The organism is Erwinia sp. BNK-24-b (assembly GCF_047456155.1).
In the GTDB taxonomy this organism is placed as follows: domain Bacteria; phylum Pseudomonadota; class Gammaproteobacteria; order Enterobacterales; family Enterobacteriaceae; genus Erwinia; species Erwinia phyllosphaerae.
The window spans coordinates 173,014-230,684 of the sequence record NZ_CP179901.1; the positions used below are offsets into that span (position 1 = coordinate 173,014).

The following is a 57,671-nucleotide window of genomic DNA, read 5'->3' on the forward strand; positions in this document are numbered from 1 at the left end:
ACGGTATTGCCCGCAGATTCCAGCCGTTCTACCCGTGCCCGCTGCGTTTCAGTCAGCGTATCTCCCACTCTGCCTGCGGCACAAAGCAAAAGTATGTGCCCACTTACTTCTGCTTCTATACCGTATCCTGCCAGGGTACGCTGCGCCGTAGCAACGGGTAAAACAAGCTGGCGGGACTCTGCCAGCTGCACCACGGCTTTCGCCAACGGATGTGAAGACCCCTGCTCGACGGCCGCCGCTTTCGCTAACAGCCCGGCTTCGCTTTCTGCGTTAAAGCTGGCAATCTCTGTGACCTGCGGCTTGCCCATCGTTAACGTACCTGTTTTATCAAACGCCAGCATACGTATGCCGTTCAGACTCTCCAGCGCCGCGCCGCCTTTAATCAGTACGCCACGACGCGCAGCGGCGGCCAGACCCGAAGTAATTGCCGCAGGTGTAGAAATCACCAGCGCGCATGGACAACCAATCAGCAGCAGCGTCAGGCCTTTATAAATCCAGGTTTGCCAGTCGCCGGAAAAAAGCGGTGGTACTACCGCCACCAGCAACGCAAAGGACATCACCAGCGGCGTATAAATACGGCTAAAGCGATCGAGGAAACGTTCAACCGGCGCGCGATGGGCGTCCGCTTCTTCAATTAAATGCAGAATACGATCGATGGCGCTCTCGCCCGGCCGGGAGAGAACTTTTAGCCTGACCTGGCGATCGACGCTCAGGCTGCCCGCAGCAATTGTTTCGCCCTGCTGGCGCTCCACGGGCACGGATTCTCCCGTCAGCGCGCTCTCATCAAAGCTGGCATAAGGCGTGACCAGCGCTCCGTCGGCTGGCAGGCGACCGCCCGCACTGACTTCAATAACATCACCGGGCTGTAATGCATTGACGGCCACCTGCTCACGGCCGTTTTCTGTGATGCGCAGCGCTTCTTCTGGTTTTAATGCCATCAGCGCCGTTACGCCCCGCCGGGCACGGCTTGCGGCATAAGCTTCCAGCCGTTCTCCAAGCATAAACAGCAGCAATACCATTGCCGCCTCTGCCGTTGCACCAATAAAAAGCGCACCGAGAGCGGCGACGGTCATAAGTGTTTCGATAGCGAAAGGCGTACCGCTACGCATCAGGCGCAGCGCGGTTCGGGCAACAGGCCAGCAGCCAGCCAGCGTGGTCAGGGTAAACGCGATTTTCCCCATCTGCGGATTTATCAGATGCAGTAGCCAGCTGGTCAGTAACAAGCCGGTCAGCGCCAGTATCATACCGTTTTCCCGCCAGAAACCAGCGCTTTCTGGTTGAGAAGAGGAGGACAGCTTAAAACCTGCCCTGGCCACGGCCTGTTCAACCTGCTGACGGATATCCGTGGGTGCCGAAACAATCAGTTTTTCTGTAGAAAATAGTACGCGCGCCCGGGTAATCCCAGGCAGTTGGTTAACCGCATTCTCAATTTTTCTGGCGCAGGCGGGACAATCCATGCCGCTAATCTGCCAGCTGTAATCAGCCTTATCGCTTTGCCTGTCGCTTTCTTCATCTGGCGGTGAGGCGCAGCCTGTCTCGCTACAACAGCTTTTCTCACTGCTTACAGCGCTGATTGAGGTGATTTTGCCCAGGGCAGAAGGGGATTTGCTGCAGCCTTGCTGACCGGCCGCATGGCGTTGCCCGCAAGGGCAGGAAGATGTGTGCTGATGCATAATGCCTCCAGATAACCTGACGGGAAACGCTCCCGCCAGGTTATCTTACACTCTGGAGTGGACTCCAGAGTCAAGGCGTAATTTACAGATAGAGCGAACGAACGATCATAAAGTGTCCGGCAAAGTAGCAGGCGGCAACAATCGCGCTGTCCGCGGAAAAACGGCGGCGATAGTGGCTTACCAGCCAGACAATATTAGCCAGCAGCAGCAGTGAAGTACCCACCATCAGCGAAAAAGCGTAATCCGTTGGGCGGAAGAAATACTGTTCAGTGGTTAGCCAGACCATCAGTAGCGTCATGCCGATAAAAGTACAAATCGGCCAGCGCAGCTCTGCCAGCTTCGTCCAGATAGTGGCGATAAGCAGCACGCCAATGATCAGCACCGTCAGCGGAATCGGCCAGAAAAAGGTCAGCGTCATATGGCTGGCAAAGCAGATGGTGTAAAGCAGATGGGAAAGGAAAAAAGCGCCGATGGCGTAAAGCATGCGGCGGTTAGGCAACAGCATCAGCGCATCGCCAGCCAGCGTCGCCAGCAAACCAAACAGAATCAGATAATCCGTGGCGTTAAGTACCGGCGCTTGCCAGGCCCAGGCGAGCAGCAGCAAAAGCGTAACCGGTTTAAAGACCCAGCGCTGCCATTGCGGGCCGCGATAGGTTGCGTCCACATATAGCCAGCCGGAAAAAAGCACTGCCAGAAACGACCAAATCATAGTGTGTCCCTTTGTTTTTAGATGCAAAAATCCACAATTCCTTATTGAGTCTAGGCCAGGTCGCCGCGATGTGACAATGGGAGGCTTCTGGTTGTATCCTTCTTCTCTGTACCTGCAAACGGGCTTTATCAGAGGAGAATAACCGTGAGGCCACCCCTGCTCTTTTTCATCACGCTGGCCGTGATTGCCGTACTGGCAACCAGACAATTTATTAAACAGCGTCAGGAAGTGGCGGTTAACGATGCTTTGCCCGTACGCAGCATGCCGGTTGAGGTCAAGGATAAACGGGAAATATCAACATCCATGCTGCGCTCGCGCCAGCGTGAAACGATTCCGGTAGAAGAGATGCGTTTTGAAGCCTGGTTTCATCCGCTTAACGATGCGGGCGACTTTAAGCTGGTGCTAAAAGCCGAAGACTATCAACAGCTGGAACGGGGGCAGAAAGGTGAGCTAAGAGTGCAGGGCACAAGGTTCATCTCTTTCCGGCTGCGCTGAACGGGCCAGCCGGAAAAGTTTGCTAACCGGCGGGTTTACCGTTTCGGCAACTGCTTTTTCTGCCAGGCCAGTAGCTCAAACACCCCAAAAAAGAAGATTTTTGCCTGCGTTGCGCCGCTCAGCTTTGGCCCTTCCTTTGGCTGCGTGGCACGCATTAATACCAGCTGCAAACCGTGCATAATCGCCATAAAAAACAGCGCGACGTTAATAAAATACTTTAGCGGCGCGGGGTAAGGGTGCACCACGTTAAGCAGCAAAAATGCCCAGACGCAAACCATCAGCACTCTGCCCAGATTAATCAGCATGGGTGTGTTCCTTTTTAACGGCACGACGAATATAAAGGCGATAAGCGACCTGGCCCGCAATTTTCTCGCGATGCAGCTGCCAGTTGACGGGAACCGGCGGCAGGCCGTTTTCCACTTCGCTTTCTACATAAACCAGCGCTTCCTCTGCCAGCCAGCCTTGCGTTTCCAGCAGCGTCAGCGTTTCTTCCAGCAGCCCTTTACGAAATGGCGGATCGATAAACACCAGGTGATAAGGCTCTCCCGCCTGCGCCAGATACTGCAGCGTATTGGTGTTGATTACCCGACCGCTGGTGGCCCCCAGCGTAGCCAGATTTTTTCCGAGCTGCTGGGCAACGGGACGTTCCAGCTCAAGCAGCGTAGCCGAGGCGGCATGGCGCGATAACGCTTCCAGGCCCAGCGCGCCGCTACCGGCAAAACAGTCCAGGCAACGCGCGCCCTGGATATCGGCGGCCAGCCAGTTAAACAGGGTTTCCCGTACGCGATCGGTAGTGGGGCGTAGGCCGATGCTGTCCGGCACCGGAAGCTTTCTGCCGCGCCACTGGCCGCCAATAATGCGGATCTGTCCGGCGCTGCCGCCGCGAGGTTTTTTATTCATCTGACTTAACTCTTCATAATTTGTTGCATAGTTTAACGCGCGATCTGGACTCAGGAAACGTAAAAAGGGTGCTGTGTTGCGTCTGCAGGAAAGTGTTAGACTAGGGGATTAAGATTATTTTCAGAGACCTGACTGTTTTTCCCCCGCGAGGAGTAGGGTTGCACCATGGCAAAAAATAAAAAACGTGGCTTTTTTTCCTGGCTGGGATTAGGACGCGAAGAAAAAGCGCCTGAGGAAGAGGCCCAAACGCCAGAGCAGCAGAGCGAGGCCGCGGAACCCGTTGCGCTTCCGGAAGCTGAACAGCGTGCTGATGAAATCTTCGAGATAACGAAAACCGTTGCTCACGTCGAGCCGGAAGCCGTTAAAGAAGTCGCGCCGGAGCCGGAAGAAATCGCCGTAGCGAAGCCGGAGCCGGAAGAAGAACTGCTGCCGGAAGAAATTGCCGCAGCGAAGCCGGAGCCGGAAGAAGAACTGCTGCCGGAAGAAATTGCCGCAGCGAAGCCGGAGCCGGAAGAAGAACCGCTGCCGGAAGAAATCGCCGCAGCGAAGCCGGAGCCGGAAGAAGAACTGCTGCCGGAAGAAATCGCCGTAGCGAAGCCGGAGCCGGAAGAAGAACTACTGCCGGAAGAAATTGCCGCAGCGAAGCCGGAGCCGGAAGAAGAATTACTGCCGGAAGAAATTTCGCCAGAAGAGCTGGAAGCCGCCGCGCTCGCCGCTGGCGCTTCTGACGCTGAACTAACGGTCATTGAAGAAGAAGAATCCGTTGCCGCCGCGCTGGTCAAGGTCGAACAGGCGAACGCCTCGGAAGAGCAGGCTCATCTTGTTGAAGAGCAGGCGCGTCCGACCAAAGAAGGCTTTTTCGCCCGCCTGAAGCGCAGCCTGGTGAAAACCCGTCAAAACCTCGGTTCCGGCTTTGTCAGCCTGTTTCGCGGTAAAAAAATCGATGACGAGCTGTTTGAAGAGCTGGAAGAGCAGCTGCTGATTGCGGATGTTGGCGTTGAAACCACGCGTCGCATTATCGCAAACCTGACCGCGCAGGCAAACCGCAAACAGTTGCGCGATGCCGAAGCGCTGTATGGCCTGCTCAAGCAGGAAATGTCCGAGATTCTGGCGAAGGTTGACGCGCCGCTGGATGTAACCGGCAAAACGCCTTTCGTTATCCTGATGGTCGGCGTAAACGGCGTGGGTAAAACCACCACCATCGGTAAACTGGCTCGTCAGTATCAGGCGGAAGGCAAATCCGTCATGTTGGCGGCGGGCGACACCTTCCGCGCTGCGGCCGTTGAGCAGCTACAGGTGTGGGGTCAGCGCAACAATATTCCGGTTGTTGCGCAGCATACCGGTGCAGATTCTGCTTCGGTCATCTTTGATGCGATTCAGGCGGCGAAAGCGCGCGGCGTTGACGTGCTGATTGCCGATACGGCAGGCCGTCTGCAGAATAAATCGCACCTGATGGAAGAGCTGAAAAAGATTACTCGCGTCATGAAAAAGCTGGATGAGCAGGCACCGCATGAAGTGATGCTGACTATTGACGCCAGCACCGGTCAGAACGCTATCAGCCAGACTAAGCTGTTCCATGAGGCGGTTGGCCTGACAGGCATTACGCTAACCAAGCTGGACGGCACCGCCAAAGGCGGCGTGATCTTCTCGGTCGCCGATCAGTTTGGTATCCCTATTCGCTACATCGGCGTAGGGGAAGGCATTGAAGATTTACGATCGTTCAAGGCGGACGATTTTATAGAGGCACTATTCGCCCGAGAGGACTAATTAGGATGATTCGCTTTGAAGAAGTCAGTAAGGCTTATCTCGGCGGTCGGCAGGCGCTGCAAGGGGTAGATTTTCATCTGCAACAGGGAGAAATGGCGTTTCTGACCGGTCATTCCGGCGCAGGGAAAAGCACGCTGTTAAAACTGATATGCGGCATAGAGCGCCCCAGCGCGGGTCATATCTGGTTTAGCGGACACGATATCAGCCGTTTAAAAAGCCGCGAAGTGCCTTTCTTACGTCGTCAGATTGGCATGATTTTTCAGGATCACCATCTGTTGATGGACCGAACGGTGTATGACAACGTGGCTATCCCGCTGATTATTGCGGGTGCCAGCGGCGAGGATATTCGCCGTCGTGTTTCCGCCGCGCTGGATAAGGTCGGCCTGCTCGATAAGGCGAAAAGCTTTCCTGTTCAGCTGTCGGGCGGTGAGCAGCAGCGCGTGGGGATTGCCCGTGCGGTAGTGAACAAGCCTGCTGTACTGCTGGCCGATGAGCCAACCGGTAACCTGGACGACGCGCTATCGGAAGATATCCTGCGCCTGTTTGAAGAGTTCAACCGCGTTGGCGTGACCGTACTGATGGCAACCCACGATCGGGCGCTTATTGCCCGCCGCAACTATCGTTTAATGACGCTGAATCAGGGACGTCTGCACGGAGGCAACTATGGCGAATAAACGCAATCCGCGCCCGGCGGCACCAAAAGCCGCCAGACCGTCTAAAAGCAAAGCGCTGAAGGGCGGCTGGCAGGAGCAGTGGCGCTATGCGCTGCGCGGGACGCTTTCCGATCTGCTGCGTCAGCCTTTGGCAACGCTGTTAACGGTTATGGTTATCGCCATCTCGCTAACTTTGCCGAGCGTCTGCTTTATGGTCTGGAAAAACGTCAGCAGCGCGGCGCAGCAGTGGTATCCGGCACCGCAGCTGACGGTTTATCTGAGCAAAACGCTGGATGACGATGCGGCGGAAAATGTGGTCGCTCAGCTGAAAAAAGAAGAGGGCGTAGATAAGGTCAACTATCTGTCGCGCGAAGAGGCGCTGGGCGAGTTCCGTAACTGGTCTGGCTTTGGCGGCGCGATGGATATGCTGGAGCAAAACCCACTGCCGGCGGTAGCTATCATCACGCCAAAAATCAATTTTCAAAATTCCGATACCATGAACAACCTGCGCGATCGCGTAACGAAAGTGCAGGGCGTAGACGAAGTGAAAATGGATGACAGCTGGTTTGCAAGGCTGGCGGCGCTGGCGGGGCTGGTGGGTCAGGTCGCGACCATGATTGGTATCCTGATGATTGTCGCGGTGTTTCTGGTTATTGGTAACAGCGTGCGGCTCAGCATTTTTGCCCGGCGCGATACCATCAACGTGCAGAAACTGATTGGTGCAACGGACGGTTTTATCCTGCGGCCTTTCCTGTATGGCGGCGCGCTACTCGGTTTTTGCGGCGCACTACTGTCGCTGGTGCTTTCTGAGGTACTGGTTTTCCGCCTGGAATCCGTTGTGACTCAGGTTGCTGCGGTATTTGGTACCACCTTCAGCCTGCGCGGCCTGGCATGGGATGAAAGCCTGCTGCTGCTGCTGATTTCAGCGATGATTGGCTGGGTAGCCGCCTGGCTGGCAACGGTACAACATTTACGTCGTTTTACGCCGCAGTAACCCCTTTTCACGATTTTTGGTATACTCTTCCTCTGTTGCATGAGCGTTGTGCCGCAGAGGAAGTAGACTGAAAACTTCTTTTTTGCCCCGCTCCCCCTGCCCGAGAAATGTGTGTATATTATGCACAGCAAATAGTGAACTTGTGGATAACTTTGTAGTCGAAGTAGCACAGATTGCGTTCCTTTCTCGCTGCTGTTCACGTAGTCTTGTGAACCGCTCAGGGAAAAGTGCGGCAATATTGCTTAATACAGAGAGGGTTTGAATGACCAAAGAAATGCAAACTTTAGCTATTGCTCCTTTAGGCAACCTGGATTCTTACATCCGGGCGGCCAATGCCTGGCCTGTGCTGACGGCAGAAGAGGAAAAAGCGCTGGCTGAACGGCTGCATTACCAGGGCGATCTGGAAGCAGCCAAAACGCTGATCCTGTCTCACCTGCGCTTTGTTGTTCATGTCGCTCGTAATTATTCCGGATACGGTCTGCCGCAGGCGGATTTGATTCAGGAAGGTAACATTGGCCTGATGAAGGCCGTACGACGCTTTAACCCGGAAGTGGGTGTGCGTCTGGTTTCCTTCGCCGTTCACTGGATCAAGGCCGAAATCCATGAATACGTCTTGCGTAACTGGCGTATCGTTAAGGTTGCGACGACCAAGGCGCAGCGCAAACTGTTCTTCAACCTGCGTAAGGCCAAGCAGCGTCTGGGCTGGTTTAATCAGGATGAAGTAGAAATGGTTGCGCGCGAACTGGGCGTTTCCAGTAAAGACGTGCTGGAAATGGAGTCGCGTATGGCGGCTCAGGACATGACCTTTGATCCCGCACCGGAAGACGAAGGCGAAGGCCGTTCAATGGCGCCAATGCTCTATCTGCAGGATAAATCTTCCGACTTTGCCGACGGCATTGAAGAAGATAACTGGGATAACCACGCGGCAGATAAGCTCAGCGATGCCATGCAGGGCCTGGACGAGCGCAGCCAGGACATCATTCGTGCCCGCTGGCTGGATGATGACAACAAAACCACGCTGCAGGAGCTGGCGGATAAATACGGCGTTTCGGCAGAGCGCGTACGTCAGCTGGAAAAAAATGCGATGAAAAAGCTGCGGGTAGCTATCGAAGCATAATCCGCTGCAATAAGAAAAGGCGTCCTTCGGGGCGCCTTTTCTGTTTATGGCCTGCTCAGCCTGCCTTGCGCCGATAAGCCCAGCCGCCCGGTTGAGCAGTAAAACCCTGCTGCTGCATAAATCTCGCCAGCCCAGCGCGATCTTCACTTGCCAAATCCGCCATCCACCAGCTTGTCACGTCGGGATTTTGCGCCAGCACTTCTTCCAGCAGATAACTACCCACGCCACGACGTCGCGTGACTTCCCGCACCATTAAATTCGCCAGTTCGCCCCGCGTCCCTTCCAGCCTCACCGTGACGGCAGCCAACAGCCGATCGTTAAATTTTGCCGCATAGAGCTGATGCTGTTCATCCAGCTGCATTTTTTCCGGCTGGCTCTCCGGCCAGATTTTAGCCAGATCCAGGCAATCCTGGGCAGAAAAATGCCGAAGCCGCAAAATGGTCAGTTTCATAAAAATTTCCGTGCCGCTGCAAAGGCATATTGTAGCGAAATTATACACGGAAGGACGTGAAACTTTTTTTGTATAAAAACAAAGCAATCTGTCAGGGGGAGGATTAAAGTTAAAAGTAAAACGCTGAGAAAGCGCGCTGAACACAGAATAACCCGCTGGCTGGCGACAGAATAACCCGTGTTCGTACCAGTGATTCATGCTGATTGTGGCGGCGATATCACATTATGTCAGTTGATTTACAGAAGAATATTCCTGTTTAATAACCTGAAATTTAAAGCCTTATTCCTTAAAAGGGCCGCATTGATCGCTAAGCCGTTATTCTTACAGCGGTTATCGGTCGACAGTATAAAAAACAAACACAACTGATGGGGTAGTCAGGATGAAAATGAAAGGTAGCGCGTTTTTAGCAGGCTGTATGGCACTGGCACTCAGCCATGCCGCCACGGCAGAAGATATCAAGGTCGCTATTGTTGGCGCCATGTCTGGCCCGGTAGCGCAATATGGCGATATGGAATTCACCGGCGCGAAGCAGGCCATTGCCGATATCAACGCAAAAGGTGGCGTTAACGGTAACAAGCTGGTGGGCGTTCAGTACGATGACGCCTGCGATCCGAAGCAGGCTGTCGCCGTCGCTAACAAAGTGATTAACGACGGTATCCGTTACGTTATTGGGCATCTCTGCTCTTCTTCCACCCAGCCCGCTTCCGATATTTATGAAGATGAAGGCGTGCTGATGATCACGCCCGCAGCAACCAATGCCGATCTAACCACCCGCGGCTACAAAATGATTATGCGTACGACCGGTCTGGATTCTGATCAGGGGCCGACGGCGGCGAAATATATCCTTGAGAAAATCAAACCGCAGCGCATCGCCGTTATTCATGACAAACAGCAGTACGGTGAAGGGCTGGCGCGTTCCGTGCAGGACAGCCTGAAAAAATCGGGCGGCAACGTAGTGATGTTTGAAGGCATTACCGCAGGCGACAAAGATTTCTCCACGCTGGTAGCGCGCCTGAAAAAAGAGAACGTCGATTTCGTCTATTTTGGCGGTTACTACCCGGAAATGGGACAGATCCTGCGTCAGTCGCGCGCGGCTGGCCTGAAAACTGGCTTTATGGGGCCGGAAGGCGTGGGTAACGCTTCGCTCTCTAATATTGCTGGCGCGGCTTCTGAAGGCATGCTGGTCACGCTGCCAAAACGTTACGATCAGGTACCTGCCAACAAACCTGTTGTTGATGCGCTGAAGGCGAAAAAGCTGGATCCAACCGGGCCGTTTGTCTGGACGAACTATGCCGCGCTACAGGCTCTGACCACCGGTATGGAGCGCAGTAAAAGCGCCGAGCCAGAAGAGATTGTAAAAAACCTGAAAGAGGGCGCGCCAGTACCAACGGTAATGGGCGATCTGAGCTGGGATACCAAAGGCGATCTGAAAGGTTTTGAGTTCGGTATCTTCACCTGGCATGCCGACGGCTCTTCTACCGCCGTAAAATAAGACTGTTTCCGCGAGCGTCGTTCCCGCTCGCGGATGTGTTAAGGGTAATCTATGTCTGAGCAGTTTCTCTATTTTCTGCAGCAAATGTTCAACGGCGTCACGTTGGGTAGCACCTATGCGCTGATTGCCATTGGCTACACGATGGTTTACGGCATCATTGGCATGATCAACTTCGCCCACGGCGAGGTGTATATGATTGGCAGCTACGTTTCTTTTATCGTTATCGCTGCGCTAATGATGATGGGCATTGACGCCAGCTGGCTGCTGATTGGCGCGGGTTTTATCGTCGCTATCGTTATCGCCAGCGCTTATGGCTGGAGCATTGAGCGCGTCGCCTACAAACCCGTACGTTCTTCCAAAAGATTGATCGCACTGATTTCCGCCATCGGCATGTCTATCTTTCTGCAAAATTACGTCAGCCTGACTCAGGGCTCGCGCGATTTAGCATTGCCGAGCCTGATTACGGGCCGGTGGACGCTGGGCGTCAGCAACGGTTTTGCCGCCACCATTTCCACTATGCAGATTGTTATCTGGAGCGTGACCTTTGTTGCCATGCTCGCCTTAACGCTGTTTATCCGCTATTCACGTATGGGACGCGCCTGCCGCGCCTGTGCGGAAGATTTAAAGATGGCCAGCCTGCTGGGTATCAATACCGACCGCGTTATTTCGCTAACCTTCGTTATTGGCGCTGCGATGGCCGCGGTTGCGGGCGTATTGCTGGGCCAGTTTTATGGCGTGATCAATCCTTATATCGGTTTCATGGCAGGAATGAAGGCCTTTACCGCAGCGGTGTTGGGCGGCATCGGTAGCATTCCCGGAGCCATGCTGGGCGGTTTGATTTTGGGCATTGCCGAGGCGCTGACTTCCGCTTATCTGAGCACTGAATACAAAGACGTGGTCTCATTTGCGCTGCTGATTGTGGTGCTGCTGGTCATGCCGACCGGTATTTTAGGGCGTCCGGAGGTGGAGAAAGTATGAAATCCAGCCTTGTTAACGCCTTTATTTCAGCGGTTATGCTGCTGGTTCTGGCCGCCTTCTTTATGGGCATGCGGCTGAATCTGGACGGAACGCATCTGGTCGTCAACAACGCGGGCAGCGTGCGCTGGAACTGGATCATCATCGGCTGTGTGGTGGTGTTCTTCTTCCAGCTTTTACGTCCTGTTTTTCAGCGCGGACTGAAAAGCATTTCTGGCCCGACGCTGGTGTTGCCCGGTATTGACGGCTCCACGCCAAAGCAAAAGCTGTTTCTGCTGCTGCTGATTGTCGCTGCGGCCGTCTGGCCTTTCCTGGTATCGCGCGGCACTGTTGATATCGCGACGCTAACGTTGATCTATGTAATGCTGGGTCTTGGCCTGAACGTGGTCGTTGGACTTTCTGGCCTGCTGGTGCTGGGCTATGGCGGTTTTTACGCTATCGGCGCTTACACCTTTGCGCTGCTTAACCACTATTTCGGCCTGGGTTTTTGGGAATGTCTGCCGCTGGCGGGCATCGTGGCCGCGCTGTTCGGCCTGCTGCTTGGTTTCCCGGTGCTGCGCCTGCGCGGTGACTATCTGGCTATCGTGACGCTGGGCTTTGGCGAAATCGTCCGTATTCTGCTGTTGAATAACACGGAAATTACCGGCGGCCCGAACGGCATCAGCCAGATCCCCAAGCCATCATTTTTTGGTCTGGAGTTTAACCGTAGCGTGCGTGACGGCGGCTGGGATACCTTCCACCACTTCTTTAACCTGAAATACGATCCCAGCGATCGCATTATCTTTCTTTACATGGTGGCGCTGCTGCTGGTCGTGATAACGCTGTTTGTCATTAACCGATTGCTGAGGATGCCGCTTGGCCGTGCATGGGAAGCCCTGCGCGAAGATGAAATCGCCTGTCGTTCGCTGGGCCTGAGCCCGACGCGCATCAAGCTGACCGCCTTCACTATTAGTGCCGCTTTTGCCGGTTTCGCCGGTAGTTTGTTTGCGGCGCGCCAGGGGTTTGTCAGCCCGGAATCCTTCACCTTTGCTGAATCGGCCTTTGTGCTGGCTATCGTTGTGCTGGGTGGCATGGGCTCGCAGTTCGCGGTTATCCTGGCGGCCGTGCTGCTGGTGGTTTCTCGCGAGCTCATGCGCGACCTGAACGAGTACAGCATGCTGGTGCTCGGTGGCCTGATGGTGCTGATGATGATCTGGCGGCCACAGGGCCTGCTGCCGATGCAGCGCCCGCACCTGAAGCTGAAAAATGTGGATAAAGGAGAGCAGCCATGAAGCCTCTGTTAGCCGTAAACGGCCTGATGATGCGCTTTGGCGGCCTGCTCGCGGTCAATAACGTGGCGCTGGAACTGCGTGAGCAGGAGATCGTTTCGCTGATTGGCCCAAACGGCGCCGGAAAAACAACGGTTTTCAACTGCCTGACCGGCTTTTATCGTCCGACAGGCGGCAGCATCATGCTTGGTGACCGTGAGCTGGCAGGTTTAGCCGGCCAGCAAATTGCCCGGATGGGTATCGTACGCACCTTTCAGCACGTTCGCCTGTTCCGGGAAATGACGGTAATCGAAAACCTGCTGGTGGCGCAGCATCAGCATCTGAAAAGCGGCGTTTTCGCCGGACTGCTGAAGACGCCCGCGTTTCGTAAAGCAGAAAGCGAGGCGCTGGACAGGGCTGCCAGCTGGCTGGATCGCGTTGGCCTCCTGACGCTGGCCAATCGTCAGGCGGGCAACCTGGCTTATGGTCAGCAGCGCCGTCTGGAAATCGCCCGCTGTATGGTTACGCGGCCAGAAATCCTGATGCTGGATGAACCAGCGGCGGGCCTGAACCCAAAAGAGACGCTGGAGCTGGACGAGCTGATCGCCGAGCTGAGAAGCGAGCACAAGGTCTCGGTACTGTTGATTGAACACGATATGAAATTGGTAATGGGCATTTCCGACCGCATCTACGTGGTCAACCAGGGTACGCCACTGGCGAACGGTACGCCGGAAGAAATCCGCAACAATCCGGATGTTATCCGCGCTTATCTGGGGGAAGCATAAAATGCCAATGCTCTCTCTTGAAAACGTCAGCACGCACTACGGTAAAATCCAGGCGCTGCACAATGTCAGCCTGCATATTGAACAGGGCGAAATCGTCACGCTAATCGGTGCGAACGGTGCGGGCAAAACCACTATTCTGGGTACGCTCTGCGGAGAACCGCGGGCAAGCCAGGGAAAAGTGCTGTTTGATGGCAGGGATATTACCGACTGGCAAACTGCCCGCATTATGCGCGAGGCGATAGCTATCGTGCCGGAAGGCCGCCGCGTTTTTTCCCGCATGACGGTAGATGAGAACCTGGCGATGGGCGGCTTCTTTGCCGATCGGCAGCAGTATCAGAGCCGTATCAAGCGCGTCTACGAGCTTTTCCCTCGTCTCTATGAACGGCGCGTACAGCGTGCGGGCACTATGTCCGGCGGCGAGCAGCAGATGTTGGCCATTGGCCGTGCGCTAATGAGCCAGCCGCGTTTGCTACTGCTGGACGAGCCTTCGCTGGGTCTTGCGCCAATTATTATTCAGCAAATCTTCGATACCATCGAACAGCTACGTCAGGAAGGCATGACCATCTTTCTGGTGGAGCAAAATGCTAATCAGGCGCTGAAGCTGGCGGATCGCGGCTACGTGCTGGAAAACGGCCACGTGGTGCTGGAAGACAGCGGCGCAGCGCTGCTGGCGAATGAAGCAGTACGCAGCGCTTATTTAGGCGGCTAAATTGAAGGGGCCGATTCTGGCCCCTTTATTCCACGTATTACATTAAAAAAGCTTAGCTTAATATTCCGCACATTTTTATTATATTTTGAGCGCTGTCTGCCGTTCTCTCTTTTTTATTCCTTCCTGAAATCAAAAAACTATAAATAAAATGCGATAAAATTATTGCGACAGGATAAAAATAAGGCGTACTATTTCGCCAGTGTCAATGAATGACAAATAAGCCAAAGGAGAGGCTATGCTGGAACCCAAAGAAGGATTGCTGACGTTTCGCGCGGAAGGGGATAATTACCCCGGCAGCCGCTATTATTCAAGAAAAATCCACTGGCCTGGCAATAGCGCAGGCTGTGCCAGAGATGCTTCCGGCGTAACGATTGGCCGGGGGTTTGATTTGGGAAGCCGTACAAAAGAGGAAACATTACAGTACTTAGCGAAAGCGGGACTTTCCTCCGAGCATGCTAAAAAAATTGCTGAAGGAAGCAGGCTTAAGTATTGTCAGGCAAGAAGGTTTGTGAAGGAAAACCAGGATAGTATTGGTGAAATAACCGAATCTCAGCAGTTGCAGTTATTCAATGTTACTTATATTGAATATGTGCGCGATGCAAAGAGATTTTATAATGCCTACAAAGGGGATGGCTCTTTACCCTGGTCCAGGTTAGACCATAAAATAAAAGAAATTTTTGTGGATATGAAATACCAGGGAGCATTGCGTATTGAAATGGTAAGGTTTTTTGAAAAGAATGAGAAAGAAGAGGTTATCAAATTAATCCTGTCTAATGCCAGACTTAAAAGAGATGAAGATAACCGGCAAAGAATCTCTTACTTAAAAGGAAGATGAAATGAAAAGAAATAATATACCTGCTTTTTTATTTCTTGTGCTTACTGCATTTTTTTCTTATTCATGTTACGCCGACAACGTTGATGAGGTAAGTTTTGTCGGGAAAAGATATGAGATATATATTACTGAGTCTGATTGTCAGCATGCAGTTGATTGTAATGATGTGAAAGCCCGACTAATTGATAAAGATAAACAGAAAAAATATAAAGTAACAGGAGAGGCCATTGTAACAGGGTTTGGCAGAAATCTTCGGGGTTATACACTTTACCACGGAAGTTATAAATATGAGCTTAGCAGACCTGAAATACGACCAGATACAGTGGTGGATTTAAGTCAATGGCTATTGGATGTTTATAAAAAAACGGAGCGGGGGACTTTTGATAAAATATTTAGTGAAAGTGGCGAGGTAAATATATAAAAACGTTAAGCGCAATAGCATTATATTTTGCTCTGCAATTTCCTGGCAGAACTGATGCCAGGAAATTGCTTTACTAACAGGGCTTTTCCGTCATCTCCCTGTCATCTGCCGCTCATTAGTCTGTCATCCGGCCGTCATATAGCTGTTATCTTTCCTTCATTTTTGCATGTCATGTTACCTGCCGACCACTTACCGCGCGCGGCTTTGCGCCTTTTGACACCGGGTACAGGAAACCGATATGCCATTGTTCTCAAGTTTATCCAGACTGAGCATTGTAGTGGGGCTAACCCTAAGCGGGCAGGCGCTGGCCGCCACCGATATCCCGTTCTGGCACTCTATGGAAGGCGAGCTGGGCGTGGAGGTTAACTCCCTCGCGCAGCGCTTTAACGACTCCCATCCTGATTACAAGATCGTACCAACCTATAAAGGCAACTACGAACAAAGCCTTGCCGCTGGGATCGCCGCCGTACGCTCTAACCGCGCACCGGCCATTCTGCAGGTTTACGAAGTCGGCACGGCAACGATGATGGCTTCTCACGCTATCGTGCCGGTCTACGATGTTTTTAAAAATGCGGGCATTCCTTTTGACGAAAAACAGTTTGTGCCGACGGTTTCCGGTTATTACAGCGACTCGAAAACGGGCCATCTGATTTCACAACCGTTTAACAGCTCTACGCCAGTGCTTTATTACAATAAAGACGCGTTTAAAAAAGCGGGCCTGAACCCGGATGAGCCGCCCAAAACCTGGCAGGAGCTGGCAAAAGATGCCGCCGCGTTGCGTAAATCCGGTATGAGCTGCGGTTATGCCAGCGGCTGGCAGGGCTGGATTCAGATTGAAAACTTTAGCGCCTGGCATGCTCTGCCGGTCGCGACTAACAACAACGGCTTTGATGGCGCTGATGCCGTACTGGAATTCAATAAGCCAGTTCAGGTGCGCCATATCCAGATGCTGGAAGAGATGAATAAAAAAGGTGATTTCACCTACTTCGGCCGCAAAGATGAACCCACTGCCAAATTTTATAACGGTGACTGCGGCATCACTACGGCATCATCCGGCTCGCTGGCTGATATCCGCCATTATGCCAGATTCAATTATGGCGTTGGCATGATGCCATATGATGATACGGTGCCAAATGCGCCGCAAAACGCCATGATCGGCGGGGCCAGCCTGTGGGTAATGAAGGGCAAAGATGCCGCCACTTATAAAGGCGTCGCGGAATTTATGCAGTTCCTGGCGCAGCCGGAAATTGCTGCCGAATGGCATCAGAAAACCGGTTATCTGCCTGTCACCACAGCGGCCTACGATCTGACGCGCAAACAGGGCTTTTACGATAAAAATCCGGGGGCCGATATCGCCACGCGCCAGATGCTGAACAAGCCGCCGTTGCCGTTCACCAAAGGGATGCGCCTGGGCAATATGCCGCAGATCCGCACCATCATCGATGAAGAGCTGGAAGGCGTCTGGACCGGCAAGAAAACCCCGCAGGCCGCGCTGGATAACGCCGTTACTCGCGGTAACCTTCTGCTGAGACGTTTCGAGCAAACCGTTAAGCAATAAATCTGTAGCGCAGCCGTGCCGCAATAACGGTTCGGCTGCATTTCAGGTGGCGCTTATGCTGCCTTCAGGCGCATTTTCAGAGTCTTTTTATGTCCTCTTCACGTCCTGTTTTTCGTTCACGCTGGCTGCCTTATCTGCTGATGCTGCCGCAGCTGCTGATTACGCTGATCTTCTTTCTCTGGCCCGCTGGTGAAGCCTTATGGTATTCGGTACAGCGCGTCGATCCTTTCGGTATATCCAGCACTTTTGTCGGCATGGAAAACTTTACCAGGCTGCTGGATGATGAGTATTACCTTGATTCCTTTAAAACCACGCTGATTTTTAGCGGTCTGGTGACGGTAATTGGCCTGGTAGTGTCGCTGTTTTTTGCCGCGCTGACCGATCACGTTCTGCGACTGAAGCGCTTCTATCAGACGCTGTTTCTGCTGCCCTATGCCGTTGCACCAGCGGTCGCGGCGGTGCTATGGATGTTTCTGTTTAGCCCCGGCCAGGGATTGATTACGCATTTTCTTGGCCAGCTTGGCTACAGCTGGAACCATGCGCAAAACAGCGGCCAGGCGATGACGCTGGTAGTACTGGCTTCCGTCTGGCAGCAGATGAGCTACAACTTCCTGTTTTTCTTTGCGGCGTTGCAGTCTATCCCCAAATCGCTGACCGAAGCGGCGGCTATTGATGGCGCTGGCCCGGTACGTCGTTTTTTCCAGATTTCGCTGCCGCTGATTACGCCGGTGGGATTCTTTCTGGTGGTAGTCAACCTGGTTTACGCCTTCTTTGACACCTTTCCGGTTATCGATGCCGCAACGGGCGGCGGGCCGGTACAGTCGACCACCACGCTTATCTACAAAATTTATCGCGAAGGCTTTGCCGGTCTGGATCTCTCCTCTTCTTCCGCCCAGTCGGTGGTGCTGATGGTGCTGGTAATAGCGCTGACGGTGATTCAGTTTCGCTATGTCGAGAAAAGGGTGCGTTACCAATGATTGAAAATCGACGCGGGCTGACCATTTTCAGCCATATCATGCTGGGGCTGGGCGTATTGACCGTGCTTTTTCCGCTTTACGTGGCTTTTGTCGCCGCGACGTTAAGCAACAGCGAAGTCTTTCAGGTGCCCATGCCGTTAATCCCCGGTCACGCTCTTTGGGATAATATCAGCGCTATCTGGCAGCACGGCGTGGCGCAAAATACCGCGCCTTTCGGCAAGATGTTGTTCAATAGCACGCTGATGGCGCTGGCGATTACCATCGGGAAAATTTCGGTCTCGATCCTGTCCGCCTTTGCGCTGGTGTGGTTCCGCTTTCCGCTGCGCGGGCTGTTTTTCTGGCTGATTTTTATCACGCTGATGCTGCCGGTTGAAGTACGTATCTTTCCGACGGTCGAAGTCATTTCAAACCTGCACATGCTGGACAGCTATAGCGGGCTAACGTTGCCGCTGATGGCTTCCGCGACCGCGACCTTTCTGTTTCGCCAGTTTTTTATGACCCTGCCGGATGAGCTAATCGAAGCAGCACGCATCGACGGCGCGGGACCGATGCGCTTCTTTTGGGACATCGTGCTGCCGCTGTCAAAAACGAATCTGGCCGCGCTGTTTGTCATCACCTTTATTTACGGCTGGAACCAGTACCTCTGGCCGTTGCTGATTATCAACGATATTGATTTAGGCACAGCCGTAGCGGGTATCCGCAGCATGATTGGTACCGGTGACGGCACCCCCACGCAGTGGAACCTGGTCATGGCGGCCATGCTGCTGACCATGATCCCACCGGTAATGATTGTTTTAGTGATGCAGCGCGCTTTTGTTCGCGGGCTGGTAGAGAGCGAGAAATAGCATGGCAGGCGTAAAATTTCAGGCCGTCACCAAATCTTATGACGGCAAAAACCAGATTATCCAGCCGCTGGACGTTGATATCCGCGACGGCGAATTTATGGTGATGGTAGGGCCTTCCGGCTGTGGCAAATCAACACTGCTGCGTATGGTGGCCGGGCTGGAGCAGGTAAGCAGCGGCGATATCTATATCGACAGCGAACGCGTAACCAACCTGGAACCGAAAGATCGCGGCATCGCGATGGTGTTTCAAAACTATGCGCTCTACCCACATATGAGCGTTGAGCAGAATATGGCTTACGGGCTGAAAATCCGCGGTATGGGTAAAGCGCATATTCGTCAGCGCGTTCTGGAGGCGGCCAAAAGCCTGGAGCTGGAAGCGCTGCTACACCGTCGTCCGCGCGAGCTTTCCGGCGGCCAGCGTCAACGCGTGGCAATGGGGCGTGCTATCGTGCGTGAACCAGCGGTTTTCCTGTTTGACGAGCCTTTATCCAATCTTGATGCGCGGCTGCGGGTACAGATGCGGCTTGAGCTACAGCAGCTGCATCGTCGCCTGCAAACCACCAGTCTGTACGTGACGCACGACCAGGTTGAGGCGATGACGCTGGCACAGCGCGTAATGGTGATGAATAAAGGCGTACTGGAGCAGCTAGGCACGCCGGTTGAGATCTATGAACGGCCCGCCACGCGTTTTGTGGCCAGCTTTATTGGCGCGCCCGCCATGAATCTGCTGGAAGGAGAGATCAGTCCGGATGGTTCACAGCTGCTGCTGGCGGCAAGCGCCGTACCTCTACCGCAGGCTAAACCACAGTGGGCAGGCCGCCAGTTGACGGTAGGGATCCGGCCAGAGCATATCAGGTTAGCCGACAGGCAAAGCGGGCTGGCGCTGGCGGTAGAAACGCTGGAGATGTTGGGCGCAGATAATCTCGCCCACGGCAAATGGGGCAACAGTAATATGGTTGTGCGTTTGCCCCACGTCCAGCGTCCGGCCATCGGTAGCCTGCTGTGGCTGCATTTACCGCCAGAATCGCTACACTTCTTTGACACTCACAACGGACAACGGCTCGAATGACTGCTAAAACCTGGCCTTATCCCGCTATCGTCGCCCATCGCGGCGGCGGCAAGCTGGCTCCGGAAAACACCCTCGCCGGTATTGATACCGGCGCGCGGCTGGGCCATAAAATGATTGAGTTTGACGTTAAGCTGTCGCTGGACGGCGAAATCTTTTTGCTGCACGACGATACGCTGGACAGAACCAGCAACGGCTGGGGCATCGCCGGACAGCTGCCGTGGGAGAAGCTGCTACAGCTGGATGTCGGCGGCTGGTTCGGTAACGATTTTGCCGGTGAGCGACTGCCGCTGCTGTCACAGGTTGCGGAGCGCTGCGCTTCCTACAACATGATGGCTAATATTGAGATCAAGCCCACTACGGGGCTGGAAGCGGAAACCGGACGCGTCGTGGCGCTGGCGGCTCGCGAGCTTTGGCAAAACCAGACCGCGCCTTTGCTGTCATCATTCTCTTACGATGCGCTGGCGGCGGCGATGCAGGCCGTACCGGAACTGCCGCGCGGGCTGCTATTGCACGAATGGCATGATGACTGGCAGCAGATGACCGAGAGCCTTGACTGCATATCTGTGCATTTCAACCATAAAGTATTAAATCAGGAGAGGGTGGCGGCGCTAAAAGCGGCGGGGCTACGGATTCTGGTTTATACGGTTAACCAGCCCGAGCGGGCCAGAGCATTACTGAGCTGGGGGGTTGATGCTATCTGTACCGATCGTATCGATCTGTTAAGTGCCGACTTTGCTACATCTTCGGCTGGCGTCCAGGCTCCAGACTGACGTTCAGAGCGTTAAACGTTTTACACGGACTGGCGATGCCGCTCTTTATAAAAGCAATGCCGTAGGTGCCAACCAGCGAGGCGGCGTCTGCGGCAAGCTTTCAGAATCTGAGCTGGCAAACATCATCATTTGTGGCTGGTGGCAAAGCGTTTACCGACTGCGCTTTGCCAGCGTTCTCTGTCTCAGAAACTTTTAATTATTGTTCTGCTGAACCGGTGGCGCGGTAGTTGCACCAGGCTGCGTCTGCAACACGCGTTGCGAAGCGCTGTCGCGTTGCTCCTGCACTTTGCGCTGTAGCTGCTGGCTCTGCTGCTGCTGATCCTGCTGCAATTTCCTCTGCTGCTGCGTTTGTTGCGTCTGCATTTGTGACTGCATGCGCTGCGAGCTGGGGTTGTAGCCCGGCTGGTTTGGATCCGTATTGTTTATTACCTGCGCCATGCTGCCAAGCGGCAACAGCGCGACACAAACGATTAACCATTTCATCTGATACCTCCCTATTACTGTTACTTCATTGTATGCCAGCCGCTCCCTTTCAGCCTGAGGCCCGTTCTGAATTTGCATGATGTCTCGCCTTTCTGCTTATTTTGTGCATAGTTAGAGTCGGTAAACAAACGTAAATAATACTAATAAGAGGTTACTATGGGACAAAGCAGGACAAAGCTGGCAGCAGCGCTGGTAACGGCGTTGTTTCTTTGCCAAAGCGCAACGGCAGCAACAACTGCGCCGCCAGTCTCTTATGGCGTGAGCGCGGATACTTTCCATCCGGAAACGGCGCAGCATGGTATGGTTGCTTCTGTGGATGCGCTGGCTACGCAGGTAGGCGTGGACGTGCTGAAGCAGGGCGGTAACGCCGTCGATGCGGCAATCGCGGTTGGCTACGCGCTGGCGGTAACGCATCCGCAGGCCGGCAATCTTGGCGGCGGCGGCTTTATGCTGATCCGTACCGCTTCGGGCCGTACTACCGCTATCGATTTTCGGGAAATGGCACCGATTAAGGCCAGCCGCGACATGTTCCTGGACGCTCAGGGCAACGCAGACAGTAAAAAATCGCTTACCTCTCATCTGGCTTCGGGCGTTCCCGGCACCGTTGCGGGCTTTGCCTTAGCCCGCCAGAAGTACGGCACGCTGCCACTTGCGCAGCTGATAGCGCCCGCCATTAAACTGGCGGAAAAAGGCATTGTGGTCAACGAAGCGCTGGCCGACGACCTGAAGGTTTATGGTAAAGAAGTGCTGGTTAATCATCCCAACAGCAAGGCCATTTTTTATAAGCCGGATGGCCAGCCTTATGCGCGCGGCGAAAAGCTGGTGCAGCATAATCTTGCCCATAGTCTGAGGCTGATCGCTACCCTTGGCCCGGACGCCTTCTATAAAGGTGAAATTGCCGACCAGATTGCCGCGGAAATGACACAGAACGGCGGCCTGATTGGCAAAGCGGATCTGGCAAACTATAAAGCCGTGGAGCGCAAACCAATTAGCGGCACCTATCGCGGTTATGAAGTCTTTTCAATGCCGCCACCCTCTTCAGGCGGCATTCATATTGTAGAAATCCTGAATATTCTGGAAAACTTCGACCTGGCGAAAATGGGCTTCGGCAGCGCCGATGCCATGCAGGTGATGGCAGAGGCGGAAAAATACGCCTATGCCGATCGTTCTGAATATTTGGGCGATCCCGATTTTGTGAAGGTGCCGTGGCAGGCTTTAACCAATAAGGCCTATGCAAAATCGCTGGCGCAGCAGATTGATGTTAATAAGGCTCGCCCTTCAACAGAAATTAAGCCCGGCAAGCTTGCGCCTTATGAAAGTAATCAGACTACCCATTTTTCCGTGGTGGATAAGCAGGGCAATGCGGTAGCCGTAACCTATACGCTGAACACCTACTTCGGTAGTGGCATCGTGGCAGGGAAGAGCGGCATTCTGCTGAATAACGAGATGGACGACTTTTCTGCCAAGCCGGGCACGCCAAATATTTATGGCCTGGTAGGCGGCGAGGCCAATGCGGTACAGCCTTACAAGCGGCCATTATCGTCTATGTCGCCAACTATCGTGGCGAAAGATGGCAAAACCTGGCTGGTCACTGGCAGCCCGGGCGGTAGCCGGATTATTACTACCGTGCTGCAAATGGTGGTCAACAGCATCGACTTTGGCATGAACGTCGCGGAAGCAACCAACGCGCCACGCTTTCATCATCAGTGGCTGCCGGATCAGCTGCGCGTAGAAAAAGGCTTCAGCCCGGATACGCTGAAGCTGCTGGGTGACAAAGGCCAGCACGTCAAAGTCCTGCCAGCGATGGGCAGTACGCAAAGCATTATGATTGGTCCGGACGGTACGCTGTATGGTGCATCCGACCCGCGATCTATCGATGATTTAACCGCGGGCTACTAACAGCTCACCATAAGGGCGATAGTGGCTATCGCCCTTATGATCGGTTTATTTTTCTCTCAGCCGCGCCATATAAAGCGCATCAACCTGCTCACCATTCCGGATAGCAAAGCGACGCGCAACACCCTCCGTAGTAAACCCAAATCGCTGATAAAGCCTGACGGCAACATCGTTGTCGGCAAATACCGTTAGCTCAATGCGCTCCACGCCCAGCCAGTTATCGCACAGGCTGACCATCTCCTGCATCAAAGCCGAGGCCACACCGCGGCCACGATAGTGGCAGTCAACGCACAGTCCAAAAGTGGCCGTATGACGCCGACGGGCGCGGCCGTTGACTTCCAGGGATAACTCACCGACGACCTGCTCATCGATACAGGCCACCAGACGCTGCATGCCGGGCTGGAGTTTTTGCAGGCGTTCCTGAAGCAAATGAAGCGAAGGATGAGGGATTTGGAGCGTATCGGTATAGGTTTCCGGCTGGCTAAGAATACGATACAGCGCGGCGGCATCCTCAACGGCGGCGTGTCTTATCACTATCTCACTCATCTCTTGCTCCTTTTGGTTATTTCCTTTCCAAAATCAGGGGATCCAGCCAGAAAAGCAAGCGGGAAAAGCGGCATAGAAAGCAGGCTAAAAGAGCGTATTATTTATAAAACCCGTCAGGCGTAGAATGAAAGGAGACTAATTAAAGATTTTTTTAATAAAACGGTGTCTTATTAAAGGACGCTTTAATAAAAACGGCCTAAGAAAGGAGTTTTACATGGAGCAAAGGATTTCAGGTCGATATGTCATCACGCATAGTTACAACGAAAATGTAAAAGCGTTTATTCCTTTTGCATTGCCGCCCGGTTCGCCTGAACTTGCGGTTGATTCATACCGTGCTCTCAATCATCGGGCAGAGCTGGCGATAGCCCGATTATCGGGGATGACGGGATTGGTCATGTCAGGCGAATGGCTGATTTATAGCGCGATACGCAGGGAAGCTTTGTTAACTTCTCAACTGGAAGGGACTCAGGCAACATTAAATGACGTTTTCGATAACGAAGCCGGACTTACTGTAGCCAATGCTGATGATGTTGAAGAAGTCACTAACTACTTGCAGGCTTTTAAATTTATCAGAGAGCAAATTCATTCACCTGTAGGACTCCCCGTCTCTGTTCGACTGCTCACTGAAGCTCATAAAATTTTATTAAAAGGGGTACGTGGCGCAAGTAAACAACCGGGAGCTGTTCGTACTACACAAAACTGGGTTGGAGGAACTCGCCCGGGAAATGCTGCTTACGTCCCTCCACCACCCGAAGAGGTGATAAACCTGCTCAGCGACCTCGAACTCTATATCCATGATAAGCAATCTGGTTTACCTCCACTGGTACGTATTGCCCTGATACACGCCCAGTTTGAAACTATTCACCCATTTCTTGATGGGAATGGTCGTATAGGGCGGTTGTTAATAGCTATGCTGCTTGAAGAATGGCAGCTTCTCCCAGAGCCGCTTTTATATATGTCGGGCTACCTGAAAGCACATCAGACAGAGTACTATCGCCGCCTTTCCCGGCTTCGTGACTCCGGTGACTGGGAATCCTGGGTTGTTTTTTTCCTGAAAGGGGTTGAGGCCGCTGCAGAAGAAGCGCAGCGCAGTATTGTTCAAATTGCCTCTTTAATCGCCAGAGATCGCAAAAAGATATTATATGCTGAGCCGGTTACATTGCAGGCATTTCGGCTTTTTGAATTACTGCCCACAATGCCTAAAGTAAGCGTGGAACGTGCGCAGGCAGAGCTTGGCGTTACCTTTCCTACCGCAAATGCGGCTGTCAAAGCGTTGGTAAAAGCTGGGATCCTCGTTGAGACAACAGGGCGAACCAGAGGAAAAACATTTTTATATCAAGCATACGTTAATCTTTTGCTGGAAGGGTAAGGGTAACCGTCTGCTCTGATTGAAAAAACCTTTCTAAAATCAGGGGATTCAGCCAGAAAAGCAAGCGGGAAAAAGCGCAGGAAAAACTTTACAAGTGCGAATGATAATGATTATTATTGTCATGCGTTTTCGATACGGACTTCACGGGCCGGTCGGGAAGGCACGACATTGCTCACATTGCTTCCAATATTTTTAGCCAGCTCGGGTGCTGGCTTTTTTTTGCCTGTCATCCAGCAAGAGACAGTTTTGTAGCCCATCCCGCGCCTTGTTTTTTCCTGCCATCCGTAACTTCTTTAGTAACTCTTTTCGCGACAATCGTATGCCGTTGCTCACGCAAAGAATCTGAATGTTGTGCTGCAAATTAGTCGAATAATTTGAACAGAGGAGACAATTTTCTCCGCTATCTTCCCGCCCGGTGCAGGTTCAGACTAGCTGAAAACGTTGAGGAGGATTGAATATGATTTATTTACGCAAAGCAGAAGAGCGCGGTCACGCTAACCACGGCTGGCTGGACAGCTGGCACACGTTCTCCTTCGCTAACTACTACGACGCCAACTTTATGGGCTTTTCGGCGCTGCGAGTGATTAACGAAGATGTGATCGACGCAGGCCAGGGGTTTGGTACCCATCCCCATAAAGATATGGAAATTTTGACCTATGTGCTTTCCGGTACCGTTGAGCATCAGGACAGCATGGGTAACAAAGAGCAGATTCCGGCGGGCGAGTTCCAGATTATGAGTGCCGGTACCGGCGTGCGCCATTCAGAATATAACGCCAGCAAAGATATCCCGCTGCATCTGTACCAGATCTGGATTATCCCGGAAAAAACCGGTATTACGCCGCGTTACGATCAGCGTCGTTTTGCCGATGTGCAGGGCCGGCAGCTGGTGTTATCACCGGACGCACGGGAAGGTTCGCTGAAAGTTTATCAGGATATGACTCTTTCTCGCTGGGTCCTGAAACAGGGCGAACAGGATACGGTTGAAGTTGAACTAAATCGCCGTATCTGGATTCAGGTTGTAAAAGGTGATGTCGCCATCAACGATGAGAAAGCGGGCACCAGCGACGCCTTCGCTATCTGGGATGAAGCGGCATTGAGTATTAAAGCCGACAGCGACGCCGAAATCCTGTTGTTCGATCTGCCGCCGGTTTAAGTTCACACTTTGGGCGCGGTCTTCCGCGCCCCTCACCGTTTTCCTGCCATTTTTGTTACACTCAGCTAACTTACCCTCTGACTACCTGAAAAAAATGAAGAAAAAAAGGCCGGTATTACAGGACGTTGCCGATCGTGTAGGCATTACCAAAATGACCGTTAGCCGCTATCTGCGCAATCCCGATCAGGTTTCTGTCGCTTTGCAGAGCCGCATCGCTGAGGCGCTGGACGAGCTGGGCTACATCCCTAACCGCGCGCCGGACATTTTATCCAACGCTACCAGTCGGGCAATTGGCGTGCTGCTTCCTTCGTTGACCAACCAGGTTTTTGCCGATGTACTGCGCGGCATCGAAACCGTTACCGATGCGGCAGGTTACCAGACGATGCTCGGGCACTTCGGCTATAGCGCAGAGAAAGAAGAATTGCAGATGCGTTCGCTGCTGGGCTGGAACATTGACGGGCTTATCCTGACTGAACGAACCCATACGCCAGCAAGCCTGCGCATGATAGAAACGGCGGGCATCCCGGTGTTGGAAATGATGGACTGCGTTTCTCCCTGTCTGGATCTGGCCGTCGGCTTCGATAACGTCGAAGCGGCGCGGCAGATGACGCATGCCATTTTGAAAAAAGGCCATCGCCGCACGGTTTACCTTGGCGCAAGGTTGGATGAGCGCACGCTGTTAAAACACGAAGGTTATGAAAAGGCGATGCGTGAGGCAAACCTGGCGCCGCGCAGTATTATGATGGAAGAACCTTCTTCGTTTTCGATGGGCGGCCTGCTGCTTAAAGAAGCGCAAGCACGTTATCCGGATACGGACAGCCTCTTTTGTACTAATGATGACCTTGCGGTGGGTGCCATGTTTGAATGTCAGCGACAGGGGCTTCGCGTGCCGGAAGATATCGCCATTGCCGGTTTTCACGGCCACGATATTACCCAGGTTGTCACGCCAGAGCTGGCTACGGTACTGACGCCGCGTGAAAAAATGGGGCAGGTTTCGGCCTCGCTGCTGCTGGCACGTATTCGTGGCGAGCAAACAGGAACGCAGCAAATCGACCTGGGTTTTACTATTTCAGAAGGTGGCAGCATCTGATTGTTGGCGGCGACTGGTCATTAACAATCTGCTGACGCGCCCGTCCTTGTCTGCTCTTCAGACCACTAAAATATCCTTCATAGTCATTCGAGCCGCGTCATTTATGGCGCGGTAGGCGCGCCTCATCTCGGACGCACTTCAGCTTTTCAGCCCTCGTTGAGCAGGCTTTTTGTCGCTTTGTGCCGCAAACACTCTGAAACTGTCATTTTTTTGAACCATCTCACATTTACCAGCTTTTTCCTGCGCATCTGTTGCCATACTTCACGGGCGTCCAGACAATGTTACCGATAACAACAGGACGCTAACAACTGACGGGCCAGGCCCAGACATCTTTGCCGGAGTAAAACAATGAACAAATCCCCTTCGTCCAATCATGTTTTTGTGTTGATGGGCGTTTCAGGCAGCGGTAAATCTGCCGTAGCCAATGCCGTGGCTTATCATCTTAAGGCCGCTTTCCTGGATGGCGATTTCCTGCATCCGCGTAGCAACATCCAGAAAATGGCGGAAGGCCATGCGCTGAACGATCAGGACAGGCAGCCGTGGCTGAAGGCGATTAACGACGCCGCTTTTGCTATGCAGCGGACCAACCAGGTCTCGCTGATTGTCTGCTCTTCGCTGAAGCAGAGCTATCGCGACATCCTGCGCGAAGGTAATGACAACCTCTCTTTTGTTTACCTTAAGGGCGATTTCGACACTATCGAATCTCGTCTGCGCGCGCGTAAAGGCCACTTCTTTAAACCACAAATGCTGGTAACGCAGTTTGCAACGTTAGAGGAACCAGGCGAAGACGAGCGCGATGTATTAGTCGTGGACATTAATCAAACGCTGGATGAGGTTGTGGCTGCCACTATTGCCACCATCGAAGGTGCGCTAAAAAACTAAGTGGGATGTAATGGCTACTGCAACACTGGTATTAACCGCCGCAGGCTCTGTTTTGCTGCTGCTGTTTCTGGTTATGAAAGCGCGTATGCATGCTTTTTTAGCCTTGATGTTAGTTTCCGTTGGGGCCGGCATTTTTTCCGGCATGCGGCTTGAAGATATTGCCGCCACCATGCAGAAAGGCATGGGCGGCACGCTGGGCTTTCTGGCTATCGTGGTCGCGCTGGGCGCGATGTTTGGCAAAATTCTGCATGAAACCGGCGCTGTCGATCAGATAGCCGTCAAAATGCTTAAAACGTTTGGCGAAAGCCGCGCGCACTACGCGATGGGCATTGCCGGACTCATTTGTGCGCTACCGCTGTTCTTTGAAGTTGCTGTGGTTCTGCTGATCAGCATCGCTTTTGCTGTCGCGCGCCGGACCGGGGATAACCTGGTCAAGCTGGTGATCCCGCTGTTTGCTGGTGTGGCTGCCGCCGCTGCATTTTTGCTGCCTGGCCCGGCACCGATGCTGCTGGCTTCACAGATGCACGTTGATTTCGGCTGGATGATTTTGCTCGGCGTGTGCGCCGCGATCCCCAGTATGCTGATTGCCGGGCCGCTTTTCGGTAACTTTATCAGCCGCCGCGTGGTGTTTACGCTACCGACGGAAACCAGCCATCCGGAGTTTGACGAAAGCAAAATGCCTTCGTTTGGCTTTAGCCTATCGCTGATCCTGTTCCCGCTGATTCTGGTTGGGCTAAAAACTATTGGCGCGCGCTTTGTGACCGAAGGCACCACGCTGTATGAATGGCTGGAATTTATCGGCCATCCGTTTATCGCCATTCTGCTCGCCTGTCTGCTGGCTATTTATGGTCTGGCCTACCGTCAGGGCATGGACAAAGAGCGAGTGATGCAGATTTGCGGCAGCGCCTTACAGCCTGCGGGCATTATCCTGCTGGTCATTGGTGCGGGCGGCGTCTTTAAACAGGTGCTGGTGGATTCCGGCGTTGGTCCGGCGCTGGGACATGCGCTGACCGGCGCGGGCTTACCGGTTGCGCTGGCCTGTTTTATTCTGGCTGGTGCGGTGCGCATCATCCAGGGATCGGCGACGGTGGCCTGTCTGACGGCGGTTGGCCTGATTATGCCGGTGATTGAGCCGCTGCATTATTCCGGCGCGCAGATGGCCGCCCTGTCTATCTGTATTGCGGGTGGCTCTATCATTTTCAGCCACGTTAACGACGCGGGCTTCTGGCTGTTTGGCCGCTTTACCGGCGCAACGGAAGGCCAGACGCTAAAAACCTGGACGATGATGGAAACCATTCTGGGCACTACGGGCGCTATCGTAGGGATGATCGCGTTCGAGCTGCTTTCTTAGGGATTGGCGGGCAGCCTGACGCTGCTCGCCTTCCTGACCTGATAGTTTTAATACACTAAACGGGCGCCTGATGCTCAGTGGAACGAAAAGTCATGTTAAGTAATTTTGGTCAGGCGGTTATAAAAAAGGATCCGAAAACAATCCTTTTAAATTTAGAACGATGACGTTTTTTATTTCCTGAATTTATAAAAAAACAAGAAAAATAATATTCCAGACATGGCAGATAATAACGCTTTTTGCCATTGATAGGACTCACTTGAATAATAGCTCATTATTGACATGATTATTGAGTATAAAAGCGATGCTGTTATTATTCTCAATAACTTCTTGTCAGGAAGATTCACCACCAGCATTTAGCTCCGTAGATCAATCCTGCCAGGCTACCTCCTCCAAGGGCGCCAGCTAACCAGCCTGGAACTGCGCCCAAGCCTGGAATTGCAACGCTAGCGGTCCACATTCCCGCAAAACCTCCGGTTATGGCTCCACTAATAACTTCTTTGGACATATCTGGGATATTGCAATTTTCTAATCCTGCGCCGGATACTACATCTATTTCTTGAATGTTTAGCGTATGCATTAATATCTCCTTTTTGATTGGATCCCTTTTTGGATGTTAGTAATTTTTATGTTTAGTGCTGTGATAGTGGTCACAGTAATAAAAATGAAGGTTATATTTTTGGCTGGTAACAGGGCGCTTTATTAGCGCTTGAAATAGTTATAGAGTCCTTTTTTAAAAATGATTCCTGAGATGTTTTTCTCTAAGCTTAATCGCCGCTATGCTGTTGCCAGAACCATCTGCCCCGCTCAGAAGAGTGAGAAAGCGATACACCGACGGTCAGGAAGGCCAACCAGGCATTCCGGAGCTGCTTAAGCTCGACCATTATTTCTTCACGCTGGCGACAGTGGTGACCAGAGAACATCTATGGCCATTACAAGAGGTGACAGAGGACGAAAATATTGCTTAACGTGATTTTTCGTTCCTCTGAATGTTACCTCTGGACCAGAAATAATTGCCCACTTCTTTACTCAAAACTTCATATAAGCGCGGATGCCGTCCAGAAACATCTGCGTCGCCAGCATGATCAAAATCAATCCCATCAGCCGTTCCAGCGCGTTAACGCCTTTTTCGCCCAGCAGCCGCAAAAACAGACCTGACAGCAGCAGGATAGTAACCGTTACGCCCCAGGCTATCAGTAACGCCCCGGCCAGATGACCAATCTGGTCGGGATACTGATGGGATAACAGCATCAGCGTCGCCAGCAGTGAAGGGCCAGCCACCAGGGGAATAGCTAACGGCACCAGAAAGGGTTCTTCACCTGCGGGCAGACCGCTACTGCTGCTCTCATGTGAAGGGAAAATCATCTTGATGGCGATCAAAAACAGGATAATGCCGCCGGAAATCGAAACGGTTTCCGTGCGCAGGTTTAAAAAGGCGAGAATTTTTTCACCGGCGAACAAAAATAGCAGCATGATCCCCAGCGCGATCAGCATTTCACGGATCAGCACCGCGCGACGACGTTTCGGCTCCAGATGCTTCAAAACCGACATAAAAATCGGCAAATTGCCCAATGGGTCCATAATAAGCAGCAATAATACGGTTACCGAAATCATCTCTGTCATCGTTTGTTCTCATCGCTCTGCGGATTTTGCCGCCTGTTATAAGCATTACTGCTAAAAAAGCGGGACTAATCGATTTAATTTACTTGCCACTTTTCCAGCATTTTGTAAGGTGATAGCCATATTTCTTTCTTATCACTTTCACTCTAACAGGTCAGGCGATAAATCACAGACGGTTTGCCTTCTGCCGGGTGCCGTATCCGACATATTTCTCTGTCAGAACGGTATAAATGAGTGAACCAGCCTGAAACAGGTGCAACATGAAATCGACAGGACTTATTGGCTGGCGCGGTATGGTGGGTTCCGTGCTGATGCAGCGCATGATGGAAGAACGCGATTTTGACGTCATTCGCCCGGTGTTTTTCTCTACTTCTCAGCATGGCCAGGCCGCGCCGCAGTTCGGTAGCCAGTCGCCGGGGCTGCTGCAGAACGCGTACGATCTGGAGGCGTTAAAGGCGCTGGATATCATTATCACCTGTCAGGGCGGCGACTATACCACCGAGATCTATCCAAAGCTGCGCGCGGCGGGCTGGCAGGGTTACTGGATTGATGCGGCCTCTACGCTGCGCATGCAGGACGACGCGCTGATTATTCTTGACCCGGTTAACCACCAGGTTATTCGCCAGGGCCTGGATAAAGGCATTAAAACCTTCGCGGGCGGTAACTGTACCGTTAGCCTGATGCTGATGTCTCTGGGCGGTTTGTTTGCGCACGATCTGGTGGAATGGGCATCGGTTGCTACCTATCAGGCGGCTTCCGGCGGCGGCGCGCGCCACATGCGTGAACTGCTGACGCAGATGGGCATGCTGCACGATCACGTCGCAAAAGAGCTGCAAAACCCGGCTTCCGCTATTCTGGACATCGAACGTAAAGTTACCGAAATGAGCCGTAATGGCGTTCTGCCGACCGATAACTTCGGCGTTCCGCTGGCGGGCAGTTTGATTCCGTGGATCGACAAGCAGCTGGAAAACGGTCAGAGCCGCGAAGAGTGGAAAGGCCAGGCGGAAACCAACAAAATTCTGCAAACGGCGCAAACCATTCCGGTTGATGGCCTGTGCGTCCGCGTCGGCGCGCTGCGCTGCCACAGCCAGGCGTTTACCCTTAAGCTGAAAAAAGACGTGCCGCTGGCGGAAATCGAACAGCTGCTGTCTGCCCATAACGAATGGGCTACCGTGGTGCCAAACGACCGCGAGCTGACCATGCGCGAACTGACGCCAGCGGCCGTTACCGGCACGCTGAAAACGCCGGTTGGCCGTCTGCGCAAGCTGAACATGGGGCCGGAATATCTTTCCGCCTTCACGGTTGGCGATCAGCTGCTGTGGGGTGCTGCCGAGCCGCTGCGCCGTATGCTGCGTCTACTGGTGGACTAAAGAAGTTAGCCCGGCGCGAGAAAGACATTGCGCCGGGCTTTTCGCCGATTTTTCTGCCAGATCTGGCGTTAACAACCGCCACCGTTTATCGATCTTCCCGCGCTATCCTCTTCGTCAGACCTGATTTTTTGCTTCTGTAAACCCGTAAAGTCCGTCAGATAATCAACCACTCAACGCTTTTTTCCGCCTGTTTTCCCCCGCCGCGCTGCTTTTCAGTTTGTCAATCTGTGAAAGTTTGATCTCAAAGCAATATTTTTCTGCATTCGGTGCGGGCTTTAGTTGCGCCCTGGCTATGCTTAGCTGTATCGGCCGATCGCAGAATGCCGGAGCAGCTTTCCTGCGTAATCGCGTTTTGAGTATCTAACTGAAGTTGTCGCACGCTGCGGCGGATCTTTCCCACTGGATGGCTACACCCGACAGCGTGTTTTTGGCTCAATGAAGAGCAGTGCATTCATTTTTTTCTAAAAAAGGATCGCCTGCCATACATTACAGGTACAGTCATGTCGGAGCTTACGGATCGCCGGTTAATTAACGCGTTAATTTCCGGCCATTACGCAGACCCTTTTTCGCTTCTTGGCATGCATAAGACCAAACAAGGTCTGACGGTATGCGCGCTGCTGCCGGATGCTACTGAAGTATGGGTAATTGAAACCAGCACCGGACGCAAGTGCGGCCAGCTGGAATGCATTGATTCACGTGGCTTTTTCCAGGGTGTGATCCCTCGTCGCAAAAACATGTTTCGCTATCAGCTGGCCGTCACCTGGCACGGACAGCAGAATTTAATTGATGACGCCTATCGCTTTGGGCCATTGCTGAAAGAACTGGACAGCTGGCTGCTGGCGGAAGGTACGCATCTGCGCCCTTATGAAACCATGGGCGCGCATTCAGACGTGATTGACGGCGTTATCGGCACGCGCTTTTCCGTCTGGGCACCTAACGCTCGCCGCGTCTCGGTGGTGGGCGACTTTAACTTTTGGGATGGACGTCGCCATCCCATGCGGCTGCGCCAGGAAAGCGGCGTTTGGGAGCTGTTCGTTCCTGGCGCGGTTCATGGGCAGCTCTATAAATATGAAATTATCGACGCGCAGGGCCAGCTGCGGCTGAAGTCCGACCCTTACGCTTTTGAAGCGCAAATGCGGCCGGACAGCGCCTCCATGATCTGCGGCATTCCGCCCAAAACCACCATGCCCGAAGAGCGCCAGCGCGCGAATGATTTCGACGCGCCTATCTCCATTTATGAAGTGCACCTTGGCTCATGGCGTCGCCACACCGATAACAATTACTGGCTAAGCTACAAAGAGCTGGCCGAGCAGCTGGTGCCCTATGCCAAAGAGATGGGCTTTACCCACCTTGAACTGATGCCGATTAACGAGCATCCGTTTGACGGCAGCTGGGGCTACCAGCCCACCGGCATGTATGCGCCAACCCGCCGCTTCGGCACGCGCGACGAGTTCCGCAACTTTATCGCCGTGGCGCATCAGGCCGGACTAAACGTGCTGCTGGACTGGGTTCCCGGCCATTTTCCTTCCGACGATTTTGGCCTGGCCAAATTTGACGGCACCGAGCTTTATGAGCACGGCGATCCGCGCGAAGGTTTTCACCAGGACTGGAATACGCTGATCTATAACTTTGGCCGTCGTGAGGTCAGCAACTATCTGACCGGCAACGCGCTGTACTGGATTGAGCGTTTTGGCATCGATGGCCTGCGCGTGGATGCCGTCGCCTCCATGATTTATCGCGACTACAGCCGTGCAGAAGGCGAATGGATCCCAAACCATTTTGGCGGCCGTGAAAATCTGGAGGCCATCGCCTTCCTGCGCTATACCAACCGTACGCTGGGTAACGCCGCACCGGGCACCGTCACCGTAGCGGAAGAGTCTACCGATTTCCCCGGTGTTTCTCGTCCAGCGGAAACCGGCGGTCTGGGCTTCTGGTACAAGTGGAATCTGGGCTGGATGCACGACACGCTCAACTATATGCAGGTTGACCCGGTTTACCGCAAGCATCACCACAACAACCTGACGTTCGGCATGCTGTATAACTCGACCGAAAACTTTGTGCTGCCGCTGTCGCATGACGAAGTGGTGCACGGCAAGCGCTCGATTCTGGATCGCATGCCTGGCGATACCTGGCAGAAATTTGCCAACCTGCGCGCTTATTACGGCTGGATGTTTGGCTTCCCCGGCAAAAAACTGCTGTTTATGGGCAATGAATTCGCTCAGGGCAAAGAGTGGAACCACGACATCAGCCTCGACTGGCACCTGCTGGAAGAGGAAGGCGGCTGGCACCACGGCGTGCAGCGTCTGGTGAAGGATCTTAACCACACCTATCGCAGTCACGCGCCGCTCTACCAGCTCGATTTCGATCCGATGGGCTTTGAGTGGCTGGTGGTGGACGATTTTGAAAACTCCGTGTTTGTTTTTGTTCGTCGCGATCGTGAAGGCAATGAGCTGATCGTCGCCAGTAACTTCACTCCGGTGCCGCGTCACGATTATCGTTTCGGCGTGACGCAGCCGGGCAGTTGGCGGGAAGTGCTGAACACCGATTCGGCCTGGTACCACGGCAGCAACGTGGGCAACCTGGGCGTGATTGAAAGCGAGGCGCTGCCAAGCCATAACCGTGAACACTCAGTCAGTATGACTTTGCCACCGTTAGCGACGGTCTGGCTGGTCAGGGAGGCTTCATGAGTTCAGTGCAGTCCGGTAAGCCAACGCCTTCGGGCGCGACGTACGACGGCAAAGGCGTCAATTTTACGCTGTTTTCCCAGCATGCCGAGCGGGTCGAACTCTGTTTGTTTGACGATAAAGGCCACGAAACGCGCATTGAGCTTCCGGCGCGAACTGGCGATATCTGGCACGGCTATCTGCCCGCCATCAAAGAAGGGCAGCACTATGGTTACCGCGTCTACGGGCCGTGGCAGCCGGAAGCCGGGCATCGCTTTAATCCACATAAGCTACTGATCGATCCCTGCGCTCGCGAGGTGGTGGGCGAAGTAACGGACGATCCGCGTTTTCAGTGTGGCGTAAAAGAGATGGATACGTCGGACAGCGCCGCCATCGCGCCGAAAAGCGTGGTGCTGGCGGACGATTTTGACTGGGAAGATGACCAGCCGCCGCGCGTACCGTGGGGCTCCACGGTGATTTATGAAGCCCACGTGCGCGGCCTGACCAGGCGGCATCCCGGCATTCCACCGGAGCTGCGCGGCACCTATGCCGCACTCGGCCATCCTGTGATGATTGATTATTTCAAGCGCCTTGGTATTACGACGCTGGAACTGCTGCCGGTTGCCTGCTTTGCGCATGAACCCAGGCTGTTACGGCTCGGGTTAACCAATTACTGGGGCTATAACCCGCTGGCAACCTATGCGCTGGATTCGCGCTATGCGTCCGGCGTCGACAGCCTGCATCCGCGCGATGAGTTTCAGCAGGCGGTAAAAGCGCTGCACGCGGCAGGGATCGAAGTGATTCTGGACGTGGTGTTTAACCATACCGCCGAGCTGGATGAAAACGGGCCTACGCTCAACAAGCGCGGCGTGGATAACAAAAGCTTCTATTGGGTAGACGAGCAGGGCAAATACGAAAACTGGACCGGCTGCGGTAATACATTGAATATCAGCCATCCCAACGTCATGAACTGGACGCTGGAGTGTCTGCGCTATTGGGTCGAAGTCTGCCACGTTGATGGTTTTCGTTTTGACCTGGCGACGGTACTGGGCCGCACGCCGGAATATTATCCGCACGCATCATTCTTTGAAGTGCTACAGGAAGACCCGCTACTTTCAAAGTGCAAGCTGATTGCAGAACCCTGGGACATCGGCCCGGATGGCTATCAGGTCGGCAATTTTCCCGCGCCTTTTGCCGAATGGAACGACCAGTATCGTGACGCGATGCGGCGTTACTGGCTGCACGGCGATATCAGCAACGGCCATTTTGCCACGCGCTTTGCGGCTTCCAGCGACATCTTTATGCAGGAAGGTCGACTGCCCTCCGCCACTATCAATCTGATTACCGCGCACGACGGTTTTACGCTTACCGATCTGGTTTGCTTTAACAACAAGCATAACGAAGCCAACGGTGAAGATAATCGCGATGGCCACAATAGCAACTACAGTTACAACCACGGCGTGGAAGGACTGAACGCGCCGCTGCTGGTGGCGGAGCATCGGCTGCGCAGCGTGCATGCGCTGTTGACCACGCTGCTGCTCTCGCAGGGCACGCCGATGCTGCTGGCGGGTGACGAGCACGGTCATAGCCAGCACGGCAACAACAACGCTTACTGTCAGGATAACGAGCTGACCTGGCTCGACTGGGAAAACAACAACAGTGGATTGTTCAATTTTACTGCCGCCTTAATCCATCTGCGCAAGCGCATTCCGGCGCTACAGGCGGATCGCTGGTGGCAGCCAGGCGACGGCAACGTGGAGTGGCTGGGGCCGGAAGGCAAGCCGATGACCGCCAGTGACTGGCGGCAGGGCGTGCGCCGACTCCAGATCAGGCTGTCGCATAACTGGCTGGTTACGCTTAACGCCACCGAAGAAGTGTGCGATATCAAACTGCCACCGGGGCGCTGGCATGCTGTTCCGCCCTTCGCCGGGGATGATAACCCGATTCTGTTAACTGTCTGGCATGGCGCCGCACACGGCGTGTGCGTGTTCCAGGAACAACCATAACAGGAGTCAGGCATGGCCACTTTAGATAAGAACGACCCTCTGATGTTGGCAAGACAATTGCCGTCGCAAACTGTAGCCCTGATCCTGGCGGGCGGACGCGGCACGCGGTTAAAAGATCTCACCGCGAAACGCGCCAAGCCAGCCGTCCACTTCGGCGGGAAATTTCGCATCATCGATTTTGCCCTGTCGAACTGCCTGAACTCCGGGATCCGGCGGATCGCGGTGATCACGCAGTATCAGTCGCACACGCTGGTGCAGCATATCCAGCGCGGCTGGTCATTTCTAAACGAGGAGATGAACGAGTTTGTCGATCTGCTGCCCGCCCAGCAGCGTCTCTCTACGGAACACTGGTATCGGGGCACGGCGGATGCCGTTACGCAAAACCTCGATATTATCCGCCGCTATCAGGCGAAATATATCGTGATCCTGGCGGGCGACCATATCTACAAGATGGACTACTCGCGCATGCTGCTGGACCACGTTGAAAACGGCGCAAAATGTACCATCGCCTGTTTGCCTGTGCCGATTGAAGAGGCCAGCGCGTTCGGCGTAATGGCCGTCAACGCTGAAAACAAGGTGGTAGATTTCCTGGAAAAACCGGCCGATCCGCCGTCGATGCCGGGCGATGACACCCAGGCGCTGGCCAGCATGGGCATTTATACCTTTAATGCCGACTATCTCTATCAGCTGCTGGAAGACGATTTAAAAATTCCGGAATCTAACCACGATTTCGGCAAAGACATCCTGCCAAAGATTGTCGCCACCGGCGAAGCTCTGGCGCACTCCTTTAGCGTTTCCTGCGTGCAAAGCGACGATAACGCGCCGCCTTACTGGCGCGACGTCGGTACGCTGGAAGCCTACTGGAAAGCGAATCTCGATCTGGCGTCGGTGACGCCGGAACTGGATATGTACGACCGTAACTGGCCTATCCGTACGCATATGGAGCCGCTGCCGCCGGCAAAATTTGTGCAGGACAGGTCAGGTAGCCATGGCATGACGATGAATTCCTTAGTGTCGGGCGGCTGCATTATTTCTGGCTCGGTAGTTGTGAATTCTGTGCTGTTTTCTCGCGTTCGAATCAATTCTTTCTGCAATATCGAATCCTCTGTGCTGTCGCCGGACGTGGTAGTGGGGCGCTCCTGTCGCCTGCGCCGCTGCGTGATAGATCGTGCCTGCGAACTGCCCGAAGGAACGGTAATCGGCGAGAACCCGGATGATGATGCGCGTCGTTTTTACCGTTCGGAAGAAGGCATTGTGCTGGTCACTCGTACCATGCTGGCAAAGCTGGGTTGGCGTAGTTAACTACATAAAAATAAAGCACGGGTTTGATGCGGAGGAACGCGTCAGAACAAAGTAAAGGAGCCGATAATGCAGGTTTTACATGTCTGTTCAGAAATTTTCCCGCTGCTAAAAACGGGCGGGCTTGCTGATGTTGTTGGGGCATTACCGGCGGCGCAGATTGCGGCAGGGATTGATACCAGAGTATTGATTCCGGCGTTTCCGGATATAAAGAAGGGCATTCCCGACGCGGAAGTGGTGGCTCGTCTGCACACCTTCGCGGGTTACGTCGAGCTGCACTACGGTGAGTATGACGGCGTAGGGATTTATATGATCGACGCGCCGGGGTTATACGATCGTCCCGGCAGCCCGTATCACGACGAGTCGCAGTTTGCCTACACGGACAACTACCTGCGGTTTGCGCTACTGGGATGGATGGGGTGTGAAATCGCCTGCGGGCTGGATACTTTCTGGCGCCCGGAAGTGGTACACGCTCACGACTGGCATGCCGGTTTGACCTGCGCCTATCTGGCGGCCAGAGGACGTCCGGCGAAATCCGTGTTCACCGTGCATAACCTGGCGTATCAGGGACTGTTTTACGCTCATCATCTGGAGCAGATCCAGCTGCCGTGGTCGTTTTTCAATATGCATGGTCTGGAGTTCTACGGACAGATCTCCTATCTCAAGGCCGGGCTTTTTTATGCCGATCATATTACGGCGGTCAGCCCGACCTATGCGCGCGAAATCACCCAGCCGGAGTTTGGCTATGGCATGGAAGATCTGCTGAAACAGCGGCAGATGGAAGGGCGCTTAACCGGCATTCTGAACGGCGTGGATCCGCTAATCTGGGATCCGGAACAGGATCTGCTGCTGACCGCACGCTATAACCGCGATGTCCTGGACGCCAAGCAGGAAAACAAGCGTCAGCTGCAAATTGCCATGGGGCTGAAGATTGACGAGAAAGCGCCGGTATTCGCCGTCGTCAGTCGTCTGACCAAACAAAAAGGGCTGGATTTAGTGCTGGAAGCGCTGCCGGGCCTGCTGGAACAGGGCGGCCAGCTGGTACTGCTTGGCGCGGGCGATGCGGTATTGCAGCAAGGGTTTCTTGCGGCGGCGGCGGAATATCCCGGCCAGGTTGGCGTACAGATTGGCTATCACGAGGCTTTCTCGCACCGCATTATGGGCGGGGCCGACGTTATCGTAGTGCCAAGCCGCTTTGAGCCGTGCGGCCTGACGCAGCTGTATGGTTTGAAATACGGCACGCTGCCGCTGGTGCGGCGTACCGGCGGCCTGGCCGATACGGTTAACGACAGCTCGCTGGAAAACCTGGCCGACGGCATTGCCAGCGGCTTTGTATTTGAAGACAGCAACGCCTGGTCGTTGCTGCGGGCGATTCGTCGCGCCTTTGTGCTCTGGTCTCGTCCTTCGCTGTGGCGCTACGTACAGCGCCAGGCGATGGCGATGGATTTTAGCTGGCAGGTGGCCGCCGTGGCTTACCGCGATCTCTATCAACGTTTGTTATAAAGAAACCGGAAAACTGATATGAACGCACCTTTCACTTATACGGCCCCAACGCTCAGCGTCGAGGCATTGAAACACTCCATTGCCTATAAACTGATGTTCACGATTGGCAAAGATCCTTCTATTGCCAATAAACATGAATGGCTGAACGCGACGCTGCTGGCGGTACGGGATCGGATGGTGGAACGCTGGCTGCGCTTTAACCGTGCGCAGCTGTCGCAGGATGTGCGTCAGGTCTATTATCTGTCGATGGAGTTTCTGGTAGGGCGTACGCTCTCCAATGCGTTACTGGCAATGGGCATCTACGACGATGCCCGCGCCGCGCTGGAAGAGATGGGCTTCGATCTGGAAGAGCTGATTGGCGAAGAGAACGATCCGGGGCTGGGCAACGGCGGTTTAGGCCGCCTGGCCGCCTGCTTCCTGGATTCGCTTGCGACGCTGGGCCTGCCCGGACGCGGCTACGGTATCCGCTACGACTACGGTATGTTTAAGCAAAATATCGTTGACGGACGCCAGGCGGAATCGCCGGATTACTGGCTGGAATATGGTAATCCCTGGGAGTTTCAGCGTTTCAACACGCGCTACAAAGTCCGTTTTGGCGGCCGCATTCAGCATGAAGGCAGCCGTTCCCGCTGGCTGGAAACGGAAGAAGTGCTGGCAACGGCCTACGACCAGATCATTCCGGGGTTTGATACGGACGCCACCAACACGCTACGGCTGTGGGGGGCGCAGGCAAGTAACGAAATCAACCTTGGGAAATTTAACCAGGGCGATTACTTTGCCGCGGTAGAAGATAAAAACCACTCGGAAAACGTGTCGCGCGTACTTTATCCGGACGACTCTACCTATTCCGGACGCGAGCTACGCCTGCGTCAGGAGTATTTCCTGGTATCGGCCACGGTGCAGGACATTCTTAACCGTCACTGGGTTATGCATCAGACCTTTGACAACCTGGCGGATAAAATCGCTATCCATCTGAACGACACGCATCCGGTGCTGGCGATCCCTGAGCTGATGCGGCTGCTGATTGATGAGCACAAGTTCAGCTGGGACGACGCGTTTGAAGTGACCTGTCAGGTCTTCTCCTATACCAACCACACGTTGATGCAGGAAGCGCTGGAAACCTGGCCGGTTGATATGATCGGCAAGATCCTGCCGCGCCATCTGCAAATTATTTTCGATATCAATGACTACTTCCTGAAAACCATTCAGGACTACTATCCCGACGACTGGGATCTGCAATCGCGCATCTCGATCATTGATGAAGCTAACGGGCGTCAGGTGCGTATGGCCTGGCTGGCGGTAGTGGTCAGCCACAAGGTTAACGGCGTATCTGAACTGCACTCTAACCTGATGGTGCAGTCGCTGTTTGCGGATTTTGCCGCGCTGTTCCCTGGCCGCTTCTGTAACAAAACCAACGGCGTTACGCCGCGCCGCTGGGTAGCGCTGGCTAACCCTTCGCTTTCCGAAGTGCTGGACGACACCATTGGTCGCACCTGGCGCACGGATTTAAGCCAGCTTGACGAGCTGAAGCAGCATATCGACTACCCCGGCTTTCTGAAGAGGATCAGCGACGCTAAGCTGATCAACAAGAAAAGGCTGGCGGAACATATCGCGCAGAAAATGGATATCGTTATCGATCCGCACGCGCTGTTTGACGTGCAGATCAAGCGTATACATGAATATAAGCGGCAGCTAATGAACGTGCTGCACGTCATCACACGTTATAACCGGATCAAAGCCGATCCGGAGGCAGACTGGGTGCCGCGCGTGAATATCTTTGCCGGTAAGGCCGCTTCGGCTTACTACATGGCAAAACATATTATTCATTTGATCAACGACGTAGCGAATGTGATCAACAACGATCCGCAGGTAAAAAACAAGCTGAAGATCGTGTTTATCCCTAACTACAGCGTTAGCCTGGCGCAGATCATTATCCCGGCCGCCGATCTCTCTGAACAGATCTCGCTGGCGGGTACCGAGGCCTCCGGCACCAGTAATATGAAGTTTGCCCTGAACGGCGCGCTGACCATCGGCACGCTGGACGGTGCCAACGTCGAGATGCTGGAACACATGGGTGAAGAGAATATCTTTATCTTCGGCAACACCACGCCTCAGGTTGAAGAGCTGCGTGCGCAAGGCTATAACTCACACGAGATTTACGAGCAGGATGCCGAACTGCAGCAGACGCTGAATCAGATTGCGACCGGCGTATTCAGTCCACAGGAACCGGGCCGCTACCGCAATATTTTTGATTCGCTGGTGAATCTGGGCGACCACTATCAGCTGCTGGCGGACTACCGTAGCTATGTGGATACGCAGGATAAAGTGGATGAGCTGTACCGTCATCCGGAGGAGTGGACGCGTAAAACGCTGCTGAATATTGCCAATATGGGCTATTTCTCTTCCGACAGGACGATTCAGGAATACGCAGACGAGATCTGGAATATCAAGCCGATTCGGCTGTAATAACGCGGGTTTAGTCTTCTAATCTGTAAATGTAAAAAAGGGCGGAAATCAATTCCGCCCTTTTTGCATCACGCTGTTACAGGAGTTACGACGCCAGCGACAGCGCCGGTTTCTTTGCATGCTCTGCCAGCCATGCGCCAACGCGCGCGCGCTGCTGCTCGTTTAAGAACATCCCTTCTTTGGTACGACGCCACAGCGCATCATCCTGCTCGCGCACCCACTCGTGTTCGACCAGATAACGCAGCTCGGCTTCATAGAAATGATGACCAAACAGCTCGCCCAAATCTTCCAGGCTTTTAGCCGGTTTCAGGAACAGCTCCGTGTTGCTGCCGTAGGTGCGAGCGTAATGGCGCGCCATCTGTTCTGTAATAAACGGATAGCGGCGACGCAGGCTGGCAGCGTAATCTTCACGCGTGCCGGCGATATCACCACCCGGCAGTACGCAGTTGCGTGTCCAGGCCGGGCCTGCGTTGCTGTAGTACTTCGACAGCTTCTCCATCGCGTGCTCGGCCAGCTTGCGATAGGTGGTCAGCTTGCCGCCAAACACCGACAGCAGTGGCGCTTTACCGTTATCGTCACGCACGTCCAGCGTATAGTCGCGTGTGATGGCCTGCGGCGAATCGGATTCGTCATCGCACAGCGGACGCACGCCGGAATAAGACCAGACGATATCGTCTTTACTGATGTTCTTTTTAAAGTGGCTGTTAAACACTTTCAGCAGATATTCGGTCTCTTTCTCGTCGATATGGACGTTTTTCGGATCGCCTTTATATTCAACGTCGGTGGTGCCGATAATAGAGAACTCGTCCATCCACGGGATCACAAAGACGATACGGTTGTCTTCGTTCTGCAGAATATAAGCCTGCTTTTGCGTATGCACGCGCGGCACAACAATATGGCTGCCTTTAATCAGGCGGATACCGTAAGGTGACTTAAGCTGCAGGCCGTCATCAAACAGCTGCTTAACCCACGGGCCAGCGGCGTTAACTAAGCCTTTTGCCTGCCAGGTAAAGGTTTTGCCGGAGTCGATATCTTCCGCTTCAACCTTCCACAGGCCGTTTTCACGCCAGGCGCGAGTCACTTTAGTGCGCGTGCGCACTTCGCCGCCGCGCTTCTCAACTTCCTGCGCGTTGAGGACCACCAGGCGAGCATCGTCTACCCAGCAGTCGGAATATTCGAAACCGCGCGTAATTTCAGGTTTTAACACCGAATCTGAGTCAAAACGCAACCCTTTGCTGCCGGGCAGGCTGGTGCGTTTGCCCAGATGGTCATACATAAACAGGCCAACGCGGATCATCCAGGCCGGACGCAGATGCGGACGGTGCGGCAAACGGAAGCGCATAGGGAAGGCGATATGCGGGGCCATTTTTAACAGCACCTCGCGCTCGGCCAGCGCTTCGCTGACCAGACGGAATTCATAGTGTTCCAGGTAGCGCAGGCCGCCGTGGATCAGTTTAGAACTGGCGGAAGAGGTCGCGCACGCCAGGTCTTGCGCCTCGAGCATCAGCACAGACAGGCCGCGTCCTGCGGCATCTGCCGCAATGCCAGCACCGTTGATGCCGCCGCCGATTACGATCAAGTCTTTGGTTTCCACGTCATCTCCTCCGATGTTCGGAATAGTTCTTAAATGTTCGTTTTCGAGCATTATAATAATCGCAAAGCGACACCGACGCCAGCGTTAACCGAATAAAAACATTTATGCGTGATGGAGGTAACAGAATTGTTCAGGAAAAAGCCATATAGCCCTGTGCTTTATTGGGTTATTGTTGGCTTTGATCGCGATACAATAGCGCCCGATTGTCATCTTTTGAGAACAGACCATGGACCAATTTGAGTGTATCGACGTACAGCAGGCGCAGGCTAAGCTTTCGCAAGAAAAAGCGCAGCTGGTAGATATCCGCGATCCGCAAAGCTACCTGGCAGCCCATGCCAGCGGCGCTTTTCATCTTACCAACACCACCCTGCCTGCTTTTATGCAGCAAAGTCACCTGACCGCACCGGTGCTGGTAATGTGCTATCACGGCAACAGCAGCAAGGGCGTGGCCCAGTATCTGCTGAGCCAGGGGTTTAAAGAGGCTTACAGCATCGACGGCGGCTTTGACGCATGGCGCGCTGTCTTCCCACAACAGATTTCTTCTGGCGCAGAATAGCCGCAAAATAAAACATTTTTATACTATAAACAGGGATTTTACCGGCGATGACGCGTATTACTGAGTTTGCTAATCCCCGCATGGCGCAGGCCTTTGTGGACTATATGGCGACGCGGGGTGTAAGGCTGCGTATTGAGCATGATGACCGCTATACGCTGTGGCTGGATGACGATTCACAGCTGAATCTGGTCGAAAACGAACTCGGTCAGTTTATCCGTGAGCCCAATCATCCACGTTATCTGGCGGCCAGCTGGCAGTCCGGCACGACCACCAGCGGCATCTCCTATAGCGGCTCGTCACTGATGGCTATCGTACGCGACAGAGCCGGCCCTTTAACGTTGACCCTGATGCTGGCCAGTATCTTCACCTTTATTTTGATGCAGATTGTTGGCACCTACACTGTGCTGAGCTGGCTCTCATGGCCGAACGCCGATCAGCACTTTCAACTCTGGCGCTGGTTCAGCCATGTCCTGCCAAACTTTTCGCTGGTACCTCTACTTTTTAACGTGATCTGGCTGTGGTATTTAGGCGGCGCGGTTGAAAAACGGCTTGGTAGCGGCAAGCTGTTTGTCATTGTGCTAATCTCCGCGCTGCTCAGCGGCTGGATGCAGGCAAAATTCAGCGGCGTCATGTTTGGAGGCTTTTCCGGCGTGGTTTATGCGCTGATGGGCTACGTTTGGCTGACAGGCGAACGACGTCCAGACAGTGGCCTGTATCTTGAGCGAGGCCTGATCTTTTTTCTACTTGTTATGCTGGCGCTTGGTTTTACCGGCTGGGCCGGGTCAGCAGTGGCAAACGCCTCACACGTTATCGGACTGGTGCTGGGGCTGGCAATGGCCTTTGTCGATACCCGAAAAACAAGATAGCGCATATACAGGAGAGCTTTGTGAAGCAGACGCAACGTCACGACGCCATTATCGATCTGGTTCGTCGTCAGGGCTATGTCAGTACCGAAGAGCTGGTGGATCATTTTACCGTCAGCCCGCAAACCATTCGCCGCGACCTGAACGAACTGGCAGAGCAAAATAAAATCCAGCGCCACCACGGCGGCGCGGCGCTGCCTTCCAGCTCGGAAAATACCGCCTGGCAAGACCGCAAAATGATGTGGTCGGCGGAAAAGGCGCGTATTGCGCAGCGCGTCGCCAGCCAGATCCCGGACGGTGCCTCACTGTTTATCGATATCGGCACCACGCCAGAAGCGGTTGCTCATGCGCTGTTGAACCACAGCAACCTGCGTATCGTAACCAATAACCTCAACGTGGCGATGCTGCTGATGAGCAAACCCGACTTCAGCCTGATTGTGGCCGGTGGTGAAGTGCGCACGCGCGACGGCGGCATTATGGGCGAGGCGACGCTAGACTATATTTCTCAGTTTCGGCTGGACTACGGCATCCTGGGGATCAGCGGCATCGATATGGACGGCTCGCTGCTGGACTTCGACTATCACGAGGTACGCACCAAGCGGGCGATTATTGAAAACTCGCGCTGCGTGATGCTGGTGGCCGACCACTCAAAGTTTGGCCGTAACGCCATGGTTAACCTGGGCAATATGAGCCTGATAGATTATATGTTCACCGACGAGCTACCGCCGCCGGGCGTACTCAAAACTATCGAACAGCACGAAGTCCATCTGGAAATTTGCTGAGGCCTCGTACGGCAGCAATAGATAGCGGGTTGCAGGAGCGCAAACAGGCATGAAGAGAAAAGTGAGTTTCGGCGTAGTTTTAATCCCGGTGTTACTTATTGGGTTCGCCGCCGGCTATTTTTACCTGCCGCAGCTGCTGAAAGAGATAAAAAGCAGCCCGCAAATTGTCTGGTATAGCGCAAGGCCCGACCTGACCTGGCAAGTTTTTAGCCAGTGTAAACAGCATGTTGATGATGCAGACGCCTGCTATCAGGCTTATAGCGCGGCAGTGGCGCTGGCAGAGTCGGGCCGGTGTGATGCGCAGGGCCTTAAATTGAAGTACCGCTTCAAGCTTCTGACGCAGCACGCCAGCCCGGCTGAGATTGAGAAAGAGATCGACAAGGAGTGTCGACAACGCTAGCGGCACGGACCCGCTGATAAAGCCTGCCGGCGGCGTTTTTTTCACGGCTTAAAAACGCTACCGCAAAACACCGCAGATTACCCCGCTAACCTTGCCCCTTTGAAATCTTAAGAAAAAACGTTTCGACTTTTTCACTCCCCCGCATGAGCATTTTTTTCTGTTCAGGTCTTAACTGTATGTGTCCCGCCTGTTCTCCTCTTACCATTTCAAAAGGAAGCGGTATGTCGCATCAGAAATTTAATCAGGCACGTTTTGAGGCGGCTTTAACCCGCCAGTGGCAGCACTTTGGACTTTCTGCAGCAGATGAGATGACGGCTTATCAGTGGTGGCAGGCGCTGAGCGGCGCGCTTGCCGAACTGCTTGCCGCCGCGCCGCCGACGAAAGCGGTAAAAAAGCAACGTCACGTAAACTACATCTCTATGGAGTTTTTGATCGGCAGGCTAACCGGCAACAATCTGCTGAACCTGGGATGGTATGACGGCGTGAAGGCATCTCTGGCGGCGCACCAGCGTGATTTAAGCGAGCTGCTGGAGGAAGAGGTCGATCCCGCTTTGGGTAACGGTGGCCTGGGGCGCCTGGCCGCCTGCTTTCTGGATTCAATGGCCACGGTGGGCCAGTCCGCTACCGGCTATGGCCTGAACTACCAGTATGGCCTGTTTCGACAATCCTTTGCCGATGGCCGACAGATGGAAGCGCCGGATGACTGGCACCGCGCCAGCTATCCGTGGTTCCGCCATAACGCCGCGCTGGACGTTGACGTCCATTTTGGCGGCAAAACTATTAAGAATGCGCAGGGCGAAGTGGAATGGCAGCCCGCCGTAACGCTGCGCGGCGAGGCCTGGGATCTGCCGGTTATCGGCTATCAAAATGGCGTAGTGCAGCCGCTGAGGCTCTGGCAGGCAAGCCATACGCATCCTTTCAATCTGACGCTGTTTAACGACGGCAAATTTCTGCAGGCGGAGCAGCAGGGCATCGAAGCGGAAAAGCTGACTAAGGTACTCTACCCCAACGACAATCATCAGGATGGCAAACGGCTGCGCCTGATGCAGCAATATTTTCAGTGCGCCTGTTCGGTCGCGGACATTTTACGCCGCCACCATCGCGCGGGCAGGCCGGTGACGGAACTGCCCGACTATGAAGTTATCCAGCTAAACGACACGCATCCTACCATTGCCATTCCCGAGATGCTGCGCGTGCTGCTGGATGAGCATCAGCTGGAATGGGATAAGGCCTGGGCGATTGTCAGCAACACTTTTGCCTATACTAACCACACGCTAATGCCGGAGGCGCTGGAGCGTTGGGATGAGCGGCTGGTGCGCTCGCTGCTGCCGCGCCATTACCTGATTATCAAAGAGATTAACCGACGCTTTAAAAAGCAGGTAGAGAAGCAGTGGCCGAACGACGAGGCGTTGTGGGAAAAGCTGGCGGTGCTTTACGACAACCAGCTGCGCATGGCGAACCTGTGCGTGGTCAGCGGCTTTGCGGTTAACGGCGTGGCGGCGCTGCACTCCGAGCTGGTGGTTAAAGATCTCTTTCCGGAATATCACCAGCTTTGGCCCGCTAAATTTCATAACGTCACCAACGGCATTACGCCGCGCCGCTGGTTAAAGCAGTGTAACCCGCTGCTGTCAGAACTTATCGACGACACGCTTAAGGTCGAATGGGTCAATAACCTTGACGCATTAAAAGGTCTGGAAGCTTTCGTCGACGACCCCGCTTTCCGCCAGCGCTATCGGGAAATCAAGCACGCCAATAAAGTTCGGCTGGCCGACTATGTTCACCAGCGAACCGGCATAGTGATTAATCCTGAAGCGATATTCGATGTGCAAATCAAACGGCTGCACGAGTACAAACGCCAGCACCTTGGCCTGCTGCATATCCTCTCTTGCTATAAGCGGCTGCGCGAAAATCCCGATATGGACTTTGTGCCGCGCGTCTTCTTGTTTGGCGCCAAGGCCGCGCCGGGCTACTACCTGGCAAAAAACATCATCTATGCCATCAATAAAGTGGCCGAGAAAATCAATAACGACCCGGTTATTGGCGACAGGATGAAGGTTGTCTTTATTCCTGACTATCGCATTACCGCCGCCGAAATGATGATCCCGGCGGCCGATATCTCCGAGCAAATTTCTACCGCAGGCTATGAGGCTTCCGGCACCGGCAACATGAAGCTGGCGCTAAACGGCGCGCTGACCGTTGGCACGCTCGACGGTGCCAACGTCGAGATTGCCGAACAGGTAGGCGCGGAAAACATCTTTATTTTTGGCCACACCGTAGACGAAGTGAAAGCGCTGAAAAAAAACGGTTATGCACCGCTTAAGCTACGTAAAAAAGACAAGCATCTGGACGCTATTTTGAAAGAGCTGGAAAAAGGCTTCTTCAGCAACGGCGACAAAAAGGCGTTTGAACCCATGCTCTCCAGCCTGGGCGCGGGCGGCGATTTCTGGCAGGTACTGGCCGATTTCGCCAGCTACTGCGAGGCGCAAAAGCGGGCCGAACAGCTTTATCGGGACCAGGATGCCTGGACCAAAATGACCATTCTGAACACCGCGCGCTGCGGCATGTTCAGCTCTGACCGTTCTATCCGCGATTATCAACAGCGCATTTGGCAGGCCAGACGATAAGGGAGCAGCAATGGATAAAAAGAAGTTTGAACAGGCAGCGGCGGCGGCAGGTATCGCCGCCCGTTATGTTAATGCAAAAGGCGAACAGGAAGAGATCTCCATGGATATCCGTCAGCGTCTGCTGGCGGCAATGTCCACAAAGCGCGATAAGCCAGGCCCGGTGCCGCCGTGCAAGGTCTTCCGGCGTAAACGCACCATGCAGCTGGAGGTAGGCGGTAAAGGCAGCTACCAGTGGCGGCTCATTACGGAAAAGGGACGTGAATACCAGGGCGAGGTGAGCGCTGGCGAATCGGTTACGCTGCCGTCTTCGCTGGCCTATGGCTATCATCAGCTGTCGTTGCGCCAGGCCAAAAAAGAGTGGCAGTGCCGGATTATCGTGGCGCCTAAACGCTGCTACGAGCCGGAACCGCTGCGTCAGGATAAAAAGCTCTGGGGAGCTTGCGTACAGCTTTACACGGTGCGTTCGGAACATAACTGGGGCATCGGCGATTTTAGTGATTTAAAACGTATGCTGGCGGAAGTGGCCGATCGCGGCGGCGCCTTTATCGGCCTTAATCCCATTCATTCGCTTTATCCGGCCAGTCCGACTAACGCCAGTCCTTACAGCCCCTCCTCGCGGCGCTGGCTCAACGTACTCTATATCGACGTTAATGCGGTGCCGGAGTTTCAGGAAAGCAAAGAAGGCCAGCGCTGGCTGCGCGGCCAGGCGATTCAACGTCGGCTAAAGCAGGCAAGGGAAGAGGAGTGGGTAGACTATGGCGTGGTCGGCGAGCTGAAGATATTTGCCCTACGCTACGCCTGGCAGCGCTTTAGCCAGCACCAGGAAGACCATCCCAGCCGCGCGCACTTTGCCGCATTTGTAGAGAAGGGCGGCGAGAGCCTTTACTGGCAGGCCGCTTTTGATGCGCTGCACGGTGCAATGCTGAAAGAGAATGAAGATTACTGGGGCTGGCCGGTGTGGCCGGAAAACCTGCGCGAAGCGCACGGCGAAGCGGTAAAACAGTTTTGCCAGCAAAATGAAGACGAAGTGCATTTCTGGCTGTGGATGCAGTGGCTGGCAAACCGGCAGTTTGACGAATGCTGGCAGGAAAGCCAGCAGCGCGGCATGCCGATAGGGCTGTATCGCGATCTGGCCGTTGGCGTAGCGGAAGGCGGCGCGGAAACCTGGAGTGACAGAGAGCTGTACTGTATGGATGTTTCGGTCGGCGCACCGCCGGACGTGCTGGGCCCGCTGGGACAAAACTGGGGCCTGCCGCCGATGGATCCGCATATCATGACGGCGCGAAGCTATCAGCCGTTTATCGATTTGCTGCGGGCCAATATGATGAGCTGCGGCGCGCTGCGTATCGATCACGTCATGTCGCTGCTGCGCCTGTGGTGGATCCCTTATGGTGAAACGGCCAACTTTGGCGCCTACGTTTACTACCCGGTTGACGATCTGATGGCGATTCTGGCGCTGGAAAGCCAGCGTAATCAGTGCATGGTGATCGGTGAAGACTTAGGGACGGTGCCGGCGGAAATTATTTCTAAACTTCGCGAGTGCGGCATCTATTCGTGGAAGGTGCTCTATTTTGAGCAGGAAAGCCACGACCGCTATCGTCCGCCAGCCAAATGGGTAAGGCAGTCGATGGCCAGCGCCACCACGCACGATCTGCCAACGCTGCGCGGTTTCTGGAACGCGGTCGACCTGGAGATGGGGGAAGTTTTAGGACTTTATCCGGACAAGGTTGTGCTGCACAGCCTGTATCAGGACAGGGCGCGGCAAAAGCAGGCGCTGCTGGAAGCGCTGCACCGTTACGGCTGCGTGCCGAAGAACAGCGGCAAAAAAGCCAGCCTGGTTAAAATGTCTCCGCAGCTTAATCGGGGCATGCACCGTTTTCTGGCCGACAGCAACAGCGCCCTGCTGGGACTGCAGCCGGAAGACTTACTGGATATGGACAGGCCGGTTAACGTGCCGGGCACAACGGATCAGTATCCCAACTGGCGACGCAAGCTAAGCAAAACGCTGGAGGAGATGTTTGCCGATACCCAGGTCAATCTGCTGTTAAAAGAGGTCAACCGTCGGCGTAAAACGGAGAAAAAAGCGTAGGCCGTCCTGGTGATACCAGCTTAAAAATAAAAAAAACCGGCCTGATAAGCCGGTTTTTTTATGTGAAAAAATACAAAAAACGGCACGCCTTATGGCTGAACCTTTAACGTCTTACCGTCTATAACATAATTTTTCTGGTTATTCGGGCCGATAAAATCGCTGGCCGGTTTAGCGACCACCAGCCTGTCAAAGGCGGCTGATTTTATGGGCACGTAATTTTCTGCGCTGTCAGGCGATCCTTTCCCGTTATATTTCGCAATATAAGGATAAGGGAATACGGGACGCGTAGCTTTCAACGTCGGCATTGCGACAGCGACCGGCGAGCTTACGCGCAGTACGCCGTGGAAATGGGCTTCCGCATCTTTTCCCACTTCTGACGTTTTACTCTGCGGCTTTGCGGGCATGCCTGCGGTCGGCTCAGCAACGGCTGATTTGCCCGCAATCAGTTTTTCAGGCGCATGATTTTGCTCGGTCCACGCCATCAGTGGTGAAAGCAGATTAACCTGATCTAATCCTTCCCCGCCGCCGCAGTGGCCTACGCCCGGCAGCAGGAACAGACGAAGAAATTGCTCTGTAGATTTCTCGCCAAGATAGGCCTGCACGCCACGATAGTAAGCGATGGAAAAGGCCGGACTGACGGAATCATCAGCAAGGCCGTGCCACATAATCAGTTTACCGCCTCGCTTCATAAAACCGCTGAGATTGGTATTGGCCGCGTTATACAGCGGAGCCAGCTGTGCAACCGCCGCAAAGTTTTGTCTGTTCAACGGGAAATCGTGCAGGGTAGTAATGTTTTGTTTCCCGCCCGGTAGCAATACCGATTGCAGCGCGGGCAATGCCATCGTTTCCGCCATAGAATGACCGTTAGCGGTAGCCGGAACCGGCCAGCGCAGCTCAGATCCGAGCGGTAGACCGGCGACAACAAACTGATTGCCTTCGCTGTCTGAGGCACCGCGATAGAGTTTTTCCACGACGCTGATTTCTTCTGCTGTCAGGCAGTTCGATTTATCCGTCTGATTTGCCGCGCAGGTGTTAACCCACTTTGGTGAGAAGGTGCAGGCATACGGATTGGCCAGTAATCCATCGTTGATGCCAGAAAGAGTCGGACAGTGCGCCAGTACCGCACGATGAAGAATGGGCAGGCGGTCCTGCAACAGAATCGCTGAGCCGTCCGCACGCTGATTAGCGACCACGTCCCAGCCGTGGAAAAATGAATTCTGGAACTGGAAAAAGGCGGCTGAAGCGCCTGCGGTAATACCATCAAAGTCGTCCGGGAAACGCTGCGCTTCCATTAGCGCTTCACGTCCGCCATCGGAACAACCCATAAAATAGGCATACTTCTGCGTCTGGCCGTAGTAAGTCTGGATCAGAGCTTTTGCCAGCAGGGCTGTGAGGTGATTGGCGCGATAAGCAAAATCGATGCGTTTTTGCGGATCTTCAGCCCAGCTGGCATCCATCATGCTGCCGCTGTGGCCCATGTCGGTTGCGGCAACCACGAACTCGCTCTGCATGGCTGGTGCGCAGCCGCTGGCGTTGGTCGGGCTAAGGTTGATTTCTCCACATAATCCGCCGCATCCCACCTGAAGAAAACGCTGCGTCCACTGCTGTTGTGGCAGCGCAACTTCGATACCAATCGAAGGCGCGATGGTCGCTTTTACCTGACAAAAGCTTCCCTCGGCAGTTTTCAGCGGGGCCGCAGAGTTAATAGTGACTTTCCCGCCAATTTTATTGCTCAGGTTGACGGAACTTAACTGGCTACAGTCCATAACCGGCTTCACGGTTGGTAAATTATCGGCAGCGGTAGCCTGGGCGGCAATTAGCATAATGCCCGTGGCTATTGCCCACTGAAAAACTCTGGTTAAAACCCTGTTCACCTTATCGATTCCTGTTTTTTAATCCGTTTAAATTAGTCAGGGCGAATTATAGTGAATCGCGAAAGTCTCCAGAGCGGCTTTTCACTATCTTAACGACAGGGTTGAAGCATTTGACCGGCATCGGGCGTTCGCCATCCTGCCTTTTTCTGTTTCAGGGCATTTATAGCCATAAAAAAGCCGGGCGGTTCACGGCCGCCCGGCTGTTGCTATTAACCGCTTAGTAGAACGAGTGCTCGCCGCGCTGGTGCTCGGTTAAATCGCGCACGCCTTTCAGCTCCGGGAAGGTCGCCAGCAGCTCTTTTTCGATGCCTTCTTTCAGCGTCACATCCACCATTGAACAGCCGTTACAGCCGCCGCCAAACTGCAGAATAGCGAAGCCGTCTTCGGTAATCTCCATCAGCGAAACTTTACCGCCGTGGCTGGCCAGCTGCGGGTTAATCGTGGCCTGTAGCTGATACTCTACGCGCTCAATCAGCGGCGCGTCGTCGCTCACCTTACGCATTTTGGCGTTAGGGGCTTTCAGCGTCAGCTGGGAACCCAGGTTGTCGGTAACAAAGTCGATTTCCGCCTCTTCAAGATAAGGCGCGCTCAGCGCGTCAACGTAAGCGGTAAGTTTTTCAAACTTCAGCTCGGTATCCGTGGCTTCTACCGCATCGGGTGGGCAGTAAGAAACGCCGCATTCCGCACCAGGCGTACCCGGATTGATAACGAATACGCGAATCTGGGTGCCTTCTTCCTGTTTGGACAGCAGTTTTGCAAAGTGCTCTTGCGCAGAATCAGTAATTCGGATCATGGCGATTGCTCAATAGTTGACTAAATTAGTGGGTTTATTTTACGCTCATCGCCGACGCTCTACAAGGTGCGGCAAAGGCACAGAACCTGCACGCTGGCGGCACCGGCGGCCAGCAGGATACGGCTAATCTCTTCCACGGTGCTGCCGGTGGTCACGACGTCGTCCAGTAAAGCGATATGCCGCCCTTTGACCTCGCTTTCAACCCTGAACGCGCCGCGCAGGTTGCGGCGCCTGGCTCGCGCAGTCAAAAAATGCTGCACGGCCGTCCGCTTTTTTCGGCATAGTCCTGCAGGGTGGTAAGGGCAAGCCAGCCAGCGCGCCAGATAACGAGCCAGCTCCTCCAGCTGATTATAACCGCGCCGCCAGGCACGGCTATGATGCAGCGGCACGCACAACAGCAGATCGGGCCGCACCAGCCGTCGTTCACGGTGCGCCGTTAACCAGGTTAGCAAAACTAGCCGCGCCAGCATCGCCGAATGTGCTGTCTTGTGAAAAAACTTCAGCTGGCGGATCTGATTTTGCAGCGGCGGCTGCCAGTCGGTGACAAATACCAGCTGCTGCCACGACGGCGGATGGCGCAGGCAGCGTCCGCATTCTGCCTCAGGATAAAGCGAAGGCATACCGCAGCGCGGACAGCAACGCGGGCGCGATAACGTGCGCAGACAATAGCTGCAGATACCGTGATGGGCAAGCGCCAGCGGCATCTGGCATAGCCAACAGGCGGCGGGCATTGATAGCATAGCGTCCTCCATGACCAAAACAGGATAATAAAAGATGGCGCAGCTTTACTGGCAGACAATCGGCACGGGAGATCGCGATCTTGTGATGCTGCACGGATGGGGTCTGAACGCGGGTGTATGGCAAAACGTCGTCGCGCGACTCAGCCCGCATTTTCGTCTGCACCTGGTGGACCTGCCGGGCTATGGCCGCAGCGAGGGTTTTCCGGCGATGAGCGTGGAAGAGATGGTCGCTAATCTGCTGCCGTTTGCGCCTGCACAAGCGGTCTGGCTCGGCTGGTCGCTGGGCGGCCTGGTTGCCAGCTCTCTTGCGCTACAGCATCCGCAGCGCGTTCGCGGCCTGATCACCGTCGCGTCTTCACCCTGCTTTACCGCGCAGGAAGAGTGGCCCGGCATCAAGCCCGAAACGTTAAGCAACTTCCAGCAGCAGCTGAGCGAAGATTTTCAGCGTACCGTCGAGCGTTTTCTGGCGCTGCAAACGCTGGGTACCACAACGGCAAGGCAGGATGCGCGCCAGCTGAAAAGCGTGGTGCTTTCTCTGCCTGCGCCGGAAGTGAGTGTTTTACAGGGTGGCTTGGAAATTTTACGCACGGTCGATCTGCGAGAAAAAATGCAGGGGCTGGCCGTCCCGCTGCTGCGGATATACGGCGCGCTGGATGGTCTGGTTCCGCGCAAAATAGCTTCGCTGCTGGATGAACAGTGGCCGCAAAGCAGCTCGGTCATTATTGAGAAAGCCGCGCACGCGCCTTTTATTTCGCATCCCGAAGACTTCTGCCAGCAACTGCTTGATTTTGACCTGGAATTGCCGCAGTAATTTTCCGCTGAAAACTGGCGAATTATTGGTTAGCGATAATAATTATCGGGGACGCTGACCTTGCTTACCTCTGAGTGGGACTGGCTTTACCACACCCTATAGTCGAAGGCAGCGGCGGATTAAAATAAAACTAACGCGGAGTGTCTCTGATGAAACTGAAAACTATGGCTGTTGCTGTGCTGGCAATGTCACTGCCTTTTGCTGCGCTGGCGGCAAAAGAAGTGACCAAAGAAGAAGTTAAAAACATGAAGCTGGAAAAAATTGGTACGGTGCACACCACGGCGGAAACGACCTCGCCAATGGACGCTAAACACGTACTGTCTAAGCTGGCGGATGAAAAGGGCGGTAAATATTATCTGATTATCGCCGGCCGCGAGCACGGCAAGTTCAGCGCGATTGCCGACGTTTATAAATAAGCTTTAGCCCGGCAGGCAGAGATTATTCTGCCTGCTGTTTCTCTCCGGCATTCTTCAGCCACAGATAGTGCCACGGCGGCAGCGTTAGTGGGTGATTGCTGTCGAAAATGCTGTTCCCGGCAATATCGCGATACAGCCGCTCGTCCGGCAGCCTGTAAGTCACCTCTTTGCCGCTCAGATTAAAGATGCACAGCACCTCTTCATGCGCCTTTGCGGATTTCCGGCGTAAAATAAACAGCGAGTTATCGCTTTCCAGCACTTCCACAGGATTATCGGGATGAAAAACGGGCTGGCGGGTTCTCAACTGTATAAGCTGGCTAAGGCCGTGATAAACCTTATGGCGTAAAGAACGCGTATCGCTAAGCGCCGCCTCAATCTCGCTGATGGCATATTTTTCGCGGTTAATGGCCCGGTTATGGCCGGCAACTTTGACGCCTTCCATATCGTTGCGCGATCCTAAAATGCTTTGAATATAGATGGCTGGCACGCCCGGAAAAGCCAGCAGGACCGCGTGCGCCAGCATAAAGCGCTGGAACCGCGTATCGTCACTGTCCTCTTTCTTATTTAACGCATCCATATAGGTCACGTTAATTTCGTAAGGGCTACTGGTGCCGTCGGGATTATTTTTATAGGAAATTAATGCCCCTTCCAGCGCCAGGTCCCTGACCAGCGAGACTATCTCCGTTTCCGGCAGGATGCCGCGCAGTGGATTCAGCCCAATGCCGTCGTGTGAAGCCAGGAAATTAAACCAGGTCGTTGCGCCGTTGCCGGCATCCAGCGAGGCGGCCCATTTTTTCAACGCGCGCGAAGAGCCGTAATGAATAGCGTGAAGCAGCAGCGGCGGCAGCGAGAACTGATAAACCATCTGCGCTTCATCGTGGCCGTTGCCAAAATAGCTGATGTTATCTTTATGCGGCACGTTGGTTTCAGTGATAATCACCGTGCCGGGTGCGACCTCGTCAGCAATAGCGCGAAACAGCTTAACCAGCTGGTGGGTTTTCTCCAGATGGATACACGAGGTGCCGGGCGTTTTCCACATATAGCCAACCGCATCCAGCCGGATGTAATCCGCGCCTTTCGTCAGATAATCCAGCAGGACCTTAACCATATTCAGCAGCACTTCCGCTCTGGCAAAGTTCAGATCGATTTGATCGGCGCTAAAAGTCGTCCAGATAAAGCGCGTTTCGCCGTTTGCCAGCGTAAAAGGCGTCAGCAGCGGAGAGGTTCTTGGCCGCGTTACCGCACTCAGATCCGTACCCGGCGGCATGCTGATAAAGAAATCGTCCCAGCCCGGATCCTGCGCCAGATAGTGTTTAAACCAGGCGCTATGGGCAGAGATATGGTTGCAGACAAAATCAAACATCAGCCGCGTATGCTGATGCAGCTCCGCCACGTCGGACCATTCGCCGCAGATAGCGTTAACGCGGTGGTAATCAATAACGGAAAAGCCGTCGTCGGAAGAGTAGGGGAAAAAGGGCAGTAGATGAACCAGGTTAAAACACTGTAGATGCTGTTGATAGAAGCGAGAAAAGGTTTGCAGCGTGGGCGCTTCGCTCTCGCGGAACTGATCGGCATAGGTAATCAGCACCACGTCTTTCTCATCCCAGTGCGCTTTACGCCGGTAGCTGAGCGCCTGCTGCGTTTCCCTGATAGCATCCGTCAGCCGCTTCAGGCAGTCGGCAGGAAAGGTTCCATAGATCTTATCGATTAAGTTATTGATAATTTCCATTTTTGTTCAGTGAGCCACCGCATTGGTTTACAGCCACGTTAGTTTTCACTGTAGACCTTTGAAGCAAAATCGCAACTTCATGCGGCGGCTCGCCGGTTAATGGCAGCGTCCCTTTTTACTGCAACCCGCGCAGCCATTAACGCGGAGGGTTTGTACCGCCAGCCTTTCCGGCGTCAACGTAATATTTTTCATTACTATCCACAACAGCAGATTGAACAGCGCGACCGCCAGCAGCGTAAACGCGCTTGACTGGGGATGGCTGCTGAA

At 54.0% G+C, this 57,671-nt stretch carries 52 protein-coding genes and 1 pseudogene (2 of these 53 only partly in view); 38 read left to right on the top strand and 15 right to left on the bottom strand.

Annotated elements, in window-relative coordinates:
- Both ACMGGR_RS00755 and ACMGGR_RS00760 read right to left on the bottom strand, forming a co-directional pair.
- Positions 1 to 1,673, bottom strand: the 5' portion of a protein-coding gene (locus ACMGGR_RS00755) for a zinc/cadmium/mercury/lead-transporting ATPase (RefSeq protein WP_414147944.1). 574 nt of this gene lie to the left of the window's left edge; the window shows 1,673 of its 2,247 coding nt (coding positions 1–1,673); its start codon is at positions 1,671 to 1,673; its stop codon lies beyond the left edge, outside the window.
- An 82-nt stretch (positions 1,674 to 1,755) separates the two neighbouring features.
- Positions 1,756 to 2,382, bottom strand: coding sequence for a lysoplasmalogenase (locus ACMGGR_RS00760; RefSeq protein ID WP_246761238.1), 627 nt, complete (start codon positions 2,380 to 2,382; stop codon positions 1,756 to 1,758).
- Between the two features lie 144 nt (positions 2,383 to 2,526).
- Here ACMGGR_RS00760 and ACMGGR_RS00765 point away from each other — a divergent pair, with 144 nt between their 5' ends.
- Positions 2,527 to 2,877 carry a DUF2500 domain-containing protein gene (locus tag ACMGGR_RS00765; protein WP_246761237.1) on the top strand — a complete coding sequence of 117 codons (351 nt, stop codon included), beginning with the start codon at positions 2,527 to 2,529 and terminating at the stop codon, positions 2,875 to 2,877.
- A 35-nt stretch (positions 2,878 to 2,912) separates the two neighbouring features.
- Here ACMGGR_RS00765 and ACMGGR_RS00770 read toward each other — a convergent pair whose 3' ends face one another.
- Both ACMGGR_RS00770 and rsmD read right to left on the bottom strand, forming a co-directional pair.
- A complete protein-coding gene (locus ACMGGR_RS00770) occupies positions 2,913 to 3,182 on the bottom strand; it encodes a DUF1145 family protein (protein ID WP_246761236.1) in 270 nt (89 codons plus the stop codon).
- A complete protein-coding gene (gene rsmD / locus ACMGGR_RS00775; protein ID WP_414147945.1) occupies positions 3,172 to 3,777 on the bottom strand; it encodes a 16S rRNA (guanine(966)-N(2))-methyltransferase in 606 nt (201 codons plus the stop codon). Before rsmD ends, ACMGGR_RS00770 begins: the two co-directional genes overlap by 11 nt.
- A gap of 165 nt (positions 3,778 to 3,942) precedes the next feature.
- Between rsmD and ftsY the strand changes: the two genes are divergently transcribed.
- The 4 genes from ftsY to rpoH all read left to right on the top strand — a co-directional run bounded on the left by ftsY (position 3,943) and on the right by rpoH (position 8,308).
- Complete coding sequence (gene ftsY, locus ACMGGR_RS00780; RefSeq protein WP_414147946.1) at positions 3,943 to 5,544, top strand: signal recognition particle-docking protein FtsY; 1,602 nt, start codon at positions 3,943 to 3,945, stop codon at positions 5,542 to 5,544.
- 5 nt (positions 5,545 to 5,549) lie between these two features.
- A complete protein-coding gene (gene ftsE / locus ACMGGR_RS00785; protein ID WP_246761233.1) occupies positions 5,550 to 6,218 on the top strand; it encodes a cell division ATP-binding protein FtsE in 669 nt (222 codons plus the stop codon).
- Complete coding sequence (gene ftsX, locus ACMGGR_RS00790; protein ID WP_414147947.1) at positions 6,208 to 7,191, top strand: permease-like cell division protein FtsX; 984 nt, start codon at positions 6,208 to 6,210, stop codon at positions 7,189 to 7,191. Before ftsE ends, ftsX begins: the two co-directional genes overlap by 11 nt.
- A 262-nt stretch (positions 7,192 to 7,453) precedes the next feature.
- Positions 7,454 to 8,308, top strand: coding sequence for an RNA polymerase sigma factor RpoH (gene rpoH / locus ACMGGR_RS00795; protein ID WP_246761231.1), 855 nt, complete (start codon positions 7,454 to 7,456; stop codon positions 8,306 to 8,308).
- Positions 8,309 to 8,363: 55 nt separating this feature from the next.
- Here rpoH and panM read toward each other — a convergent pair whose 3' ends face one another.
- Positions 8,364 to 8,759 (bottom strand): aspartate 1-decarboxylase autocleavage activator PanM, encoded by a 396-nt coding sequence (gene panM / locus ACMGGR_RS00800; protein ID WP_414147948.1) that lies wholly within the window; start codon positions 8,757 to 8,759, stop codon positions 8,364 to 8,366.
- A 379-nt stretch (positions 8,760 to 9,138) separates the two neighbouring features.
- On the opposite strand from panM, the gene ACMGGR_RS00805 reads away from it, so the two are divergent.
- From ACMGGR_RS00805 to ugpQ, 12 genes are all read left to right on the top strand, one after another.
- A complete protein-coding gene (locus tag ACMGGR_RS00805) occupies positions 9,139 to 10,251 on the top strand; it encodes a branched-chain amino acid ABC transporter substrate-binding protein (RefSeq protein ID WP_414147949.1) in 1,113 nt (370 codons plus the stop codon).
- Between the two features lie 51 nt (positions 10,252 to 10,302).
- Positions 10,303 to 11,229 carry a high-affinity branched-chain amino acid ABC transporter permease LivH gene (gene livH / locus ACMGGR_RS00810; RefSeq protein WP_246761228.1) on the top strand — a complete coding sequence of 309 codons (927 nt, stop codon included), beginning with the start codon at positions 10,303 to 10,305 and terminating at the stop codon, positions 11,227 to 11,229.
- Positions 11,226 to 12,497: a high-affinity branched-chain amino acid ABC transporter permease LivM gene (locus tag ACMGGR_RS00815; RefSeq protein WP_414147950.1), complete on the top strand. Its 1,272-nt coding sequence runs from the start codon at positions 11,226 to 11,228 to the stop codon at positions 12,495 to 12,497. Before livH ends, ACMGGR_RS00815 begins: the two co-directional genes overlap by 4 nt.
- A complete protein-coding gene (livG, locus tag ACMGGR_RS00820) occupies positions 12,494 to 13,258 on the top strand; it encodes a high-affinity branched-chain amino acid ABC transporter ATP-binding protein LivG (protein ID WP_246761226.1) in 765 nt (254 codons plus the stop codon). Before ACMGGR_RS00815 ends, livG begins: the two co-directional genes overlap by 4 nt.
- 1 nt (position 13,259) lies before the next feature.
- Entirely contained in the window at positions 13,260 to 13,967 is a 708-nt protein-coding gene (gene livF / locus ACMGGR_RS00825; protein ID WP_246761225.1) for a high-affinity branched-chain amino acid ABC transporter ATP-binding protein LivF, read from the top strand.
- 235 nt (positions 13,968 to 14,202) lie between these two features.
- Complete coding sequence (locus ACMGGR_RS00830) at positions 14,203 to 14,802, top strand: pesticin C-terminus-like muramidase (RefSeq protein WP_414147951.1); 600 nt, start codon at positions 14,203 to 14,205, stop codon at positions 14,800 to 14,802.
- A 1-nt stretch (position 14,803) separates the two neighbouring features.
- Complete coding sequence (locus ACMGGR_RS00835; RefSeq protein WP_414147952.1) at positions 14,804 to 15,220, top strand: hypothetical protein; 417 nt, start codon at positions 14,804 to 14,806, stop codon at positions 15,218 to 15,220.
- Positions 15,221 to 15,458: 238 nt separating this feature from the next.
- On the top strand, positions 15,459 to 16,778 hold the full coding sequence (ugpB, locus tag ACMGGR_RS00840; protein WP_414147953.1) for a sn-glycerol-3-phosphate ABC transporter substrate-binding protein UgpB: 1,320 nt from the start codon (positions 15,459 to 15,461) through the stop codon (positions 16,776 to 16,778).
- 89 nt (positions 16,779 to 16,867) lie between these two features.
- Positions 16,868 to 17,755 carry a sn-glycerol-3-phosphate ABC transporter permease UgpA gene (gene ugpA / locus ACMGGR_RS00845; RefSeq protein ID WP_414147954.1) on the top strand — a complete coding sequence of 296 codons (888 nt, stop codon included), beginning with the start codon at positions 16,868 to 16,870 and terminating at the stop codon, positions 17,753 to 17,755.
- A complete protein-coding gene (ugpE, locus tag ACMGGR_RS00850; RefSeq protein ID WP_246761220.1) occupies positions 17,752 to 18,600 on the top strand; it encodes a sn-glycerol-3-phosphate ABC transporter permease UgpE in 849 nt (282 codons plus the stop codon). Before ugpA ends, ugpE begins: the two co-directional genes overlap by 4 nt.
- A gap of 1 nt (position 18,601) precedes the next feature.
- Positions 18,602 to 19,669 (top strand): sn-glycerol-3-phosphate import ATP-binding protein UgpC, encoded by a 1,068-nt coding sequence (locus ACMGGR_RS00855; RefSeq protein WP_414147955.1) that lies wholly within the window; start codon positions 18,602 to 18,604, stop codon positions 19,667 to 19,669.
- Complete coding sequence (gene ugpQ / locus ACMGGR_RS00860; protein ID WP_246761218.1) at positions 19,666 to 20,439, top strand: glycerophosphodiester phosphodiesterase; 774 nt, start codon at positions 19,666 to 19,668, stop codon at positions 20,437 to 20,439. Before ACMGGR_RS00855 ends, ugpQ begins: the two co-directional genes overlap by 4 nt.
- Before the next feature lie 192 nt (positions 20,440 to 20,631).
- Here ugpQ and ACMGGR_RS00865 read toward each other — a convergent pair whose 3' ends face one another.
- The gene (locus ACMGGR_RS00865; protein WP_246761217.1) at positions 20,632 to 20,922 is read right to left on the bottom strand and encodes a DUF2756 domain-containing protein; all 291 of its coding nucleotides are present in this window, start codon (positions 20,920 to 20,922) and stop codon (positions 20,632 to 20,634) included.
- A gap of 156 nt (positions 20,923 to 21,078) precedes the next feature.
- Between ACMGGR_RS00865 and ggt the strand changes: the two genes are divergently transcribed.
- Positions 21,079 to 22,821, top strand: a complete 1,743-nt coding sequence (gene ggt / locus ACMGGR_RS00870; RefSeq protein ID WP_414147956.1) for a gamma-glutamyltransferase — start codon at positions 21,079 to 21,081, stop codon at positions 22,819 to 22,821.
- A 45-nt stretch (positions 22,822 to 22,866) separates the two neighbouring features.
- Here the strand turns inward: ggt and ACMGGR_RS00875 are convergent, their stop codons facing one another.
- Positions 22,867 to 23,364: a GNAT family N-acetyltransferase gene (locus ACMGGR_RS00875; RefSeq protein WP_414147957.1), complete on the bottom strand. Its 498-nt coding sequence runs from the start codon at positions 23,362 to 23,364 to the stop codon at positions 22,867 to 22,869.
- A 214-nt stretch (positions 23,365 to 23,578) separates the two neighbouring features.
- Between ACMGGR_RS00875 and ACMGGR_RS00880 the strand changes: the two genes are divergently transcribed.
- From ACMGGR_RS00880 to gntU, 5 genes are all read left to right on the top strand, one after another.
- Positions 23,579 to 24,733 carry a Fic family protein gene (locus ACMGGR_RS00880; RefSeq protein WP_414147958.1) on the top strand — a complete coding sequence of 385 codons (1,155 nt, stop codon included), beginning with the start codon at positions 23,579 to 23,581 and terminating at the stop codon, positions 24,731 to 24,733.
- A gap of 457 nt (positions 24,734 to 25,190) precedes the next feature.
- Positions 25,191 to 25,886, top strand: a complete 696-nt coding sequence (locus ACMGGR_RS00885) for a pirin family protein (RefSeq protein WP_414147959.1) — start codon at positions 25,191 to 25,193, stop codon at positions 25,884 to 25,886.
- Between the two features lie 94 nt (positions 25,887 to 25,980).
- The gene (gene gntR, locus ACMGGR_RS00890) at positions 25,981 to 26,976 is read left to right on the top strand and encodes a gluconate operon transcriptional repressor GntR (RefSeq protein ID WP_246761212.1); all 996 of its coding nucleotides are present in this window, start codon (positions 25,981 to 25,983) and stop codon (positions 26,974 to 26,976) included.
- 348 nt (positions 26,977 to 27,324) lie between these two features.
- Positions 27,325 to 27,858 (top strand): gluconokinase, encoded by a 534-nt coding sequence (gene gntK / locus ACMGGR_RS00895; RefSeq protein WP_246761211.1) that lies wholly within the window; start codon positions 27,325 to 27,327, stop codon positions 27,856 to 27,858.
- Between the two features lie 10 nt (positions 27,859 to 27,868).
- Positions 27,869 to 29,209, top strand: a complete 1,341-nt coding sequence (gene gntU, locus ACMGGR_RS00900) for a gluconate transporter (RefSeq protein WP_246761210.1) — start codon at positions 27,869 to 27,871, stop codon at positions 29,207 to 29,209.
- Positions 29,210 to 29,549: 340 nt separating this feature from the next.
- Here the strand turns inward: gntU and ACMGGR_RS00905 are convergent, their stop codons facing one another.
- Positions 29,550 to 29,786, bottom strand: a complete 237-nt coding sequence (locus ACMGGR_RS00905; RefSeq protein ID WP_414147960.1) for a hypothetical protein — start codon at positions 29,784 to 29,786, stop codon at positions 29,550 to 29,552.
- Positions 29,787 to 29,966: 180 nt separating this feature from the next.
- Between ACMGGR_RS00905 and ACMGGR_RS00910 the strand changes: the two are divergent.
- Positions 29,967 to 30,174: pseudogene (locus tag ACMGGR_RS00910) on the top strand (hypothetical protein); the annotation flags it as partial.
- Between the two features lie 61 nt (positions 30,175 to 30,235).
- On the opposite strand, the gene ACMGGR_RS00915 reads toward ACMGGR_RS00910, so the two are convergent.
- Positions 30,236 to 30,829: a YhgN family NAAT transporter gene (locus tag ACMGGR_RS00915; RefSeq protein WP_246761207.1), complete on the bottom strand. Its 594-nt coding sequence runs from the start codon at positions 30,827 to 30,829 to the stop codon at positions 30,236 to 30,238.
- 257 nt (positions 30,830 to 31,086) lie between these two features.
- Here ACMGGR_RS00915 and asd point away from each other — a divergent pair, with 257 nt between their 5' ends.
- The 6 genes from asd to glgP all read left to right on the top strand — a co-directional run bounded on the left by asd (position 31,087) and on the right by glgP (position 42,133).
- Positions 31,087 to 32,196 (top strand): aspartate-semialdehyde dehydrogenase, encoded by a 1,110-nt coding sequence (gene asd, locus ACMGGR_RS00920; RefSeq protein WP_414147961.1) that lies wholly within the window; start codon positions 31,087 to 31,089, stop codon positions 32,194 to 32,196.
- 500 nt (positions 32,197 to 32,696) lie between these two features.
- Positions 32,697 to 34,883: a 1,4-alpha-glucan branching enzyme gene (gene glgB, locus ACMGGR_RS00925; RefSeq protein ID WP_246761205.1), complete on the top strand. Its 2,187-nt coding sequence runs from the start codon at positions 32,697 to 32,699 to the stop codon at positions 34,881 to 34,883.
- Positions 34,880 to 36,865, top strand: coding sequence for a glycogen debranching protein GlgX (gene glgX, locus ACMGGR_RS00930; RefSeq protein WP_246761203.1), 1,986 nt, complete (start codon positions 34,880 to 34,882; stop codon positions 36,863 to 36,865). Before glgB ends, glgX begins: the two co-directional genes overlap by 4 nt.
- 12 nt (positions 36,866 to 36,877) lie before the next feature.
- Entirely contained in the window at positions 36,878 to 38,167 is a 1,290-nt protein-coding gene (gene glgC / locus ACMGGR_RS00935) for a glucose-1-phosphate adenylyltransferase (protein WP_246761201.1), read from the top strand.
- Between the two features lie 66 nt (positions 38,168 to 38,233).
- Entirely contained in the window at positions 38,234 to 39,667 is a 1,434-nt protein-coding gene (gene glgA, locus ACMGGR_RS00940; RefSeq protein WP_246761199.1) for a glycogen synthase GlgA, read from the top strand.
- An 18-nt stretch (positions 39,668 to 39,685) separates the two neighbouring features.
- Entirely contained in the window at positions 39,686 to 42,133 is a 2,448-nt protein-coding gene (glgP, locus tag ACMGGR_RS00945) for a glycogen phosphorylase (RefSeq protein WP_246761197.1), read from the top strand.
- 85 nt (positions 42,134 to 42,218) lie between these two features.
- Here glgP and glpD read toward each other — a convergent pair whose 3' ends face one another.
- Positions 42,219 to 43,727 (bottom strand): glycerol-3-phosphate dehydrogenase, encoded by a 1,509-nt coding sequence (glpD, locus tag ACMGGR_RS00950; RefSeq protein WP_246761195.1) that lies wholly within the window; start codon positions 43,725 to 43,727, stop codon positions 42,219 to 42,221.
- Positions 43,728 to 43,953: 226 nt separating this feature from the next.
- Here glpD and glpE point away from each other — a divergent pair, with 226 nt between their 5' ends.
- From glpE to malQ, 6 genes are all read left to right on the top strand, one after another.
- Entirely contained in the window at positions 43,954 to 44,283 is a 330-nt protein-coding gene (glpE, locus tag ACMGGR_RS00955) for a thiosulfate sulfurtransferase GlpE (protein WP_414147962.1), read from the top strand.
- Between the two features lie 47 nt (positions 44,284 to 44,330).
- Entirely contained in the window at positions 44,331 to 45,149 is an 819-nt protein-coding gene (glpG, locus tag ACMGGR_RS00960; RefSeq protein ID WP_414147963.1) for a rhomboid family intramembrane serine protease GlpG, read from the top strand.
- A 20-nt stretch (positions 45,150 to 45,169) separates the two neighbouring features.
- Positions 45,170 to 45,928 carry a DeoR/GlpR family transcriptional regulator gene (locus tag ACMGGR_RS00965; protein ID WP_414147964.1) on the top strand — a complete coding sequence of 253 codons (759 nt, stop codon included), beginning with the start codon at positions 45,170 to 45,172 and terminating at the stop codon, positions 45,926 to 45,928.
- Between the two features lie 49 nt (positions 45,929 to 45,977).
- Positions 45,978 to 46,328, top strand: coding sequence for a hypothetical protein (locus ACMGGR_RS00970; RefSeq protein ID WP_414147965.1), 351 nt, complete (start codon positions 45,978 to 45,980; stop codon positions 46,326 to 46,328).
- Between the two features lie 221 nt (positions 46,329 to 46,549).
- The gene (malP, locus tag ACMGGR_RS00975) at positions 46,550 to 48,952 is read left to right on the top strand and encodes a maltodextrin phosphorylase (RefSeq protein WP_414147966.1); all 2,403 of its coding nucleotides are present in this window, start codon (positions 46,550 to 46,552) and stop codon (positions 48,950 to 48,952) included.
- Between the two features lie 10 nt (positions 48,953 to 48,962).
- Positions 48,963 to 51,041: a 4-alpha-glucanotransferase gene (gene malQ, locus ACMGGR_RS00980; RefSeq protein WP_414147967.1), complete on the top strand. Its 2,079-nt coding sequence runs from the start codon at positions 48,963 to 48,965 to the stop codon at positions 51,039 to 51,041.
- Positions 51,042 to 51,130: 89 nt separating this feature from the next.
- On the opposite strand, the gene ACMGGR_RS00985 is transcribed toward malQ, so the two are convergent.
- The 3 genes from ACMGGR_RS00985 to gntX form a co-directional block, all read right to left on the bottom strand.
- Positions 51,131 to 52,915, bottom strand: a complete 1,785-nt coding sequence (locus tag ACMGGR_RS00985; RefSeq protein ID WP_414147968.1) for a tannase/feruloyl esterase family alpha/beta hydrolase — start codon at positions 52,913 to 52,915, stop codon at positions 51,131 to 51,133.
- Between the two features lie 217 nt (positions 52,916 to 53,132).
- Entirely contained in the window at positions 53,133 to 53,708 is a 576-nt protein-coding gene (nfuA, locus tag ACMGGR_RS00990) for a Fe-S biogenesis protein NfuA (RefSeq protein ID WP_246761182.1), read from the bottom strand.
- Positions 53,709 to 53,767: 59 nt separating this feature from the next.
- A complete protein-coding gene (gene gntX, locus ACMGGR_RS00995) occupies positions 53,768 to 54,448 on the bottom strand; it encodes a DNA utilization protein GntX (RefSeq protein WP_414147969.1) in 681 nt (226 codons plus the stop codon).
- Positions 54,449 to 54,482: 34 nt separating this feature from the next.
- Between gntX and bioH the strand changes: the two genes are divergently transcribed.
- The gene (gene bioH, locus ACMGGR_RS01000; protein WP_414147970.1) at positions 54,483 to 55,259 is read left to right on the top strand and encodes a pimeloyl-ACP methyl ester esterase BioH; all 777 of its coding nucleotides are present in this window, start codon (positions 54,483 to 54,485) and stop codon (positions 55,257 to 55,259) included.
- A gap of 149 nt (positions 55,260 to 55,408) precedes the next feature.
- Positions 55,409 to 55,675, top strand: coding sequence for a DUF1471 domain-containing protein (locus ACMGGR_RS01005; protein ID WP_246761175.1), 267 nt, complete (start codon positions 55,409 to 55,411; stop codon positions 55,673 to 55,675).
- 22 nt (positions 55,676 to 55,697) lie between these two features.
- On the opposite strand, the gene ACMGGR_RS01010 is transcribed toward ACMGGR_RS01005, so the two are convergent.
- Both ACMGGR_RS01010 and feoB read right to left on the bottom strand, forming a co-directional pair.
- Positions 55,698 to 57,404 (bottom strand): alpha-amylase family glycosyl hydrolase, encoded by a 1,707-nt coding sequence (locus ACMGGR_RS01010; protein WP_414147971.1) that lies wholly within the window; start codon positions 57,402 to 57,404, stop codon positions 55,698 to 55,700.
- 96 nt (positions 57,405 to 57,500) lie between these two features.
- Positions 57,501 to 57,671: the 3' end of a Fe(2+) transporter permease subunit FeoB gene (gene feoB / locus ACMGGR_RS01015; RefSeq protein ID WP_414147972.1), read on the bottom strand. It continues 2,124 nt past the right edge of the window; only the last 171 of its 2,295 coding nucleotides appear in the window; the start codon falls outside the window, past its right edge — the gene reads right to left on this strand; its stop codon occupies positions 57,501 to 57,503.

Coding starts and splice junctions, on each gene's coding strand:
- ACMGGR_RS00760 (WP_246761238.1), bottom strand. CDS start 2,382: ATGATTTGGTCGTTTCTGGCAGTGCTTTTTTCCGGCTGGCTATATGTG.
- ACMGGR_RS00770 (WP_246761236.1), bottom strand. CDS start 3,182: ATGCTGATTAATCTGGGCAGAGTGCTGATGGTTTGCGTCTGGGCATTT.
- rsmD (WP_414147945.1), bottom strand. CDS start 3,777: ATGAATAAAAAACCTCGCGGCGGCAGCGCCGGACAGATCCGCATTATT.
- ftsY (WP_414147946.1), top strand. CDS start 3,943: ATGGCAAAAAATAAAAAACGTGGCTTTTTTTCCTGGCTGGGATTAGGA.
- ftsE (WP_246761233.1), top strand. CDS start 5,550: ATGATTCGCTTTGAAGAAGTCAGTAAGGCTTATCTCGGCGGTCGGCAG.
- ftsX (WP_414147947.1), top strand. CDS start 6,208: ATGGCGAATAAACGCAATCCGCGCCCGGCGGCACCAAAAGCCGCCAGA.
- rpoH (WP_246761231.1), top strand. CDS start 7,454: ATGACCAAAGAAATGCAAACTTTAGCTATTGCTCCTTTAGGCAACCTG.
- panM (WP_414147948.1), bottom strand. CDS start 8,759: ATGAAACTGACCATTTTGCGGCTTCGGCATTTTTCTGCCCAGGATTGC.
- ACMGGR_RS00805 (WP_414147949.1), top strand. CDS start 9,139: ATGAAAATGAAAGGTAGCGCGTTTTTAGCAGGCTGTATGGCACTGGCA.
- livH (WP_246761228.1), top strand. CDS start 10,303: ATGTCTGAGCAGTTTCTCTATTTTCTGCAGCAAATGTTCAACGGCGTC.
- ACMGGR_RS00815 (WP_414147950.1), top strand. CDS start 11,226: ATGAAATCCAGCCTTGTTAACGCCTTTATTTCAGCGGTTATGCTGCTG.
- livG (WP_246761226.1), top strand. CDS start 12,494: ATGAAGCCTCTGTTAGCCGTAAACGGCCTGATGATGCGCTTTGGCGGC.
- livF (WP_246761225.1), top strand. CDS start 13,260: ATGCCAATGCTCTCTCTTGAAAACGTCAGCACGCACTACGGTAAAATC.
- ACMGGR_RS00830 (WP_414147951.1), top strand. CDS start 14,203: ATGCTGGAACCCAAAGAAGGATTGCTGACGTTTCGCGCGGAAGGGGAT.
- ACMGGR_RS00835 (WP_414147952.1), top strand. CDS start 14,804: ATGAAAAGAAATAATATACCTGCTTTTTTATTTCTTGTGCTTACTGCA.
- ugpB (WP_414147953.1), top strand. CDS start 15,459: ATGCCATTGTTCTCAAGTTTATCCAGACTGAGCATTGTAGTGGGGCTA.
- ugpA (WP_414147954.1), top strand. CDS start 16,868: ATGTCCTCTTCACGTCCTGTTTTTCGTTCACGCTGGCTGCCTTATCTG.
- ugpE (WP_246761220.1), top strand. CDS start 17,752: ATGATTGAAAATCGACGCGGGCTGACCATTTTCAGCCATATCATGCTG.
- ACMGGR_RS00855 (WP_414147955.1), top strand. CDS start 18,602: ATGGCAGGCGTAAAATTTCAGGCCGTCACCAAATCTTATGACGGCAAA.
- ugpQ (WP_246761218.1), top strand. CDS start 19,666: ATGACTGCTAAAACCTGGCCTTATCCCGCTATCGTCGCCCATCGCGGC.
- ACMGGR_RS00865 (WP_246761217.1), bottom strand. CDS start 20,922: ATGAAATGGTTAATCGTTTGTGTCGCGCTGTTGCCGCTTGGCAGCATG.
- ggt (WP_414147956.1), top strand. CDS start 21,079: ATGGGACAAAGCAGGACAAAGCTGGCAGCAGCGCTGGTAACGGCGTTG.
- ACMGGR_RS00875 (WP_414147957.1), bottom strand. CDS start 23,364: ATGAGTGAGATAGTGATAAGACACGCCGCCGTTGAGGATGCCGCCGCG.
- ACMGGR_RS00880 (WP_414147958.1), top strand. CDS start 23,579: ATGGAGCAAAGGATTTCAGGTCGATATGTCATCACGCATAGTTACAAC.
- ACMGGR_RS00885 (WP_414147959.1), top strand. CDS start 25,191: ATGATTTATTTACGCAAAGCAGAAGAGCGCGGTCACGCTAACCACGGC.
- gntR (WP_246761212.1), top strand. CDS start 25,981: ATGAAGAAAAAAAGGCCGGTATTACAGGACGTTGCCGATCGTGTAGGC.
- gntK (WP_246761211.1), top strand. CDS start 27,325: ATGAACAAATCCCCTTCGTCCAATCATGTTTTTGTGTTGATGGGCGTT.
- gntU (WP_246761210.1), top strand. CDS start 27,869: ATGGCTACTGCAACACTGGTATTAACCGCCGCAGGCTCTGTTTTGCTG.
- ACMGGR_RS00905 (WP_414147960.1), bottom strand. CDS start 29,786: ATGCATACGCTAAACATTCAAGAAATAGATGTAGTATCCGGCGCAGGA.
- ACMGGR_RS00915 (WP_246761207.1), bottom strand. CDS start 30,829: ATGACAGAGATGATTTCGGTAACCGTATTATTGCTGCTTATTATGGAC.
- asd (WP_414147961.1), top strand. CDS start 31,087: ATGAAATCGACAGGACTTATTGGCTGGCGCGGTATGGTGGGTTCCGTG.
- glgB (WP_246761205.1), top strand. CDS start 32,697: ATGTCGGAGCTTACGGATCGCCGGTTAATTAACGCGTTAATTTCCGGC.
- glgX (WP_246761203.1), top strand. CDS start 34,880: ATGAGTTCAGTGCAGTCCGGTAAGCCAACGCCTTCGGGCGCGACGTAC.
- glgC (WP_246761201.1), top strand. CDS start 36,878: ATGGCCACTTTAGATAAGAACGACCCTCTGATGTTGGCAAGACAATTG.
- glgA (WP_246761199.1), top strand. CDS start 38,234: ATGCAGGTTTTACATGTCTGTTCAGAAATTTTCCCGCTGCTAAAAACG.
- glgP (WP_246761197.1), top strand. CDS start 39,686: ATGAACGCACCTTTCACTTATACGGCCCCAACGCTCAGCGTCGAGGCA.
- glpE (WP_414147962.1), top strand. CDS start 43,954: ATGGACCAATTTGAGTGTATCGACGTACAGCAGGCGCAGGCTAAGCTT.
- glpG (WP_414147963.1), top strand. CDS start 44,331: ATGACGCGTATTACTGAGTTTGCTAATCCCCGCATGGCGCAGGCCTTT.
- ACMGGR_RS00970 (WP_414147965.1), top strand. CDS start 45,978: ATGAAGAGAAAAGTGAGTTTCGGCGTAGTTTTAATCCCGGTGTTACTT.
- malP (WP_414147966.1), top strand. CDS start 46,550: ATGTCGCATCAGAAATTTAATCAGGCACGTTTTGAGGCGGCTTTAACC.
- malQ (WP_414147967.1), top strand. CDS start 48,963: ATGGATAAAAAGAAGTTTGAACAGGCAGCGGCGGCGGCAGGTATCGCC.
- nfuA (WP_246761182.1), bottom strand. CDS start 53,708: ATGATCCGAATTACTGATTCTGCGCAAGAGCACTTTGCAAAACTGCTG.
- gntX (WP_414147969.1), bottom strand. CDS start 54,448: ATGCTATCAATGCCCGCCGCCTGTTGGCTATGCCAGATGCCGCTGGCG.
- bioH (WP_414147970.1), top strand. CDS start 54,483: ATGGCGCAGCTTTACTGGCAGACAATCGGCACGGGAGATCGCGATCTT.
- ACMGGR_RS01005 (WP_246761175.1), top strand. CDS start 55,409: ATGAAACTGAAAACTATGGCTGTTGCTGTGCTGGCAATGTCACTGCCT.
- ACMGGR_RS01010 (WP_414147971.1), bottom strand. CDS start 57,404: ATGGAAATTATCAATAACTTAATCGATAAGATCTATGGAACCTTTCCT.